This window comes from Pseudomonas sp. 05N432 (genome assembly GCF_056396945.1).
Map to the genome: position 1 here is coordinate 1 of NZ_JBFTMM010000025.1, position 55,610 is coordinate 55,610.

Annotated in this window: 58 protein-coding genes, 1 rRNA gene and 1 pseudogene; 28 read left to right on the forward strand and 32 right to left on the reverse strand. The window is 57.2% G+C overall.

The window, feature by feature from the left end; genetic code table 11:
* Positions 1-89: ribosomal RNA gene (gene rrf, locus AC1DHT_RS26440) — 5S ribosomal RNA — on the forward strand; the annotation flags it as partial.
* Between the two features lie 75 nt (positions 90-164).
* Here rrf and AC1DHT_RS26445 read toward each other — a convergent pair.
* A complete protein-coding gene (locus AC1DHT_RS26445) occupies positions 165-539 on the reverse strand; it encodes a DUF2784 domain-containing protein (protein WP_427543820.1) in 375 nt (124 codons plus the stop codon).
* A gap of 216 nt (positions 540-755) precedes the next feature.
* Between AC1DHT_RS26445 and AC1DHT_RS26450 the strand changes: the two genes are divergently transcribed.
* Positions 756-1,805 (forward strand): hypothetical protein, encoded by a 1,050-nt coding sequence (locus AC1DHT_RS26450; protein ID WP_427543817.1) that lies wholly within the window; start codon positions 756-758, stop codon positions 1,803-1,805.
* A gap of 19 nt (positions 1,806-1,824) precedes the next feature.
* Here the strand turns inward: AC1DHT_RS26450 and AC1DHT_RS26455 are convergent, their stop codons facing one another.
* The 6 genes from AC1DHT_RS26455 to AC1DHT_RS26480 form a co-directional block, all read right to left on the reverse strand.
* Positions 1,825-2,385, reverse strand: coding sequence for a PqiC family protein (locus tag AC1DHT_RS26455; protein ID WP_427543832.1), 561 nt, complete (start codon positions 2,383-2,385; stop codon positions 1,825-1,827).
* A gap of 14 nt (positions 2,386-2,399) precedes the next feature.
* Entirely contained in the window at positions 2,400-4,055 is a 1,656-nt protein-coding gene (locus AC1DHT_RS26460) for a PqiB family protein (protein ID WP_427543814.1), read from the reverse strand.
* Positions 4,036-4,680 (reverse strand): paraquat-inducible protein A, encoded by a 645-nt coding sequence (locus AC1DHT_RS26465; RefSeq protein ID WP_427543811.1) that lies wholly within the window; start codon positions 4,678-4,680, stop codon positions 4,036-4,038. Before AC1DHT_RS26465 ends, AC1DHT_RS26460 begins: the two co-directional genes overlap by 20 nt.
* The gene (locus tag AC1DHT_RS26470; protein WP_427543808.1) at positions 4,677-5,273 is read right to left on the reverse strand and encodes a paraquat-inducible protein A; all 597 of its coding nucleotides are present in this window, start codon (positions 5,271-5,273) and stop codon (positions 4,677-4,679) included. The genes AC1DHT_RS26465 and AC1DHT_RS26470 overlap by 4 nt, the downstream gene beginning before the upstream one ends.
* A 203-nt stretch (positions 5,274-5,476) precedes the next feature.
* On the reverse strand, positions 5,477-5,917 hold the full coding sequence (locus tag AC1DHT_RS26475) for a CBS domain-containing protein (protein ID WP_054598134.1): 441 nt from the start codon (positions 5,915-5,917) through the stop codon (positions 5,477-5,479).
* A gap of 212 nt (positions 5,918-6,129) precedes the next feature.
* Complete coding sequence (locus AC1DHT_RS26480) at positions 6,130-6,459, reverse strand: hypothetical protein (RefSeq protein ID WP_427534299.1); 330 nt, start codon at positions 6,457-6,459, stop codon at positions 6,130-6,132.
* A 604-nt stretch (positions 6,460-7,063) separates the two neighbouring features.
* Between AC1DHT_RS26480 and AC1DHT_RS26485 the strand changes: the two genes are divergently transcribed.
* A complete protein-coding gene (locus AC1DHT_RS26485) occupies positions 7,064-9,427 on the forward strand; it encodes a DNA polymerase II (protein ID WP_427543805.1) in 2,364 nt (787 codons plus the stop codon).
* A gap of 3 nt (positions 9,428-9,430) precedes the next feature.
* Here the strand turns inward: AC1DHT_RS26485 and AC1DHT_RS26490 are convergent, their stop codons facing one another.
* Positions 9,431-10,252, reverse strand: coding sequence for an aldo/keto reductase (locus AC1DHT_RS26490; RefSeq protein WP_427543802.1), 822 nt, complete (start codon positions 10,250-10,252; stop codon positions 9,431-9,433).
* A gap of 205 nt (positions 10,253-10,457) precedes the next feature.
* Here AC1DHT_RS26490 and AC1DHT_RS26495 point away from each other — a divergent pair, with 205 nt between their 5' ends.
* On the forward strand, positions 10,458-10,673 hold the full coding sequence (locus AC1DHT_RS26495) for a TOBE domain-containing protein (protein WP_054598130.1): 216 nt from the start codon (positions 10,458-10,460) through the stop codon (positions 10,671-10,673).
* 189 nt (positions 10,674-10,862) lie between these two features.
* Here AC1DHT_RS26495 and AC1DHT_RS26500 read toward each other — a convergent pair whose 3' ends face one another.
* From AC1DHT_RS26500 to AC1DHT_RS26515, 4 genes are all read right to left on the reverse strand, one after another.
* Positions 10,863-11,762 (reverse strand): ABC transporter permease subunit, encoded by a 900-nt coding sequence (locus tag AC1DHT_RS26500; RefSeq protein ID WP_427543799.1) that lies wholly within the window; start codon positions 11,760-11,762, stop codon positions 10,863-10,865.
* The gene (locus AC1DHT_RS26505; protein ID WP_427543829.1) at positions 11,759-12,640 is read right to left on the reverse strand and encodes an ABC transporter permease subunit; all 882 of its coding nucleotides are present in this window, start codon (positions 12,638-12,640) and stop codon (positions 11,759-11,761) included. Before AC1DHT_RS26505 ends, AC1DHT_RS26500 begins: the two co-directional genes overlap by 4 nt.
* A gap of 29 nt (positions 12,641-12,669) precedes the next feature.
* On the reverse strand, positions 12,670-13,812 hold the full coding sequence (locus tag AC1DHT_RS26510) for an ABC transporter ATP-binding protein (RefSeq protein ID WP_054598125.1): 1,143 nt from the start codon (positions 13,810-13,812) through the stop codon (positions 12,670-12,672).
* Positions 13,813-14,177: 365 nt separating this feature from the next.
* A complete protein-coding gene (locus AC1DHT_RS26515; protein WP_427543796.1) occupies positions 14,178-14,939 on the reverse strand; it encodes a gamma-glutamyl-gamma-aminobutyrate hydrolase family protein in 762 nt (253 codons plus the stop codon).
* Between the two features lie 281 nt (positions 14,940-15,220).
* Between AC1DHT_RS26515 and AC1DHT_RS26520 the strand changes: the two genes are divergently transcribed.
* The 6 genes and pseudogenes from AC1DHT_RS26520 to AC1DHT_RS26545 all read left to right on the forward strand — a co-directional run.
* Entirely contained in the window at positions 15,221-16,597 is a 1,377-nt protein-coding gene (locus AC1DHT_RS26520; RefSeq protein WP_427543793.1) for a glutamine synthetase family protein, read from the forward strand.
* A gap of 226 nt (positions 16,598-16,823) precedes the next feature.
* Positions 16,824-18,314: an aldehyde dehydrogenase gene (locus tag AC1DHT_RS26525; protein ID WP_427543790.1), complete on the forward strand. Its 1,491-nt coding sequence runs from the start codon at positions 16,824-16,826 to the stop codon at positions 18,312-18,314.
* A gap of 55 nt (positions 18,315-18,369) precedes the next feature.
* On the forward strand, positions 18,370-19,650 hold the full coding sequence (locus tag AC1DHT_RS26530) for an NAD(P)/FAD-dependent oxidoreductase (protein ID WP_427543787.1): 1,281 nt from the start codon (positions 18,370-18,372) through the stop codon (positions 19,648-19,650).
* 991 nt (positions 19,651-20,641) lie between these two features.
* Positions 20,642-21,190: a cupin domain-containing protein gene (locus AC1DHT_RS26535; protein ID WP_427543784.1), complete on the forward strand. Its 549-nt coding sequence runs from the start codon at positions 20,642-20,644 to the stop codon at positions 21,188-21,190.
* Between the two features lie 78 nt (positions 21,191-21,268).
* Positions 21,269-21,514: a hypothetical protein gene (locus tag AC1DHT_RS26540; RefSeq protein ID WP_427543781.1), complete on the forward strand. Its 246-nt coding sequence runs from the start codon at positions 21,269-21,271 to the stop codon at positions 21,512-21,514.
* A gap of 244 nt (positions 21,515-21,758) precedes the next feature.
* Positions 21,759-21,863 (forward strand): annotated as a pseudogene (locus AC1DHT_RS26545) (GNAT family N-acetyltransferase); the annotation flags it as partial.
* A 117-nt stretch (positions 21,864-21,980) separates the two neighbouring features.
* Here AC1DHT_RS26545 and AC1DHT_RS26550 read toward each other — a convergent pair.
* Entirely contained in the window at positions 21,981-22,382 is a 402-nt protein-coding gene (locus tag AC1DHT_RS26550) for a hypothetical protein (RefSeq protein WP_427543779.1), read from the reverse strand.
* 609 nt (positions 22,383-22,991) lie between these two features.
* On the opposite strand from AC1DHT_RS26550, the gene AC1DHT_RS26555 reads away from it, so the two are divergent.
* The 4 genes from AC1DHT_RS26555 to AC1DHT_RS26570 all read left to right on the forward strand — a co-directional run bounded on the left by AC1DHT_RS26555 (position 22,992) and on the right by AC1DHT_RS26570 (position 27,148).
* The gene (locus tag AC1DHT_RS26555; protein ID WP_427543776.1) at positions 22,992-23,459 is read left to right on the forward strand and encodes a GNAT family N-acetyltransferase; all 468 of its coding nucleotides are present in this window, start codon (positions 22,992-22,994) and stop codon (positions 23,457-23,459) included.
* Between the two features lie 187 nt (positions 23,460-23,646).
* Positions 23,647-24,642 carry an L-tyrosine/L-tryptophan isonitrile synthase family protein gene (locus AC1DHT_RS26560; protein WP_427543773.1) on the forward strand — a complete coding sequence of 332 codons (996 nt, stop codon included), beginning with the start codon at positions 23,647-23,649 and terminating at the stop codon, positions 24,640-24,642.
* Positions 24,642-25,358, forward strand: coding sequence for an HAD family hydrolase (locus AC1DHT_RS26565; RefSeq protein ID WP_427543826.1), 717 nt, complete (start codon positions 24,642-24,644; stop codon positions 25,356-25,358). Before AC1DHT_RS26560 ends, AC1DHT_RS26565 begins: the two co-directional genes overlap by 1 nt.
* Positions 25,359-25,387: 29 nt before the next feature.
* Positions 25,388-27,148 (forward strand): isocyanide synthase family protein, encoded by a 1,761-nt coding sequence (locus AC1DHT_RS26570; RefSeq protein WP_477761529.1) that lies wholly within the window; start codon positions 25,388-25,390, stop codon positions 27,146-27,148.
* A 399-nt stretch (positions 27,149-27,547) separates the two neighbouring features.
* Here AC1DHT_RS26570 and AC1DHT_RS26575 read toward each other — a convergent pair whose 3' ends face one another.
* A complete protein-coding gene (locus AC1DHT_RS26575; protein WP_427543823.1) occupies positions 27,548-28,489 on the reverse strand; it encodes a LysR family transcriptional regulator in 942 nt (313 codons plus the stop codon).
* A gap of 131 nt (positions 28,490-28,620) precedes the next feature.
* Here AC1DHT_RS26575 and AC1DHT_RS26580 point away from each other — a divergent pair, with 131 nt between their 5' ends.
* Positions 28,621-28,893: a DUF2798 domain-containing protein gene (locus AC1DHT_RS26580; protein WP_427543767.1), complete on the forward strand. Its 273-nt coding sequence runs from the start codon at positions 28,621-28,623 to the stop codon at positions 28,891-28,893.
* An 80-nt stretch (positions 28,894-28,973) separates the two neighbouring features.
* On the opposite strand, the gene AC1DHT_RS26585 is transcribed toward AC1DHT_RS26580, so the two are convergent.
* The 3 genes from AC1DHT_RS26585 to AC1DHT_RS26595 all read right to left on the reverse strand — a co-directional run bounded on the left by AC1DHT_RS26585 (position 28,974) and on the right by AC1DHT_RS26595 (position 31,523).
* Entirely contained in the window at positions 28,974-29,417 is a 444-nt protein-coding gene (locus AC1DHT_RS26585; RefSeq protein ID WP_427543764.1) for a hypothetical protein, read from the reverse strand.
* A gap of 237 nt (positions 29,418-29,654) precedes the next feature.
* The gene (gene dapF, locus AC1DHT_RS26590) at positions 29,655-30,473 is read right to left on the reverse strand and encodes a diaminopimelate epimerase (protein ID WP_427543761.1); all 819 of its coding nucleotides are present in this window, start codon (positions 30,471-30,473) and stop codon (positions 29,655-29,657) included.
* Between the two features lie 141 nt (positions 30,474-30,614).
* Complete coding sequence (locus AC1DHT_RS26595; protein WP_427543758.1) at positions 30,615-31,523, reverse strand: alpha/beta fold hydrolase; 909 nt, start codon at positions 31,521-31,523, stop codon at positions 30,615-30,617.
* 433 nt (positions 31,524-31,956) lie between these two features.
* Here AC1DHT_RS26595 and AC1DHT_RS26600 point away from each other — a divergent pair, with 433 nt between their 5' ends.
* From AC1DHT_RS26600 to AC1DHT_RS26625, 6 genes are all read left to right on the forward strand, one after another.
* Positions 31,957-32,532: a TetR/AcrR family transcriptional regulator gene (locus tag AC1DHT_RS26600; RefSeq protein WP_427543755.1), complete on the forward strand. Its 576-nt coding sequence runs from the start codon at positions 31,957-31,959 to the stop codon at positions 32,530-32,532.
* 356 nt (positions 32,533-32,888) lie between these two features.
* Positions 32,889-33,443: an OsmC family protein gene (locus tag AC1DHT_RS26605; RefSeq protein WP_427543752.1), complete on the forward strand. Its 555-nt coding sequence runs from the start codon at positions 32,889-32,891 to the stop codon at positions 33,441-33,443.
* A 95-nt stretch (positions 33,444-33,538) separates the two neighbouring features.
* Positions 33,539-34,312, forward strand: coding sequence for an SDR family NAD(P)-dependent oxidoreductase (locus AC1DHT_RS26610; protein WP_427543749.1), 774 nt, complete (start codon positions 33,539-33,541; stop codon positions 34,310-34,312).
* A 106-nt stretch (positions 34,313-34,418) separates the two neighbouring features.
* Positions 34,419-35,009, forward strand: a complete 591-nt coding sequence (locus AC1DHT_RS26615) for a TetR/AcrR family transcriptional regulator (protein WP_427543746.1) — start codon at positions 34,419-34,421, stop codon at positions 35,007-35,009.
* Between the two features lie 3 nt (positions 35,010-35,012).
* Positions 35,013-35,711, forward strand: a complete 699-nt coding sequence (locus AC1DHT_RS26620; protein ID WP_427543743.1) for a DsbA family oxidoreductase — start codon at positions 35,013-35,015, stop codon at positions 35,709-35,711.
* Positions 35,712-35,772: 61 nt separating this feature from the next.
* Positions 35,773-36,102 carry a thioredoxin family protein gene (locus tag AC1DHT_RS26625; protein ID WP_427543740.1) on the forward strand — a complete coding sequence of 110 codons (330 nt, stop codon included), beginning with the start codon at positions 35,773-35,775 and terminating at the stop codon, positions 36,100-36,102.
* A gap of 20 nt (positions 36,103-36,122) precedes the next feature.
* On the opposite strand, the gene kefC is transcribed toward AC1DHT_RS26625, so the two are convergent.
* The 5 genes from kefC to AC1DHT_RS26650 form a co-directional block, all read right to left on the reverse strand.
* Entirely contained in the window at positions 36,123-37,964 is a 1,842-nt protein-coding gene (kefC, locus tag AC1DHT_RS26630; protein WP_427543737.1) for a glutathione-regulated potassium-efflux system protein KefC, read from the reverse strand.
* Positions 37,965-38,486: a glutathione-regulated potassium-efflux system oxidoreductase KefF gene (gene kefF, locus AC1DHT_RS26635; RefSeq protein WP_427543734.1), complete on the reverse strand. Its 522-nt coding sequence runs from the start codon at positions 38,484-38,486 to the stop codon at positions 37,965-37,967.
* 110 nt (positions 38,487-38,596) lie between these two features.
* Positions 38,597-38,815 (reverse strand): tautomerase family protein, encoded by a 219-nt coding sequence (locus AC1DHT_RS26640; protein ID WP_427543731.1) that lies wholly within the window; start codon positions 38,813-38,815, stop codon positions 38,597-38,599.
* Between the two features lie 30 nt (positions 38,816-38,845).
* Positions 38,846-39,952 carry an alkene reductase gene (locus AC1DHT_RS26645; protein ID WP_427543728.1) on the reverse strand — a complete coding sequence of 369 codons (1,107 nt, stop codon included), beginning with the start codon at positions 39,950-39,952 and terminating at the stop codon, positions 38,846-38,848.
* Between the two features lie 45 nt (positions 39,953-39,997).
* Positions 39,998-40,330 (reverse strand): carboxymuconolactone decarboxylase family protein, encoded by a 333-nt coding sequence (locus tag AC1DHT_RS26650; RefSeq protein WP_427543725.1) that lies wholly within the window; start codon positions 40,328-40,330, stop codon positions 39,998-40,000.
* A 257-nt stretch (positions 40,331-40,587) separates the two neighbouring features.
* Here AC1DHT_RS26650 and AC1DHT_RS26655 point away from each other — a divergent pair, with 257 nt between their 5' ends.
* Complete coding sequence (locus AC1DHT_RS26655) at positions 40,588-41,166, forward strand: acyl carrier protein phosphodiesterase (protein WP_427543722.1); 579 nt, start codon at positions 40,588-40,590, stop codon at positions 41,164-41,166.
* Positions 41,167-41,446: 280 nt separating this feature from the next.
* Here AC1DHT_RS26655 and AC1DHT_RS26660 read toward each other — a convergent pair whose 3' ends face one another.
* Positions 41,447-41,740 (reverse strand): fructose-bisphosphate aldolase, encoded by a 294-nt coding sequence (locus tag AC1DHT_RS26660; RefSeq protein WP_427543719.1) that lies wholly within the window; start codon positions 41,738-41,740, stop codon positions 41,447-41,449.
* 495 nt (positions 41,741-42,235) lie between these two features.
* Between AC1DHT_RS26660 and AC1DHT_RS26665 the strand changes: the two genes are divergently transcribed.
* Positions 42,236-42,658, forward strand: a complete 423-nt coding sequence (locus AC1DHT_RS26665; RefSeq protein ID WP_427543716.1) for an HD domain-containing protein — start codon at positions 42,236-42,238, stop codon at positions 42,656-42,658.
* Positions 42,659-42,692: 34 nt separating this feature from the next.
* Here AC1DHT_RS26665 and AC1DHT_RS26670 read toward each other — a convergent pair whose 3' ends face one another.
* The 3 genes from AC1DHT_RS26670 to AC1DHT_RS26680 all read right to left on the reverse strand — a co-directional run bounded on the left by AC1DHT_RS26670 (position 42,693) and on the right by AC1DHT_RS26680 (position 45,524).
* Entirely contained in the window at positions 42,693-43,085 is a 393-nt protein-coding gene (locus AC1DHT_RS26670; protein ID WP_427543713.1) for a VOC family protein, read from the reverse strand.
* A gap of 93 nt (positions 43,086-43,178) precedes the next feature.
* The gene (locus tag AC1DHT_RS26675) at positions 43,179-44,885 is read right to left on the reverse strand and encodes an amidase (RefSeq protein ID WP_477761530.1); all 1,707 of its coding nucleotides are present in this window, start codon (positions 44,883-44,885) and stop codon (positions 43,179-43,181) included.
* A 180-nt stretch (positions 44,886-45,065) separates the two neighbouring features.
* Positions 45,066-45,524 carry a winged helix-turn-helix transcriptional regulator gene (locus tag AC1DHT_RS26680; RefSeq protein ID WP_427543707.1) on the reverse strand — a complete coding sequence of 153 codons (459 nt, stop codon included), beginning with the start codon at positions 45,522-45,524 and terminating at the stop codon, positions 45,066-45,068.
* A 137-nt stretch (positions 45,525-45,661) separates the two neighbouring features.
* Here AC1DHT_RS26680 and AC1DHT_RS26685 point away from each other — a divergent pair, with 137 nt between their 5' ends.
* The 3 genes from AC1DHT_RS26685 to AC1DHT_RS26695 all read left to right on the forward strand — a co-directional run bounded on the left by AC1DHT_RS26685 (position 45,662) and on the right by AC1DHT_RS26695 (position 49,282).
* Positions 45,662-46,945, forward strand: coding sequence for an MFS transporter (locus AC1DHT_RS26685; RefSeq protein ID WP_427543705.1), 1,284 nt, complete (start codon positions 45,662-45,664; stop codon positions 46,943-46,945).
* Entirely contained in the window at positions 46,942-47,838 is an 897-nt protein-coding gene (locus AC1DHT_RS26690) for an EamA family transporter (RefSeq protein WP_427543702.1), read from the forward strand. Before AC1DHT_RS26685 ends, AC1DHT_RS26690 begins: the two co-directional genes overlap by 4 nt.
* Positions 47,839-48,370: 532 nt before the next feature.
* Complete coding sequence (locus AC1DHT_RS26695) at positions 48,371-49,282, forward strand: LysR substrate-binding domain-containing protein (RefSeq protein WP_427543699.1); 912 nt, start codon at positions 48,371-48,373, stop codon at positions 49,280-49,282.
* Between the two features lie 22 nt (positions 49,283-49,304).
* On the opposite strand, the gene argE is transcribed toward AC1DHT_RS26695, so the two are convergent.
* The 4 genes from argE to AC1DHT_RS26715 all read right to left on the reverse strand — a co-directional run bounded on the left by argE (position 49,305) and on the right by AC1DHT_RS26715 (position 53,074).
* A complete protein-coding gene (gene argE / locus AC1DHT_RS26700; RefSeq protein ID WP_427543696.1) occupies positions 49,305-50,453 on the reverse strand; it encodes an acetylornithine deacetylase in 1,149 nt (382 codons plus the stop codon).
* Positions 50,450-51,127, reverse strand: a complete 678-nt coding sequence (locus tag AC1DHT_RS26705; protein ID WP_427543693.1) for a DUF1028 domain-containing protein — start codon at positions 51,125-51,127, stop codon at positions 50,450-50,452. Before AC1DHT_RS26705 ends, argE begins: the two co-directional genes overlap by 4 nt.
* A 164-nt stretch (positions 51,128-51,291) precedes the next feature.
* Complete coding sequence (locus AC1DHT_RS26710; protein WP_046027689.1) at positions 51,292-51,708, reverse strand: RidA family protein; 417 nt, start codon at positions 51,706-51,708, stop codon at positions 51,292-51,294.
* A 55-nt stretch (positions 51,709-51,763) separates the two neighbouring features.
* The gene (locus tag AC1DHT_RS26715; RefSeq protein ID WP_427543689.1) at positions 51,764-53,074 is read right to left on the reverse strand and encodes a flavin-containing monooxygenase; all 1,311 of its coding nucleotides are present in this window, start codon (positions 53,072-53,074) and stop codon (positions 51,764-51,766) included.
* Between the two features lie 559 nt (positions 53,075-53,633).
* Between AC1DHT_RS26715 and AC1DHT_RS26720 the strand changes: the two genes are divergently transcribed.
* On the forward strand, positions 53,634-54,161 hold the full coding sequence (locus tag AC1DHT_RS26720; RefSeq protein ID WP_427543686.1) for a DUF3087 domain-containing protein: 528 nt from the start codon (positions 53,634-53,636) through the stop codon (positions 54,159-54,161).
* 5 nt (positions 54,162-54,166) lie between these two features.
* Positions 54,167-54,847, forward strand: a complete 681-nt coding sequence (locus tag AC1DHT_RS26725; protein WP_427543683.1) for a GNAT family N-acetyltransferase — start codon at positions 54,167-54,169, stop codon at positions 54,845-54,847.
* A 92-nt stretch (positions 54,848-54,939) separates the two neighbouring features.
* Here AC1DHT_RS26725 and AC1DHT_RS26730 read toward each other — a convergent pair whose 3' ends face one another.
* Positions 54,940-55,254, reverse strand: a complete 315-nt coding sequence (locus AC1DHT_RS26730; protein ID WP_427543680.1) for a type II toxin-antitoxin system YafQ family toxin — start codon at positions 55,252-55,254, stop codon at positions 54,940-54,942.
* Positions 55,220-55,510: a type II toxin-antitoxin system RelB/DinJ family antitoxin gene (locus tag AC1DHT_RS26735; RefSeq protein WP_054598088.1), complete on the reverse strand. Its 291-nt coding sequence runs from the start codon at positions 55,508-55,510 to the stop codon at positions 55,220-55,222. Before AC1DHT_RS26735 ends, AC1DHT_RS26730 begins: the two co-directional genes overlap by 35 nt.
* Positions 55,511-55,610 lie beyond the last annotated feature (100 nt).

Sequence of the window (55,610 nt, forward strand, 5' to 3'; positions counted from 1 at the left end):
CCTGATCCCATCCCGAACTCAGCAGTGAAACGATGCATCGCCGATGGTAGTGTGGGGTTTCCCCATGTGAGAGTAGGTCATCGTCAAGATTAAATTCCGAAACCCCAATTGCGAAAGCAGTTGGGGTTTTGTTTTGCCTGCGAGAAAGTGCCCGGACAACCTGACTAGGTTGCCCGCGCCAGCTTCCACTGCCTGGCCAGATGCACATAGACAATCACGTTGATGAGAAGCACCAGGCTGCCCAGCCCTAGCTGTATCGCCGGTGTCAGTCCGGCCGGGTATATCAACGGCCACACATAGTGCTCGATGAAACTGTCACCGTAACCGTCCTGTCCGGCAGATTGGCGCCAGAGGTTTTCCCAGCGGGTCAGGGGACAGCTCAACTGGAAGATTTCGACGACCACGCCCCATACGGCTGCCGGAAGGTGCCACCAGATCAAGTGCCGCCATTTGAGCGTCAACAGGCCGCCGAAAAGTGCGAACACAATGAACAATAGATGAAACAGTACCAGCCCGTCGGCGGCTATTCGGTAAAGCATGACGACTCCGTCCTCTGATTGTTTTCCATAGCCGCCGAATATGCGGTTTTGTTGAAGTAAGGCTGCTCGCCTTCACCAAAACCACATATCACACGGTGATTTTTTGTCCTGTCTCTCGCCACCTATACTCAAAATACCATGGTTGGAAATGCTGCTCGTTTCGTTCGGACAGCGTAAAGATTAGCGCTGCCGTGTCATTTCTAGGGGACTGCGATCTTGAATCTGCGTTTCCTGCACGTTGTCTTGTTCGCGGTGTTGGCGGGATGTGCCACAGTCCATCGCGCCTCCGAGCCGGCTGCGCCCGTGGTGATCTCGCAAGCAACCTGGCAACAGATTGATCAAGACATAGACACCGCTTCATTGGCCTCCAAAGGGGTAGTCAAACGTTACACGCGTAGCGCCATGGAGCGCTGGAGAGCGCTGGTCTACCAGCGTACTGAAACGGACTTCATCCCGTGGTTTACCAGCTATTGGACCCAGCAATGGCTGTCTGCGAAGGTGGGCTGGTACAAGATGAGCAGTGGGGGAGAGGTCGACCCTGTGGTCAACCGGCTAACGGTCTATCTACAGGAGCAATACCATGAGCGCGTGCTGGACCCCGTCGCCAAGATCACCGATCCCAACGCAATTATGGTCGATGCAATTGCCCTGTATTTACAGACCCTCGACGCGCATCTCGTAGAGATCCAGCAGCACTACAGTGCACCTCAAGATCAATTCGACCGTCGACTCAACGACATTCCGGCAATCGCGCTGGCACCTCCGCCCGCACGCAACGCTTCGCTCTATCAAATTGCTCACGCCGAACCGGTTACCAATCTGCCAGCCTATCAGGCCTTGATCGAACGAGTCCGCAGCGCTAACAGCGGTGCGGGAGCCGGGTTATCGGACGCCGGTATATCGTCAGTGGCCAAGCGAGCCGGCGAAAAACTCGAAGCCGAGATTGCCACCCGCAGTGCCGCCGGTGCTGTTGCCGCGGCAGTTGGCCGAGTAGCGGGGGCAGTAATTTCTGTGGTATCGGCGAGTGTTGGTGCTGCCTCGAACGAGCATGATCGGCCGGAGACAGAAGCACAGCTACGCAAAAGCCTGGGCGACGCGTTCGACAAAGCGTGGCTTGGGTTGATAGAGAATGAAGCCAATGGGGTAATGGCGGGGGTCTACTATATTTCAGGACAGATAGAAGGCAGTCTCGCCAAAAACCTGCCGGTCGTGCCCGAACCTGCACCGCTAGAGTCTCCTCTGCAAGGCGGTCAGGCTCTTCAGTAGGAAAGTAGCCCGCCTCCTGCTAATCAATAGGCGGACATCCATTGAGGGGGGCGCTGGCCATTTTACTGATCAGGCTGGCCAGTCGTTTTACATTGTTTTGATGAGCCGCCACCAAATCATTGACGGTCGACCCCGCCGGTGTTTGCAACGTTGTGCGGCAGGTCAGCGGTGCCCTGTTTGCATCGGCTCCAGCAGTTCTCAGGCGCCATTTCACATCGACGAGTGCGTATTGACCGGGGACAGAATCAAAACGCTGCACATCGACCCGCAGCGATACATCGCGCTGAGACGTTGTGCCAGACAGTTGATTGACCAAGGCGCTTTTCAACTCATCGGACAGGCTGGCCCCCCACCATTCGGTTTCCAGAATTGCCAGGCCACTGTTGCCCTGACGAATGACGATTTGCGGGCGGTCAACCTGAGGCGGCACAGTGACCCGCTCAATCTGGATATCTGCGCCACCCCGCGCGCCAACGGTCAGCTGGGTCGGGGTCAGGGTATGGTAATGAATTGGATCGCTGCGACATGCAGCGAGCAACACCACCAGACTGAGCAATGAACACTTCAGCGATAAAGACACGGGCTGCTCMTGGGTCAATTGCTCGAAGACGGCTGCAGGTCTTGTGTCGGGGCACCTTTGGGGCGTCCGCGCACCAGGGATTCAGGATGACGGGTCAGGTAGTCTGACAATTCACGCAGCGAGCGTGATGCGCGCCCGAGTTCGTCCAGGGTTTCACTCAATTGCTCACGTTGCGGCGAGCCTTCGGCGAGGGTCGAGTTGGCCGATTGCAGGGTTTTGCTCATCTCCTGCAAGGTGTTCTGTACACCAGGCAGTGTCGTGCTATTGACTTGTTTGAGGCTTTTTCGCAGTTCTGTCAGATTGTCATCAAGGTTGTTGGCGATGCGCTCGATCGGTAGCTTGTTGATCTTTTCGATCACTGCCTGAAGCTGCTCTTGCAACTGCTCGAGGCTCGCAGGAACAGTGGGTATCCGCATTGGCCGGGCGTTGGGGTCGAAGGCAACTTTTTCGGCTTTAGGGAAGAAATCCAGTGCAATGTACAGTTGCCCGGTCAACAGATTTCCGCTGCGGGCTTGGGCGCGCAGACCGTTTTCGACAAAGCTGCCCATGAGTCGATTAACCGCCTGTTCGTCGTCGGGGTTGTAGTTCAGGGCCTTCAGCATCTTGATATGGGCTTGGCCCAGACGTTGCGGATAGATCACGATGCCCACGTTGATGGGGAAACTGTGGGCCTTCTCATCGTAGTCCAGATTGATCGCGACCACCTTGCCGATATCCAGTCCCTGGAATTCCACGGGGGCATCCACCTTCAAGCCGCGCAACGCCTGATTGAAACGCAGCGACAGGAATTGTGCCTTGCCGTTGGGTGGGGCAAGGGCGGTCTGTTGATTGTCGAACAGCTCGAAGCTCCTGTTTTCGGCCGCCGGTTGGTCGTTGGGACTGTAGTCTGGAGCACGAAAGGTAATTCCGCCCACCAGCAAGGCTGACAGTGACTCGGTTTTGAACGCAAAGCCATTGGCGCCCACATCGATGGCGATACCGCTGACATTCCAGAAACGAGTGTTTTCGGTGACGTGGACATCGTTCGGCGCCTTGACGAAGACCTGGATATCCACCCCCTTGCCTTCCGAATCCAGGGTATAGGCGACCACTTGCCCCACCGGGATCTTGCGGAAATAAACAGGGGAGCCAATCTCCAGTGAGCCGAGATCCTGGGTGTGCAACATGAAATGTTTGCCCGGTTCACCAAAGGTGAGGGGCAGTGGGGCTTCAAGTCCGATGAAGGTTTTGGCGCGGGCATCGGCGCGACCGGCGTCGGCACCGACAAAGGCGCCCGAGAGCAACGTGTCAAATCCAGACACGCCGCCGGCACCAATGCGTGGCCGCACGACCCAGAACTTCGAGTCTTTGCGGGTGAAGGATTCCGCCTGTTTGACGAGTTTTACCGTGGCGTTGACGCTCTTCTGATCGTCGCTCAATTCAACGTCGGAGACATGGCCGATCACCACGTTTCGGTACTTGACCTCGGTCTTGTTGGCGATGAGACCTTCGCCAGTCTTGAAGTTGATAATGATGGTTGGCCCTTGTTGCAGTATGTTGTGCACCACCAGGGACGCCCCGACCAGCACCGCGACGATCGGCACGATCCATACCAGCGAAAAACTCCAGCGACGAGTCTTGATACTGGCATGGCCGGGGACCGGCTGTTCCTCAGTGGCTTGCGACTCCATCCATGATCTCCTCGGATTTTCGGTTTTCCCAAATCAGGCGCGGGTCAAAACTCATTGCCGAGAGCATGGTGAACACCACCACCAGACCAAAGAACAGAATCCCCAAGCGGGGTTCGATATCGCCCAGCGCCTGGAACTTCACCAGCGCCGCTACCAGTGCGACGACAATCACATCGAGCATCGACCAGTAGCCGATCAACTCGACGAAACGGTAGAGTTTTGAACGCTCTTTGCGGGCCCAGAGGCTGCCGCGTTGTACCGTGATCAGCAGCAGCGAGAGGGCCACGAACTTGATGCCTGGCACCGCAATACTGGCGATGAAAATGATCAGCGCAATGTCCCAGGCACCATGCTCCCAGAACTCCAGCACGCCGCCGATGATGGTGCTTTCAGAGTCACTGCCCAACATGCTGGTGTTCATGACCGGCAACAGATTGGCCGGGATGTAAAACACCATTGAGGCCAGCAGGTAGGCCCAGGTTCGGGTCAATGAGTTGGCTTTGCGGGCATGCAAGGGGGCGCCACAGCGCTCGCACTCGTGTGGGTGGTCGGTCATGTCACAGGCATTGCCGCAGCTGTGGCACAGGCAAAGGTTGAGATCGCGGGCTTCAGGTGCTGTGTTCATAGGGTGTCCCACAGGTCGCGAACATCGCGGCCGGCAATCCGGATCAGCAGCAAGCTAAGCACCGAGAGGGCAAACAGGCCGATGCCTGGTAGCACATCAAGCAGACCTGCAAGTTTGAACACCGAGACCAGCGCCCCCAGCAGACAAACCTCAAGCATGCTCCAGGGCCTTAGCGTTTCCAGCCAGCGCATGCACAGCTTGAAGGCCGGTGAGCGCTTGGTCGCGAGGGCGAAACTCAGCACCCAGACCAGCAACAGCAGTTGAATGATCGGCGCGATGATCATGGCGATGGCCGCCACCATGGCCATGAAGGTGATCGGCCCCTGGCTGAGCGCCAGCACCGAGTCCCATAAGGTGGCGCTATTTTGCAGGCCTTTGAGGCTGATGCTCATCACCGGATAGAAGTTGGCGAAAATCCACAGCACGGCGGCCGTCAGGCTCAAGGCCAGGCGTTGCTCCACTGACAATCCGTTGTAGCGCTGGAGTACCCCGCCACAGCGCGTGCACAAGGCGGTTTGATGTTTGGCGAGCGCCACTTTTTCATACACGCAATCGCAATGTTCACAGATGATCAAATGATCAGTCCTGGTCATGGTTCGCGCTCAGGGGAAGTCGGAAGCTACAGGCCGTTAAATGAATATAGAAGTCCCTCGCGATAGAGCAAATCCAAAGTGCGAGGCTTGAGACAATACGGGAGGGCAAGCGCTGGTAGCTTGTGGCTTTCGTCACCAACAACTGCGAGTTCTTGAGGATCAAGAGCGCGCAGTCAGTGGTTCGGGTTGATGGGCGAGAGACGTTATTCGCCGCGGATGTACTGCTCCAGTTGCTGGATCAGCTCGGCCTGCTCGGCAATGGCTTCCTTGACGAGGTCGCCGATGGACAGCAAACCCAGCAGTTGACCGTTTTCCACCACCGGCAAATGACGCAGGTGCTTGTCGGTCATGATATTCATGCAGGTTTGCACGGATTGATGGGAGTCCACCGTGATCACTGGCGAGTTCATGATGTCGCTGACGGGCGTACCGACCGAAGAGCGACCTTTGAGCACCAGTTTGCGCGCATAGTCGCGTTCACTGATCACGCCAACGATTCGACCGTCTTTGAGTACCGGCAATGCACCGACGTTTTTTGCGGCCATGACCATCAGGGCTTCGAGCACCATCTGATGCGAGTTGATGGTATGAACCTGCTGGTTCTGTTCGGCCTTTAACTTGAGCAGTTGCGCGACGGTCTTCATGAGGGCCTCTCCGGTGTTGTATTTATCAGGCGTCGCCAAGCGCGTTGACGCTTATACAGAATCATAGACGCAGGCCAACAGAACAAGAGGGCAAAGCGGCACTCAGGGGTTCTAAAACGTCATCGAAGGGCGTTTGCGCTATCAGCAGTGCGGTTTCGCTGTTGGCAGTCGCTGATAGCCCGGGCGGGCTATCAGCGTCGTGGCACGCTCGCTTAGCAGTAGCGATCGATCACGCATACACCGGACTGGCCCTGTGCACTCTTCCACGCCTGATTCAGCGTCTCGAGAACACGCCCGACAAAGTCTTTGTCGGCGGCAGCTTTCTTGCCAACATAACCCTGGCCGCGACGGTACATCTTCAATCGGGCACGCAAGTCATGCTTGTTTTTTTCGAACTCATCTTCATGAGCGTGGGGCGACAGGCAGTCGATATGCACCTGGCCAGACTCGGCAATCCACAGGATATGGCTGTCATGGCTGTCTTTGTGTGCTGCGAACATCCGAGCCAGTTCATCAATAGTCGGTTGATTGTTCAGATTCATTTGTAAGCCCCTTGACCAGTGTTTGATCTGTCTAGTTGGTTCGCTGATTCACTTCTCTGCATCGGTAAGTTGATATCTGGTACCGAAACCAGGGCGACAGTGGGTGTCTGCCGAATATCGGCAGGGCCTTGAGCAGGATGCATGTAGTCTTGCCGAGAAACTGCTACGCACGTGCGGCACAGCGGGGGAGAAACAGCGATTACCTGGACGTTGCTACCGACATTATTCAGCTCGGCCACAAGCATCTTGAGGATTGATCGCCAGCGTTTCCCGTCCTTGTACTGGACACTCATGCTGGGTCAGCTTCATCAATCTGCCTTGTGGGCAGTACACATCCGGGAGCAGCTCGGCGGTCAGTCGAGCTTTTTCACAACACTTTTGCCAATGCTCCCGATCGGGGAGACGTCCGCATCATGCAAGGGGAAAAACAACTCGTCAACGGTTTTGTAGTGAATATTTTAAATCACTACATAAAACGCTATGGCGCCCGTAGGGTCGGCCTAGAGCCTTGTCCTACAATCACTTGCGCGGCAAACGCAAAGGCAGCCGTGAGCATCGATGACGCGTAGAATCACCCTGTGAAATAGTCTTCGAGGTTGTAGTGGTGGATTTACAGCAGGGCTTTGTCTTGACCCGGCATTGGCGCGATACCCCGGCCGGCACGCAAGTCGAGTTCTGGTTAGCGACCGATCAAGGCCCAAGGCTTGTCCGGCTGCCGGTTCAGCCGTCGGTGGCGTTCATTCCCGAGCAGCAGCGCGAGCAGGCCGAGTTGCTGTTGCGTGGCGAGCAGGGTGTCGAACTTCGCCCGCTGGGGTTGCAGGATTTTCAGCATCGGCCGGTGTTCGGGCTGTATTGCCAGCAGCACCGCCAGTTGATGCACCTCGACACGTTGTTGCGCAGGGCCGGTGTCGATGTGTTTGAGGCGGATATCCGTCCGCCGGAACGCTACCTGATGGAGCGCTTCATCACCGCGCCAGTGTCGTTCACGGGAACGGCGGACGACTCCGGCGCACTGCTCGACGCTCATCTCAAACCTGCGCCGGACTATCGCCCGCACTTGAAACTGGTTTCGCTGGATATCGAAACCACCGAGCAGGGCGAGCTGTATTCGATTGCACTGGAAGGCTGTGGTCAGCGCCAGGTCTACATGCTCGGGGCGCCAAATGGTGATGACTCGTTGGTGGATTTTGCGCTTGAGTACTGCGACTCCCGAACCTTGTTGCTGAAAAAACTCAACGAGTGGTTTGCGCTCCACGATCCCGACGCAATCATCGGCTGGAACCTGGTGCAATTCGACCTGCGCGTGCTGCACGAGCATGCCCGGCGGCTGGCCGTGCCGTTGCGCCTGGGGCGCGGTGGCGAGGAGGTGCAGTGGCGTGAACACGGTTCGGGCAACAATCACTTCTTTGCCGCCGCCGCTGGCCGGCTGATCATCGATGGCATCGAGTCACTGCGCTCGGCGACCTGGAGTTTCCCTTCATTCAGCCTGGAAAACGTTGCGCAGACACTGCTGGGTGAAGGCAAATCGATCGACAATCCGTACCAGCGCATGGACGAAATCAACCGTATGTTCGCCGAGGACAAGCCCGCACTGGCGCGCTACAACCTCAAGGACTGCGAGTTGGTCACGCGGATCTTCCACAAGACCGAACTGCTGACCTTCTTGCTGGAGCGCGCCAGCGTCACCGGTTTACCGGCTGATCGCAGCGGCGGATCGGTGGCGGCCTTCACTCACCTCTACATGCCGTTGATGCACCGTCAGGGCTTTGTCGCGCCGAACCTCGGCGAGCGTCCTCCGCAGGCCAGTCCCGGCGGGTTTGTCATGGACTCGCAGCCGGGGTTGTATGAGTCGGTGCTGGTGCTCGATTACAAGAGCCTGTACCCGTCGATCATCCGGACCTTTTTGATCGACCCGGTGGGACTGGTGGAGGGCTTGCGCCACCCCGACGACAGCGAGTCGGTGCCGGGATTCCGAGGTGCGCGTTTCTCGCGGACGCGGCATTGCCTGCCAGCGATTGTCGCCCGTGTATCGGAAGGCCGGGAAGTTGCCAAGCGCGAGCACAATGCGCCGCTTTCCCAGGCCCTGAAAATCATCATGAACGCGTTCTATGGCGTACTCGGCTCCAGTGGCTGCCGGTTTTTCGATACGCGCCTGGCGTCATCGATCACCTTGCGCGGGCACGAGATCATGCTCAGGACTCGCCAACTGATCGAGGCGCAAGGGCACGCGGTGATTTATGGCGACACCGACTCGACCTTCGTCTGGCTGCGGCGTGCTCATGGTCAGGAAGAAGCGGCGCAGATCGGCCGGTCTCTGGTCGAATACGTCAACCAGTGGTGGCGCGATCACTTGCTGAAAGAGTTCGGGTTGCACAGCGTGCTCGAACTGCAATTCGAAACGCACTTTCGACGGTTTCTGATGCCGACCATTCGCGGCGCGGAAGAGGGCAGCAAGAAACGCTATGCCGGGCTGGTGACACGTGCCGACGGCACTGACGAAATGGTCTACAAAGGCCTGGAAACCGTGCGCACCGACTGGTCGCCGCTGGCCCGGCAATTTCAGCAGGAGCTCTACCTGCGAATCTTTCACCGTCGGCCTTATCAGGATTACGTTCGCGAGTTTGTCCGGGCGACGTTGGCCGGTGAGCACGATGACCTGCTGATCTATCGCAAGCGCCTGCGCCGGCCATTGGACGACTATCAACGCAACGTACCGCCCCATGTGCGCGCCGCACGCCTTGCCGACGAATACAACGATCGACTGGGCCGGCCACTGCAGTATCAACGTGGCGGCTGGATCAGCTACGTGATCACGGTGGCGGGTCCCGAACCGCTGGAAACCCGCAGCGCGCCGATTGACTACGACCATTACGTCAGCCGCCAACTGCAGCCGGTGGCGGACGCGATCCTGCCGTTTGTCGATGACGACTTCAGCACGCTGATTGGCGGGCAATTGGGTTTGTTCTAAGCCTCAGACCATCGCCAGCCGATGCTTGCGGGTGGGGGCGCCAAACGCTCGATCCAGTGCCTGAAGATCTTCAGCATCGAGCTTCAATTCGCCGGCGGCAGCGTTCAACCGCACGTGTTCTGGATGTACCGCTTTGGGAATGGCAATCACGCCGTCCTGACGCAGAATCCAGGCCAGTGACACCTGGGCCGCAGTGACGTTATGGCGTGCGGCGATCTGCTTCAGCACCGGCTCGACCAGAAGGCCCCCAGCCTGGGCAATCGGACAATAAGCCATCAACGGCATGCGCTGTTGCTGGCACCAGGGCAGCAGGTCGAATTCGATGCCGCGCTCCTCGAGGTTGTAGAGCACCTGATTGGTGGCGCAGGCGTCCGAGCCCAATTCGTGCAAGTCCGCTACGTCGAAATTCGACACGCCCCAACGGCCAATCTTGCCGTCGTCGCGCAGGCGTTCGAAAGCATCGACGGTCTCTGCGAGCGGAAACTGGCCGCGCCAGTGCAGCAAATACAGATCGATGTAGTCGGTTCCCAAACGGCGCAAGCTGCGTTCGCAGGCCAGAGGAATACCGCGTTGGCTGGCGTTGTGCGGGTAGACCTTGCTGACCAGAAACACCTGATCGCGAACACCGGTAATGGCTTTGCCAACCACTTCCTCCGCGCCGCCCTCGGCATACATTTCTGCGGTGTCGATCAGGGTCATTCCCAGCTCGATGCCGGTGCGCAATGCAGCGATTTCACGGGTTCGTTGTTGCGGATCTTCACCCATGCGCCAGGTGCCCTGACCAATGACAGGGACGGGCACCCCAGCCAGTTCAAGCGTTCGCATCACAACCTCCAGACGAGACTTGATGAATAGAAATTGGGCCGCAGCGAAGCCAAGAGGTTCTATCGCACACTCGACGCCATCCATTGCATATATTTAAAAGGAATAAATATCTAGTTATTTATTCCTTTGTTCTGTTTTCAATCGGGTGCATTTTAAGGCTGTGCACAGCCGTGCTCATGTAGCCATTTCGACAGGAAGCCTAGTCATGACCATCAAAGCGATCAACGTCCGCAATCAGTTCAAAGGCATCGTCAAGGAAATCCTGGAAGGGCCGGTGGTCTCTGAAGTCGATGTACAAACCGCTTCCGGGATTGTCACTTCGGTGATTACCACGCGTTCGATTCGCGATCTCGAGTTGGTGGTGGGCAGCGAGGTCATCGCGTTCGTCAAATCCACTGAGGTCTCGATCGCCAAGCTCTGACGATAGTGGGATAACTGCCAAAAGCAAAAAGGGCGCCCGAGGGCGCCCAAAATCACCTTAACCGAGGAGCCAGGTGAGGCCGTTCGTGTAACTGCGGCGGTGGTAAGGCGCTGCGTGAACGGAATTGCGTGGCACGCCCAAAGGCGTGCCGTTATCTATTCAGTGCTGTCGCGATGAAACGCGACGGCGTTAAGCCGTCGCACCGATCTGTTGGGTAGCAGGTCGTTGTGAAGCCGGTTGCGTCCAGGATTCGCTGGCGGTCTGATCCATGGCTTCCTGGATCGCGCGCTTGCGAGTGGCTTCGGCCTTGCGGCTGAAGTACCAGACCATGAAGGTCACGATCGACACCGCGAGCAGAATCAGGCTGGCCACCGCATTGATCTCGGGCTTCACGCCCAGGCGTACGGCCGAGAACACTTCCATCGGCAAGGTCGTGGAGCCCGGCCCGGAGACGAAACTCGCCAACACCAGGTCATCCAGCGACAGGGCGAACGACATCATGCCGCCGGCGGCCAGCGAGGGTGCGATCATCGGAATGGTGATCAGGAAGAACACCTTCAATGGCCGGGCACCGAGGTCCATCGCGGCCTCTTCGATGGACAGGTCCAGCTCACGCAAGCGCGCCGAGACCACCACCGCCACATAGGCGGCGCAGAACGTGGTGTGGGCGATCCAGATGGTGACGATGCCGCGTTCCTGCGGCCAGCCGATCATCTGTGCCATCGCCACGAACAGCAGCAACAGCGACAGACCGGTGATCACTTCCGGCATCACCAGCGGCGCGGTGACCAGGCCGCCGAACAGCGTGCGGCCCTTGAAGCGGGTGACGCGGGTCAGCACGAAAGCGGCGAGTGTCCCCAGTGCTACGGCGGCAATCGCGGTGTAGCAGGCGATTTCCAGCGAGCGCACCACCGAGCCCATCAGTTGAGTGTTGTCCAGCAGGCCGACGTACCACTTCACCGACCAGCCGCCCCAGACTGTCACCAGTTTCGAGGCGTTGAACGAGTAGATCACCAGGATCAGCATCGGCATGTAGATGAACAGCAGGCCGAGCACCAGCATCATTCGTGAAAATCCGAAACGGTTCATGCCCGTCCCTCCATCTCTTTGGCCTGGCTGCGGTTGAACAGGATGATCGGCACAATCAGGATCGCCAGCATCACCACCGCCAATGCAGACGCCACTGGCCAGTCACGGTTGTTGAAGAACTCCTGCCACAGCACGCGACCGATCATCAGGGTTTCCGGGCCGCCGAGCAGTTCCGGAATCACGAACTCACCGACCACTGGAATGAACACCAGCATGCAGCCTGCGATGATGCCGTTCCTGGCCAGCGGTACGGTGATTTTCCAGAAGTTGTTGAAGTTGCTTGAACCCAGGTCCGATGCGGCCTCCAGCAGACTGCCGTCATGCTTGACGAGGTTGGCGTACAGCGGCAGCACCATGAACGGCAGGTATGCATACACCACGCCGATGTAGACCGCGGTGTTGGTGTTGAGGATTTCGATCGGCTCTGAAATCAGTCCGGTCCAGAGCAAGAAGGCATTGAGCAAACCGTTGTTGCTGAGGATGCCCATCCACGCATACACGCGGATCAGGATGGCGGTCCAGGTCGGCATCATGATCAGCAGCAGCAGGACGTTCTGCGCTTCCTTGCTGGCCTTGGAAATCGCGTAGGCCATCGGGAAACCGATCACCAGGCACATCGCCGTGCTGAGGGCGGCCATTTTCAACGAGCCCAGATAAGCCGAGATGTACAGCTCATCGTCGCCCAGCATGGCGTAGTTGCCGAGGTTCAACAGCAGATGGAATTTCTGTTCGGCGAAGCTGTAGATCTCGGAGTAGGGTGGAATGGCCAGGGCTGCTTCGGAAAAACTGATCTTCATCACCAGGAAAAACGGCAGCATGAAGAACAGGCACAGCCACAGGAATGGAATACCGATCACGACTTTACGGCCGCTCGGCAAAGACCGCTGAAACTGCTGAGTGAGAGTGTTCATGCGCGCAGTACCACGCCGCTGTCGTCTTCCCACCAGACGTAGACCTGATCGTCCCAGGTCGGGCGTGTGCCACGGCGTTCGGCGTTGGCCATGAACGACTGCACGATCTTGCCGCCAGGCAGCTCCACGTAAAACACCGAGTGCCCGCCGAGGTAGGCGATGTCATGCACCTTGCCCTGAGACCAGTTGTAACGGGTATCGGGTTTGAGGGTGCTGACCAGCATTTTTTCCGGGCGGATGGCGTAGGTGATCGACTTGTCCTGCACCGACGTACTCACGCCGTGACCGACGTAGATCTTCTGTTCCAGGTCCGGGCTGTGAATGATCGCGTGACCTTCCAGATCTTCTACAACGGTGCCGTCGAAGGCGTTCACGTTGCCGATGAATTCGCAGACCATGCGGCTGACCGGCGCTTCATAAATGTCGACCGGGCTACCGATCTGGGCGATCCAGCCCAGGTGCATGATCGCGATGCGTTGGGCCATGGTCATGGCCTCTTCCTGGTCGTGGGTCACCATGACGCAGGTCACGCCGACGCGCTCGATGATTTCCACCAACTCGAGTTGCATCTGCGAGCGCAGCTTTTTATCCAATGCACCCATCGGCTCATCGAGTAGCAGCAGTTTCGGACGCTTGGCCAGCGAACGAGCCAACGCAACACGCTGACGCTGACCGCCAGAGAGCTGATGCGGCTTGCGCTTGGCGTACTGGGTCATGTGCACCAGCTTGAGCATTTCTTCGACGCGGGCTTCGATTTCACTGGCGGGCAGACGGTCCTGCTTCAGGCCGAAGGCAATGTTCTGCGCCACGGTCATGTGTGGAAACAGTGCGTAGGACTGGAACATCATGTTGATCGGCCGCTCGTACGGCGGCATATCGGTGATGTCCACGCCATCGAGGTAGATCCGCCCTTCGGTCGGTCGCTCAAAGCCTGCCAGCATGCGCAGGAGTGTCGATTTGCCGGAACCCGAACCGCCCAGCATGGCGAAGATTTCGCCTTGGTGGATGTCCAGGGACACATCGTCTACGGCAATGGTTTCGTCAAATTTCTTGGTTACGCGGTCGACTCTCACCAGAACCTTTTTCGGTTGCTGATTACCTTCCAGAGCCTTCCTGTAAATGCTGGAGGCGTTTGCCATGTGAAACTCCCAACAGGTGTCAGTCGTCGGGCCAATACGGCCTGACTTAATAGTTGATTGCGAACCCGCACCGGGCGATGCCAGTCAGTTCAGCGGTGATCCCTTGTGGGAGCGAGCCTGCTCGCGAAAGCGGTAGATCAGTCAACATTGATGTCGCATGACGCATTGCATTCGCGAGCAGGCTCGCTCCCACAGGGGATCGCGCTTGCTGGGTATCGTCCGGCCTGGGCCAATTCGGCGCCGCCGTCCTGGCTGCCTGGTCGTACTTGTTGTTATTGCGGTGTGTCGTTTTCGTGAGTCACGGATGCGCAAGGGCGCGCCCGCCCGACTCACGTGGGCAGTAAATGGATTAATCGAGTGTTCAGTCAGCGCGGATTACGCAGCGCCGCCCGTTGCCGGCACGCGTCGCCAAACGCCTGGAAGATGCGCAGGTACACCGGGTTGTCCAGGACCTGCCATTCCGGGTGCCATTGCACGCCGAGGGCGAAGGCCTTGCTGTGCTCAACGGAAATCGCTTCGATCAGGCCATCGGGAGCGATGGCTTCGGCGCGCAGGCCGGGGGCCAGTCGGTCGATGCCTTGGCTGTGAATCGAATTGACCTGGAACACCGGCGGCAATTCCAGCGCTTGGAACACACCGCCCGGTTGCACATTGACCGCGTGAGCCGGTGCGTACTGCACCGCCAGGTCCGGATGATCCGCTTCCCGGTGATCGAGCATGCCGGGCAGTTCGTGGACCTTCTGATGCAGGCTGCCGCCGAACGCCACGTTCATTTCCTGAAAGCCGCGACAGATACCGAGCACCGGGACACCGGCGGCAATCGCTGCACGCAATAAGGGAAGGGTGGTGCTGTCCCGGGCAGGATCGTGATCCGTGCCGGGTGCGCTGGCGGGGCCTTGATAGTGGAAGGGCTCCACATTCGACGGCGAACCGGTCAGCAACAAGCCGTCGAGATGCGCGAGCAGCTCATCAATCTCGGTCAGTTCGCCTAAGGAAGGAATGATCACCGGCAGCCCCAGAGCCGCGACGCTGACAGCACGCAAGTACTTGTCGCCGCTGACGTGGTAGGGGTGCAGGCCAATCTGTTTGACGCACGCAGTAACGCCGATCAATGGCTTGAGTGCCATTTTTATCACCTCGAAGTTTCACACTTGAACGAGCTTTTCCGGAGCTTAGCCTCGTTGATTTTAATTAACAACTCTCATGTAAAAAATTCTAAACGCAAAAACGGTCGGGAATCCGGGGTGGCGCGGGTTTCAGGCAGTAAATAGGGTGGTTGGTGGCTGAGGCGGCCAATAAATTCAACGTGAAAGGCGCTTCGTTCGCTATTGACTTCACTTTGCCTTTCGGTTTGACTGGGCTCGTGAAAGTGCGGTGAACATAATAATTAACAGCTAATAGGTGCATCATGTCGGTCCCTCTGCGTGCCGTTCAACTCAACGAAGCAAACGCATTCCTTAAGAAATATCCTGAGGTTTTGTACGTCGACCTTCTGATTGCGGATATGAACGGTGTGGTGCGCGGCAAGCGCATCGAGCGCACCAGTCTTCATAAGGTTTACGAAAAAGGCATTAACCTGCCGGCGTCACTGTTCGCTCTGGACATCAATGGTTCCACGGTGGAAAGCACCGGCCTGGGCCTGGACATCGGTGACTCCGACCGAATCTGCTACCCGATTCCCGGCACCCTGAGCATCGAGCCTTGGCAGAAGCGCCCCACCGCGCAACTGTTGATGACCATGCACGAACTCGAAGGCGAGCCGTTCTTTGCCGACCCGCGTGAAGTGCTGGCCAATGTGGTGCGCAAGTTCGATGCAATGGGCCTGACCATCTGCGCCGCGTTCGAACTCGAGTTCTACCTGATCGACCAGGACAACGTGAACGGTCGTCCGCAGTCGCCACGCTCACCGGTTTCCGGCAAGCGTCCGATGTCGACCCAGGTGTACCTGATCGACGACCTCGACGAATACGTCGATTGTCTGCAAGACATCCTTGAAGGCGCGAAAGAGCAGGGCATCCCGGCTGACGCCATCGTCAAGGAAAGTGCGCCGGCGCAGTTCGAAGTGAACCTGCATCACGTCTCCGACCCGATCAAGGCCTGCGACTATGCGGTGCTGCTCAAGCGTCTGGTGAAGAACATCGCTTACGACCATGAAATGGACACCACCTTCATGGCCAAGCCGTATCCGGGCCAGGCGGGCAACGGTCTGCACGTGCACATTTCGATTCTCGACAAAGAAGGCAACAACATCTTTGCCAGCGAGGATCCCGAGCAGAACGCCGCACTGCGTCACGCGATCGGCGGTGTGCTCGAGACCCTGCCGGCGCAGATGGCCTTTCTCTGCCCGAACGTCAACTCGTACCGTCGTTTCGGCGCACAGTTCTACGTGCCGAACTCGCCGAGCTGGGGCATCGACAACCGTACCGTTGCGGTCCGTGTGCCCACCGGTTCCGCAGACGCCGTGCGAATCGAACACCGCGTGGCTGGCGCCGATGCCAACCCGTACCTGCTGATGGCCTCGGTGCTGGCCGGTATTCACCACGGCCTGACCAACGAAATCGAGCCGGGCCCACCGGTGGAAGGCAACAGCTACGAGCAGAACGAACAGAGCCTGCCGAACAACCTGCGCGATGCACTGCGCGAGCTGGACGACAGCGAAGTCATGGCCAGGTACATCGACCCGCTGTACATCGACGTGTTCGTGGCGTGCAAGGAAAGCGAGCTGGCCGAGTTCGAGAACTCCATCTCGGACCTTGAGTACAACTGGTATCTGCACACTGTCTGACGGCTAAACCCCTGTGGAATTGGCGGTGCACACACAACATGTGTCCACCACCATTCCCTGTGGGAGCGAGCCTGCTCGCGATAGCGGCGGATCAATCAATATTGATGTCATCTGGCACACCGCTATCGCGAGCAGGCTCGCTCCCACAAGGGGTTGTGGTTTTCTGGTCCTTAATGGGTTGGCCTTGGTCCGACAACTACTTATCCCTCTGCGTTGAGTCACTTCAATGGCAATTACTCGCAGCGACTGGGAGCAACGCTTCCAGTCCTTGACAATCGAAGGTCGGGCATTCATTGACGGCCACTACTGCTCGGCACTTAGCCGCGACACCTTTGAATGCGTGAGCCCGGTGGACGGCCGCTTCCTGGCGAACGTCGCCAGCACCGACGAAGCCGACGCGAATGTGGCGGTGCAGGCTGCGCGCCGGGCGTTCGAGTCCGGCGTCTGGGCCAAACTGGCCCCGGCTGAGCGCAAGCGCATCCTGATTCGTTTCGCCGATCTGATTCTGGCGAACCAGGAAGAACTGGCGCTGCTGGAAACCCTCGACATGGGCAAGCCGATCAGCGACGCCATGAGCATCGACATTCCTGCGACCGCCAACGCGATCCGCTGGAGCGCCGAGGCGATCGACAAGATCTACGACGAAGTTGCGGCGACGCCGCACGACCAGTTGGGTCTGGTCACCCGTGAACCGTCAGGCGTGGTCGCGGCCATCGTACCGTGGAACTTCCCGTTGATCATGGCCAGCTGGAAGTTCGCACCGGCCCTGGCGGCGGGTAACTCGTTCATCCTCAAGCCTTCGGAAAAGTCACCGCTGACGGCGATTCGCATCGCCCAACTGGCGCTCGACGCGGGCATCCCGAAAGGCGTGTTCAACGTCCTGCCGGGCTTCGGTCACACCGTCGGCAAGGCGCTGGCGCTGCACATGGACGTCGACGTTCTGGCCTTCACCGGCTCGACGGCGATTGCCAAGCAACTGCTGATCTACGCCGGGCAAAGCAACATGAAACGCGTCTGGCTGGAAGCCGGTGGCAAAAGCCCGAACGTGGTGTTTGCCGACGCGCCGGATCTGCGCGCGGCAGCTACAGCTGCGGCCAGTGCGATCGCCTTCAACCAGGGTGAAGTCTGCACCGCCGGTTCGCGTTTGCTGGTGGAACGTTCGATTCGCGAGCAGTTCATCCCGCTGCTGGTGGAAGCGCTGCAAGCCTGGAAACCGGGGCATGCCCTCGATCCGGAAACCACCGTCGGCGCAGTGGTCGATCAGCGCCAACTGGACAACGTGCTGCGCTACATCAGCATCGGCAAAGAGCAGGGCGCCCAACTGATTGCGGGCGGTAATCGCGCCCTTGAAGACACCGGTGGCCTGTACGTGGAACCGGCAATTTTCGACGGCGTGACCAACGCCATGACCATCGCCCGGGAAGAGATCTTCGGCCCGGTGCTGTCGCTGATCACCTTCGACACCGCCGAAGAAGCATTGGCGATTGCCAACGACAGCATCTTCGGTCTGGCCGCCGGGGTCTGGACCAGCAACCTGAGCAAGGCCCACACCTTCGCTCGCGGCTTGCGCGCCGGCAGCGTCTGGGTCAACCAGTACGACGGCGGCGACATGACCGCGCCGTTCGGCGGGTTCAAGCAGTCGGGTAACGGTCGGGACAAATCGCTGCATGCGTTCGATAAATACACCGAACTCAAAGCGACCTGGATCAAGCTCTAACACTTCTACAGCGGCGGTCGCAGGCAAGTGCCCGCGACCGTTCGGGAACTCAATCATGCAAAAACATGTAAACAGCTACTACGCCGCAACCCGCAACGAGACCATCGATTTTCCGGTGCTCGAAGAACTGGTCGAGTGCGATGTCTGCGTCATCGGCGCGGGCTACACCGGTTTGTCCTCGGCCCTGTTCCTCAGTGAAGCGGGCTACAGCGTCACCGTGCTCGAAGCCGCCAAGGTCGGCTACGGCGCCAGCGGTCGCAACGGCGGTCAACTGGTCAACTCCTACAGCCGCGACGTCGATGTCATCGAAGAGCGTTACGGCGACAAGACTGCCGAAGTGCTGGGCAGCATGATCTTTGAGGGCGCGGACATCATCCGTTCGCGCATCAAGCAGTACGACATCAAGTGCGACTACAAGCCCGGTGGCATTTTCGCGGCGCTGAACAAGAAGCAGCTCAAAGGCCTGGCCGAGCAGAAACGCAGCTGGGAGCGCTACGGCAACAAGAACCTGAGAATGCTCGACGCGGCCGAGATCAAGCACGAAGTGGGTTGCGACAACTACGTCGGCGGCCTGCTGGACATGCAGGGCGGCCACATCCACCCATTGAACCTGGCACTCGGTGAAGCCTCGGCCATCATCGGCCTGGGCGGCAAGATCTACGAGCAATCGGCGGCCGTGGAAATCACCTACGGCGAGCCGATCACCGTGCGCACTGCCAAAGGCGTGGTGCGGGCCAAATACCTGCTGATCGCCGGCAACGCCTACTTGCCTCAGGACCTCGACAACCGCGTCACCCGCAAGAGCATGCCCTGCGGTTCGCAAATCGTCGTCACCGAGCCCTTGTCGGCCAAAGTCGCCAAGAGCCTGATCAGCAACAACTACTGCGTCGAAGACTGCAACTACCTGCTCGACTACTACCGCCTGACCGCCGACAACCGTCTGCTGTACGGCGGCGGCGTGGTCTACGGCGCCCGCGAACCGGACGACATCGAACAACTGATCCGTCCGAAAATCCTCAAGACCTTCCCGCAATTGAAGGACGTGAAGATCGACTACCGCTGGACCGGCAACTTCCTGCTGACCATGTCGCGCATGCCGCAATTCGGCCGTATCGAGAAAAACGCCTACTACATGCAAGGCTACAGCGGCCACGGCGTCACCTGCTCGCACCTGGCTGGCAAACTGATCTCGGAAATGATCCGCGGCGACGCCGAACGCTTCGACGCGTTCGCCTCCCTGCCGCACATGCCGATGTTCGGCGGTCGCACCTTCCAGGCCCCGCTCACCGCCATGGGCGCCGCGTACTACGCACTGCGTGACCGTTTCGGCATCTAAACGCCACAATCCCTGTGGGAGCGAGCCTGCTCGCGATGAGGTCGGCACAATCAACATTGATCGCCTGACACACCGCCATCGCGAGCAGGCTCGCTCCCACAGGAGATTGATGGCGGACACAAAATCTGTGGRCGACCGGGACCAACCTGTGGGAGCGAGCYTGCTCGCGAAGAGGCCGGCACAGTCAACATTGATGCTACCTGACACACCGCCATCGCGAGCAAGCTCGGCTCCCACAAGAGATTGATGGCGGACGCAAAACCCGTGGACGATCGGGACCAACCTGTGGGAGCGAGCCTGCTCGCGAAGAGGCCGGCACAGTCAACATTGATGCTACCTGACACACCGCCATCGCGAGCARGCTCGGCTCCCACAGGAGATCGATGGCGGACACAAAATCTGTGGGCGATCGGGACCAACCTGTGGGAGCGAGCCTGCTCGCGATGAGGCCGGCCCATTCAACATTGATATCGCCTGACACACCGCCATCGCGAGCAAGCTCTGCTCCTACAGGAGATTGATGGCGGACACAAAATCCGTGGACGACCGGGACCAACCTGTGGGAGCGAGCCTGCTCGCGAAGAGGCCGGCACAGTCAACATTGATGCCGCCTGACACACCGCCATCGCGAGCAGGCTCGCTCCCACAATTTGCCCATCTAAACTGAGTGAGATCAGGCTCAACAGCCTTTTTACCCAACCATTTATCGAACCTGCTGAGCAACACCAGCAAACGTGATTTAATACCCGACTTTCACGGTTCAGGGACAGGGAAGCGGTGTTCTTCGCGGCCAAAAGTCGCCCGCCATCCACCCCCATTACCCGAGGGTCTGTACGTAAACTCGCCGAGCGGCGATCAGGCAAGGCAAAAACAGGCGAGCAAGCGGAATGTAGGGACCTACATGAGCATTGCGAGCCTGTTTTTAACGCAGCATGATCGTCGCGCAGGCAGTTTTCGTACAGAGCCTAAGTCGTTCTCACATAAGGCTGTCATGGATACGGGTTCTCGACTCAAATTAGTACGCGAAAGCTACAAACTGTCCCAGCGCGAGCTGGCCCGGCGTAGCGGCGTCACCAATGCCACCATCTCCCTGATCGAACAGAATCGAGTCAGTCCTTCTGTCAGTTCCCTGAAAAAGCTCCTCGAAAGCATTCCCATGTCTTTGGCGGACTTCTTCACCTTCGATCAGCCGCCCCAAGAGCACAAATACGTCTTCCGCGCCAACGAGCAGCCCGACCTGGGCCGTGATGGCCTGCGTCTTTTGCTGATCGGCGCTTCGGTGCCGAGTCGGCAGATGCGTCTGTTGCGCGAGCAATACGCACCGGGTGCCAGTTCTGGCGAAGAGCCGATTGTGCATGTGGAAGGGGAGGAGTGTGGGCTCGTTACGCGTGGCACGGTTGAGCTGACGGTTGATGGGCAGGTCAGTGTGCTCAACGCTGGCGACGGGTATTACTTCCCGACGACGCTGCCGCATCGGTTTCGGAATATTGGGGCGGATGAGGCTGAAATCATCAGTGCCAACACCCCGGCGAACTTCTGATGGGAAAGGCGGCTTGAGGGCTGCTTCGGTCCCGAGTGTGCGAAAACCTGCACCTTTACCTGACGCTGGATTCAAAAAATGAACGATCGGCTTTGCCTTGTCTTTGTTCCAGCATTAGTAGCTCTTCTCACTAATGCCGAAAAAACAAAAGGCTCTCCGTTGACTGAATCGGAAGTACTTACGATCAGAGATCAAGCAGCATGTATTGCAGTCCCGGTAAGCTCCGCAATTGAAATGGAAGAAAAGCGTGGGTACGCAGACATAGTGGCAGAAGACTGTTGGGTTGGATGGCTGTCCGCACGATCCAAGATATTTGGTTCTTAGATCAGTCCATCGCTATGCGTTTAAGCCCGTCATCATTTCGCTCCAATTGACAATCCGGATCATCCAAAACACTATCACCCCATGACCTACACACGCCGCATAAACATGATGTGCTCCTCCATGACCGCCTCTGGCGGGCCGTGAGGTCATGCGTTCGTAGGATTTGACGTAATAACCCAAGGCCCCGCCAGAAATGGACGGGGCTTTTTAGTTCTCCGTCCACCGATGGCTAACGGAGAATGAAATGTTCGAGATCAGACGCGCCACGCCAAGCGATTCCCAAACAGCCTTCGACATTCGCCTTCAAGCGATACGGCACCAGTGCATCGGCGCCTATACGAACGAAAAAGGTGACGGATCTATTTAAGTAAATAGATCCGTCACCTTTTTATTTTACAGGGCTTAACCGACTGGCATCAGGCGATACGTCGACGGCATTCTTGTAGCCCTGTCAGTGCGTTTTCAACTAGTGCTCCAGTGCTTTGCACTGATTGCGCAGGCCGTCGTCTTTGATATTTTGGCAACCCCCCCAGCCCTGCTTGGCCTTGCAATAGTTGCGCTGGTCATCATCGCGGATGTTCCCACAATCACTGCCACCTGTTTCCCCTTTGCAGGCATTGCGCAGGTCGTCGTCTTTGATATTTTGGCAGCCTCCCGAGCCCTGCTTGGCCTTGCAATAGTTGCGCTGGTCATCGTTGCGGATGTTTCCACAATCGCCAGTACCTTCTGTTTCTGCTTTGCAGGCATTGCGCAGGTCGTCATCTTTGATGTTTTGACAGCCGCCTCGTCCCTCACGAGCCTTGCAATAGTTACGCTGGTCATCATTGCTGATGTTGTCGCAACTGGCGTAAACGTAGCTGCTGAACATCAACAACACGGCGAGGATTAGTCTCATTACACACTTCCATGATTTACCAGGGAACAGCCTGGTGCTGGTTGGTCCAAGATGATTGGGTGTTGTGGCGCGCTATCACATTGACATCATTTTATAGGAAAGTTCCAAGGCGGAATACGAGGGCATAGGTACATGGAACGCCGCCTCTCAAATTAGTACGCGAAAGCTACAAACTGTCCCAGCGTAGCGGCGTCACTTGCGCTTGCTCGGACGGTATCTACGCCGACCAGTCGAAGCAGTACACAAATTCGTAGGAGCTGCTGCAGGCTGCGATCTTTTGAGGCAGCCAACACTTAACCGACAGGCATTAGCCTGGGTGGTTGCTTTCGAACCTGAACGTTTTCAAACAGCCGGACGCGGATGTTTTGTAACGCTGCTCCAAGATTGACACGCCGGATCACCCCAAACACTATCGCCCCATGACCTACACACGCCGCATGAACATGATGTGCTCCTCCATGACCGCCTCTGGCGGGCCGTGAGGTCATGCGTTCGTAGGATTTGACGTCATTACCCAAGGCCCCGCCAGAAATGGACGGGGCTTTTTAGTTCTCCGTCCACCGATGGCTAACGGAGAACGAAATGTTCGAGATCAGACGCGCCACACCAAGCGATTCCCAAACAGCCTTCGACATTCGCCTTCAAGCGATACGGCATCAATGCATCGGCGTTTATACCGCGGAGCAAATGCTGGCCTGGACGGCAGGATCAGCCGAGGACGGGTACAGCGACCTGATGGAAAAACACTTTTATCTGGGCTGTATTCAAGGAGAACCAGTGGCGACGGGAATGCTTGATCTGGAGAGCGGCGAAATCGGCGCGATCTTTGTGCTTCCGGGTTTTATGCAACAAGGCATCGGCATGAAAGTCCTGAACCACCTGGAATGCTTGGCACGGAACTTAGGCCTGAAAGAAGTCAATCTGGACGCCACGCTGAACGCTGCTGATTTTTACCGGCGATGCGGTTACGTGGGTAACGAACCTGCTATTTACTATTCACCTTCCGGGCTTCAATTGGCGTGTGTACCGATGGTGAAAGGGCTTTTGTAGGGCAGGCGGGGGTTAGTTGCTTAACTGGCTGCAGACCCCGGGGGGCGGGGGCTCGTGCGGGACTTAATATTCCAGATGGCCACGATTGACAAACTCTTACGACTTGTAGGAATTTAGCCGCCCGCAGGTAAGGCATATCTGCTGACGGCCAAAAGATAGCCGTTATTCACCACACAAAGGATTGTCTATGCAAGGTTCAAATACCGTTGCCCAACCGGCGGGCGGTCAGCTGGTGCGTGCGCATCAGAACACCCCGCACATGAACATTGCCCAGCAAATCCTCGAATGTCTGTTTCGGCGTCGCAGTCTTGCCCCGGAACAAGATCATGAGCTTACGTTGCAGGTGCTGGAACCCCATCTGGCGAAGGTAATGCAGGCGGTCGAGAGCGGTCGCAAGGTCGAAATGGTCTTGCCAGCCTTTCCCGGCAAATCGCCCAGCCGCAAGAAAACCCTGAGCCATCTCCCTGATCTTGCTGAACACCATGCAATCGACGAGTTACACCGCCTGTGTGAAGAGATCCGGGAGATCTATGCACCGGGCGCRCTGATTCATATCTGCTCCGATGGCTATGTGTTCTCTGACCTGGTGCATGTTCCCGATTCTGACGTCAAGGCTTACACCGACGCTATCCAGGACTACGCCGAACAGCACTATCCCGGTACGTTCGCCCATTTCGACCTCAGGGATGCCTATCCTCAGCTTGATTGCCTGGACGCCATGCGTGAGGAGATGATGATCGAGCACGGTCAGTCATTGATCCTGTTGCAGCAGCGCTTCAAGGATGAACCGCACATGATGTTGATGTACTGCGGTATCCATCGCTTTCTGTCCGAGGATTATTCGGGGCTCAAGGTATTCGCCGGCATGAGCCTGAATGCGGTGAAGAAGGTCGCCAAACCGGCCTCCCAGCGGGTGATTCAGCGCAGTGAGGCCTGGAGCGCCCTGTTACTGGCGCGCTACCCGCATTGCCTGCGCCTGTCGATTCACCCGCAACTGGCGGTGTCGACGAAGATCGGTATCCGGCTGGTGCCCACCAGTGACCTGTGGCGCACTCCCTGGCATTCGGTAGCCATCAAGCGACGGGGTGTGGTCACCCTCGAAAAACGCAGTAATGTCGATGAGCGCTACCACCGTCTGGTGTTCCGCAAGGGGCGTCCTTGTCACTACGCCAGTGCTCAATGATGGCGTCCCGGTTGCGGGTCGAAGCCGTACTCTTCGATTTGGATGGAACCTTGGTCGACACCTTGCCGGACATCACCTGGTGTCTGAACCAGGTGTTACTCGAACACGGTTACCCGACGCTGACTGCGGAAACGGTGCGGGGGTATATCGGCGGCGGGACCACGGCGATGATTGAGCGGGTTGCCGCGCAGTTTGGTATCGCTGATGCAATCGCCCTGCACCAGCGCTACGTGACGCTGTATCAGCACAACCTGGTTCAATTTTCCCGGCCATTCAGCGGTGTACTGGAATTGCTCGAAGGCTGCCGCCAGTTACAGCTGCCGCTGGCTATCGTGACCAACAAGGCCGAGGAAATGGCCTTGCAGGTTTCCAGAACATTGCTGCCGCAGAATACTTTCGGGCCGATTCTTGGGCATCGCGCGGGCAGGTCACTCAAACCTCAGCCGGATGTGGCGTGGGAAGCCGCGCGGCGGTTGTCGGTTGATCCGCAACGCTGCTTGTTCGTCGGTGACACAGAGATCGACCTGAAAACCGCCCGTGCTGCAGGCATGTACTCGGCAGCAGTCACCTGGGGGTATGGCCTGACTCAGACGTTGCAGGCCCAGGTCCCGAACTTCTGCTGTGAGCAACCGTCCGGGTTGTTACGCATTCTGCAGCAAGTCTGCGGGACAGCGCATGTGCTCACCGAGCATGGCGATACCGTCAAATCCTATTGATACACACAAACCCTCAAGGAAGTTGTTCTATGGAACATAGAGATGCCTGGATCGCTGCCGTCAGCGATTTGCTGTCTGGTTATCTGCTCAAAGGCACGGATGATAGTTTCGAAACACAAGGCCGGGCACATCTGGCGCGCAGCCTGGGGCAGTACTTTGATCAAAACCTGCCGGTACGTCTGGTACTGCCAGGTTTTCCCTGCAAGTCGCCCAATGCCAGTGACCAGACCTTCGGCGTGCTGCCGGATTATGGTGAGGTGATGGCCATCGAACGCCTCGACCAGCTCGGCCAAGCCATCGCCGCATTGCACGCACCGGGCTGTGTGGTGTCGATCCTCAGTGACGGGACGACGTTCAATGACATCGTTGGGGTGGCCGACGACGTTCGCGCAGCCTACAACCGGGCTTTGCGTGAACTGTGCACCACCCATACGATTCAGTGGGTCAGCATGGAAGACCTGTTCCCGCAGGCCCAAAGTGCCGAGTCGGTCCGCGCCAGCCTGGTCAAGCAGGCCCGTCTACCCTGGAAAAACCTTGGAGAGCTGATCGAGCAGAGCCGGCACGATGAATCCCTCAGCCAGGCCCATGACAACCTCTGCAGTCATTTGTACAACGACCTGCGCCTGTGCCGTGAAGACGGGCAGAGCGAGGACGAGTACCTGCAGCAAATCAACTTCAAAGCCTACCAAATGATGTTTCGCGGGCAGGCCTTGAATGCGGCAGTGGATCGTTTCTTCGGCGATKACATTCGATTGTCGGTCCATCAGTACAGCAATGCCGGACCCAAATTCACCGTTGGGTTGGCTGAAGGGCTGACCCGTGTCGACAGCCCCTGGCATGCCGTGCCGGTGTGCAACATCGATGGTAGCCAGCGTCTTCGCGCACGGGCCCAGGTCGACCTCGACCACCATGTGCTGGTCACCTGGCAGGGGCGGCCATGGCTCTACCACCAAACAGAAAACCCGCAGGCCCAAGGCTTCGAATACGAACTGCAAAAGCTTCCGCTATTTGGCCTGGTGGTGCGAGACCCGCTGGGGCTGGGGTTCGAGCGACTGTCCACCGGCCTGCTCGAGGCACTGGTGGAAACCTTTGGTTTCGTCTGTCTCAAGGGTTGTCGCTTCGACGACCAGGACAGTTTTGCTCGCAGCTGCGAACGTTTTGGCACGCTGTACGAGTGGGCCTTCGGTGCCGTGCATGTGGTCAAGCCCGCGGACAAACCCCAAGGCGTGGTGCACTCGCTGGAAAAAACGCCGTTGCACTGGGACCTGAACATGCTGCCCGACAGCGACCCACAGGTTCAGCGCAATCCGAAATTCTGCGCCAGCAAATTCATGCTGTATTGCAAGACAGCGCCGCAGCCGGGCGAGGGCCAGACCACCATCGTCGACAGCCGAAACGTGCTGCGAAAAGTCGGGCAGCACGTCGCCCGACAATGGCAGGCAGTGAACATCACCTACTACACCAAGATGACTTACTTCGGCGGTTCGCCGCGCATGTACAGCCTGGTGGATCATCACCCCCGTAGCGGCGAACTCATCCTGCGTTACCAAGAGGGCACCGACTCGACATTGCAGACCCTGAGCCAGTCTGTGCAAGACCATGATGAGCAGGCCCAGCAGGCGCTGCTTGAACAGGTCAACGCGCTGGTTTATGACCCGGATTGCCTGATCGCCCATCAATGGAGCGAAGGTGATCTGGTGCTGATCGACAACTATCGGACGCTGCACGGCCGACTGCCGATGTCGCCGGCTTCCTCCTCGCGGGAGCTGTGGCGGGTGCAGGTTTACTAACCGTTATTGTCTGGCAGGCCCTGGGGACAGGGCCTTGCAAGAAACTCCCTTATAGGTAGTCCGTTTGACGTCATTCGGGCTGCCTTCACATTCGTTTAGCTAAACGGGTATTCGTACGAAGCAACGTGTTGAGTAAATAATTTTTCATATAAGTGATATGGAACGCCGAGGATATTTATCTCAATGCAAGGAGGCGAAAGCTCTTTCGAATAATCCAGGATGCTCACGCCAGCGCATGGAATGACCATGCCTAAAAGGTGACAGATCTGAATGGCACTTATTGAGATAGCCGTAGATGTCGATTTTCAGCGGAATTGCGGAATGGTAAGCAAGCCAGTCTGTGTCAGTGGGAATAGCGCCGCTCGGCCATTAAATTCATGAAAGCGGCAAAGTGCGGTGTCAGGACGCAGTAAAGGTATTGTTCACCGGCCAGCGCATTTCTAGACATTCACTCAAATAACTCATAAACGCTTTGACCTTGGGTGTGATGGCGGCGCGCTCTTGGACGCATACATAAATATCGAGCGGTTCAGCGTAGGCATAAGTTGAAGCGTGGCAATCTTCAAACAGAGGAACGAGTTGGCCACTCTCGATATAGGGCGCCGCCACGAACTCTGCCAAGCGGATAATTCCCGCGCCGTGGATAGCCATTTGGGCTAGAGCGTCAATATCGTCACTGATTGCGGTCGCATTGATAGTAGCGTCGTAACGTTGCCCATCCCGGATAAAAACCCAACGTAGAAAGCGTCCATCCAGCGGGTAGCGAAAGGCCAGGCAGGCGTGCTGTTGGAGTTCGTCAGGGCTGCGTGGCCAGCCGGCTCGTTCCAAATAGGTGGGGGACGCGCAGATGATAAAAGGGACCGAAACGATCTTGCGAGCGACGATCCCCTCTTCTAGTTGTGGTTTGATCCGCAGGCTCAGATCAATGCCATCTTGAATATGATTAATTTTGCGATCTGTGGTTGAGAGTTCAAGTGTCAGGCCTGGGTAACGGGTACCGAAACCGGCGATTATTGAAGCCAACACATGCCGCCCGAAAGCCGAGGTAGAAGCGATGCACAGTCGCCCTTGGAGTTGAGTCTGCGCGTTGGTGATCGCACTTTGCGCCGATTCGAGATCACGCGCTATGCGCTTCACTTTTTCGTAGTACACCGCGCCGCTCTCGGTTAACACCATGCTACGTGTGGTGCGCTGGAGAAGGCGTGTGCCTAGATGGGTTTCCAAGCGATTTATGGTCTGGCTAACGGCTGCTGCACTGACACCCAGGGTTTTGGCTGCGCCCACGATGGAGCCCGCGTCAACCACCTTGATAAAGCTATCAATCGCACCTAACAGGTTCATCTTTAGCCCAATGGGAAAAATCATTCATAAGATTTTCTTTATAAAGTAATTACCTTTAATCGTCTAGTTGCTGATTTTTGATCTTGTTATGGTACTCGTTACCTATCAATGGACGATCAAAAAGGTCTGATATGAATCCCCAAGCACCCTCTAAAACTCTATTTTTCAACCGGCGCAAACTCTCGGCTCGCACGACTCATTATATTTTTGCACTCTATATGGCCACCATCATGGCGTTCTTGATGTCACTCGTGATCACGGCGGCAAACTCCGGCATTGGGACTGATTATCTAAGTAATACACTGCGCGCCTATAAATTGGCTATGCCCGTTGCATTCCTGTGCATACTGGTCGTTCGCCCCATTGTGCTCAAACTGGTTTCTTTAACGGTACACCCACATTAAGAGTGGCTTCTCAGCGGCCTCATTTGGAAAAAAGGTGACAGATCTATTTGAGTAAATAGATCTGTCACCTTTGTATAGGGTTAGGCTGCATTGTTAATTGCAGCTTCTAAATGTTTAATCGTATCGTGCTCTCCGAATGCCGATAGAGCCTGGTTAACTATAACCCAGCTATCACCTAGCTTCCCTGTTATGTGGTGCTGGTAAAGATTGTAAATTGAATAATATGCCATTTCCATGTCGGCGCTAAATTTTAGATCTTCGTCTTGTAGGGCTGCAGCAGGTTCTAAGTATCGCTCATTAACATTTAATTCGTCTTTGCCATGGATGACGGCTTCTATTGCGTCGTAGGGTAAAGAAAAGTCAATTTTTTGCACTGTTCCTGCAATGGTTTCACGGTATTCAGTGATTCCGTTGTTGCTGGTGTAGTTAAGCCAAAGCTTATAAGCTTTTTTGCAAAGATCAATCTGGACCCTTTTTTGTTTCTCTGGATGTAACTCAAAATATTTTTTCGCTACTGGATGCATACGAAGCCTGATGTTTGGTTTAGGGGAGGGCTGCGGAGTGTCGCTCCGAGTAAGCGACGCGAATGGTCTTGAACCGTCTATTAGGCGTCACTGCCGCCAGATAAGTAAATAACCTTGAAAAAGTGGGGGTATTAACCGATCTCAAGTCAAGGCTAATGGGTGTCCCCTTTGTTGCGCAACAAGTACCAACTTTTGGTTGTGAGTGATTAATTCCTCTGTTTGTCACAGATATAGAAACTACAAAACTTGCAACAGGCTGTCCGTGATTATTCCCGAAAAAACCGTCTCGACCGGTCCGGTCAGAAAGACAGGTCCCACGCCATCCCATTGAACCGTTACAGTCCCGCCATCACATTCAACCTCCACGGAGTTGTCTAACAAACCACGACGAATTCCGTTAACAGCAGCGCCACAAGAGCAGGAACCTGAACCAAGCGGAATACCGCCCCAGCGCTCCCAAATGCGCAATCGAATGTGCTTTCGGTCAATGATCTGGACGAAATGCACGTTCGTCCTGAGGGGAAATAGGGGATTAGTTTCAATTGCCGGTCCAATTGTCGCTATATCAACGGCTGCTAGATCATCCACAAAATAGGAGCAGTGCGGATTTCCCATGCTGCAAGCTGTTGGGCTGCCAGCAAGTGGCAAAACAGCAGTATCCATTTCCAAAGCCAGAGGAATATCCGACCAGCCGAAAAGCGGCACTCCCATGTCGACAGAAATGGCGCCGGTTGAGGTTCGTTCGCAAGTCAGTAGACCACGGTTGGTTCGGAGCGCTATCGAAGTAATATTGGATTCGCGCATCAGCATATCCGCGGCACCCCGCGTTGCGCTGCCACAAACGTCCAGCGTGGAGCCATCTGCGTTCCAAAACATCAAGCGCGCATCTGCATCATCGCAATCGAGCACCACTGCGAGTTGATTGAATCCGACTCCTTGGTTCCGATCCCCCATCCGCCGCGCCAGGTTACTTGTCATTGGATTGGACGAATTTCGCGAGTCCACGATAACGAAGTCATCGCCATTGGCGTGCATTTTATGAAAGCTCAGCGGCATTGATCGACCCTGGCGAGAGGTGGGGGAGGCTAGCCAGATGATTTTCAGATTTATTTACAGCTATCGTCTAGCCCTTAAATGACCGCGGGGCAGGCCCTGAGTGCAGTGCCCTCCAATAATCCCCTCCGAGACCTCAACCCATCACTGCGCAATAAAGTCGCGTACCACCCGAATAGTCTGCGTCGGCGCCTCTTCCATCAGCCAATGTCCTGCCCCCGGCACCACCACTTCCGTGACCTTGTCCGCTGCGTTGCGCATAACGATCGCCTCATTACTTCCAAAAGATTTTTCACCCCCGATAGCCAATACCGGCATGGTCAGTCGCGCCGCCATCGACGCTTTGTTGTCCACCTCATCCTGACGAATGCTGCGGAACTGGGCGAAGGCTGCGTGCATGGCGCCGGGGCGGGCATAGAGCTTGGCGTAATGCTGGCGGGTTGCTTCATCCACCTTGGTGGGATTGCCCGCGAACTCGTTCCAGAACCGGTCCAGGTAGATGCGCTCACGACCGGCCACCAGGCGTTCAGCATCCGGCCCGCCAAAGTCGAAGTGCCAAAGCATTGGTGAGCGGACAATGTCGTTCCAGGGCGGAATACCCGGCACGGGCGCATCCATCACCACCAGGCGATCGGTACGCTGCGGATAACGCGCGGCGTAGGCGTAGGCGACCATGGTGCCGATGTCATGGCCGATGACCACCGAGTGTTCGATACCCAGCGCGGCCAACACCGCACGGATGTCGCCCGCCTGGTTCTTCTTGTCGTAGCCGCTGTCCGGGATCGACGACAAGCCCATGCCGCGAAGGTCCGGCACCACGACCGTGTGATCCCGGGCCAGATCGGCAGCCAGTGGCGCCCACATATCGCCGGTATCGCCAAAGCCATGCAACAGCACCACGGCCGGCCCCTTGCCGCCGACGCGCACATGCAGTGTGACGCCTTCTACTGGAATGTCCTGAATACGAAAGGAGGCAGGAAATGGCGTCACCTGAGCATGTGCCGGGAGGCTTAGAGCAAGCAGCATAAAAGCGGTCAGCAGGATGCGGGGCATGATGGTGTCTCTGGACGTACGCGTGGAAGGGCCCGAGCCAATGTGCGTGTTGCTTGGGGGGAGAGTTGACCGCGCAACGTGATGCACATTATCGACATGCGCCATTCAGTAGCAAGCCGATACGATCAGAATGGCGAGTCTTCTGAAGCACGATAAGGTCCCGTTCGGAAGAGCTTAGATCGTTTGGTTGTGGATGTTGGTCGTTATCCTGACCCGGTGTGGCGGCGTCGCCGATGCCACCAAAGCTGCCGTGGGCCAAAGGCAGAAATCGGCCATTAGCGGACGGCCACTTACCGACTGCTCAGGCCGCTCCACGGGCCATTGAAGGGGGCACAGCGCCCATTGAAATGTGACAGATGGGGACAACCCGAGCGCTGTCTTATGAAGAAGTACTAATTTATGATGCTGCATTGATCAATTTGGAAAAGGCACTATGAGTACACGTTCTGATCTCCTTGCCAGTGCAGAGATTTTATTGCGTACGAAAGGCTACGCAGCCTTCAGCTATGCCGATCTGGCTGAAGAGATCGGCATCAAGAAGGCGAGTATTCATCACCACTTTCCTACCAAAGAAGGTCTGGCGATCGCCATCGTTGAGAGCTATCTGTTCCGCTTCAAGAGCCAGCTGGAATGCATCAATGTTGAAAATACCGGCATTATTGATCGGCTCAATGCTTTCGCCATGATGTTCGCGAAAAGCAGCGAAAGCGCGCTGCTTCCGCTCTGCGGCGCTTTGGCGGCGGAGCTGCTGGCTTTGCCTGAAAGCCTGAAGCAGATGACGAAAGATTTTTTCGAGATCCATCTCAATTGGCTTCAGGAAAATATCGTGAAGGGCCAAGAGGCCGGCGAGCTCAAAGCTGAGCTCGACAGCGTGAAGGTCGCCAGGCTCATTCTGAATACATTGGAAGGCGGCAGCTTTGTCTCTTGGGCACTGAACGACAATTACGAGCAGTTTTCTGGATTTGACTTCATCTTAGATGGGCTTCGGGTTGCCGGGACGCAGCACTGAGGCTCAGCAGCCTTTCTCCCCAGCAGGGCTTGTTCCTACCTCATGAACGCTACATCCGCCTAATCTAAATCTTCTGAGTATTTCTCGCGTGCTCCTTCTATCGGGAGTACGTCGCGTCTCGCATTTTTCACGCAGTTGTTGCCCGCCTTTTCCTCCTCGCACCTGAACTGATGTTTTTGAGAGCTGCGACACCTGCACGGTGATCGCAAGCATCCCTATTCCAGAAATGTGATTACAGAATCTATTTTTCCACGTTGAGTTATAAGACAATTACCTCTTGTTGCAATACCTACTAGTTGGTAGGCTTGTTTCTCTTCCGAGCCAAACGGCCGGTCCATCCGAAGAGGAACGAACACATGAGCAACAACCTGAATGGTATCGATGTCGCCGCACTCCAGCAGTTTGCCCAAGGCGTTGCTGAGGATGCGACCAAGCGTCACGCAAGCTTTAACGTGAAGACCGAGTGGAAAGGCCAGACTCGTTCCGTGGCGAAGGTCAATCGCTACAGCCTGGCCGGGGAAACCTACTCGCGCGACTTTGAAATTGTCGCCGACGAGCCAAACGAATTGTTGGGGCAGAACACCGCACCTAACCCGCAGGAACTGCTGATGGCCGCGCTTAACGCCTGTATGTCGGTCGGTTACGCGGCCAATGCCGCAATGATGGGCATCAAGATTCACAGCCTGGAAATCGAGACTGACGGCACCCTCGATCTGCGTGGCTTTTTGGGCATCGACGAAAGCGTCAATCCTGGTTACGACGAAGTAAGCGTCGTGATTCGCCTGCGCACTGACGCCCCTCGTGAGCGCGTTGAAGAGCTGCACAAGGTGGTGCTGAAAACCTCGGTCAACTACGCCAACTTCTCGAAAGCTATTCGTATGGTGCCGACCCTCGAAGTACTTGAAGGCTAATTCGTCTGATTCATCGAGATAAATAGCTTGCGTGCACCAGGCAGAAAGCTGTCTCGGTGCCGCCTCTTACGAAATCTGTATACCCGGAGTCTGTAATGAACGATTTTTTTAAAGGCAAGAAACTGTTGGTCGTCGGCGGCACCAGTGGCATGGGCCTGGAAACGGCGCGCATGGCGCTCAAGGCTGGCAGTAGCGTAGTGCTCACCGGCAGCAAGCAAGACAAGGCTGACGCCGTTCGTAATGAGCTGAGCCCGCTGGGTTCAGTGTCGGTGATCGTAGCCAACTTGATGACTGAAGAAGGCATGAACTTCGTCCGCGACGAAATCAACGCCAAACACAGCGATATAAGCCTGATGGTGAACTCGGCTGGGATCTTCATTCCAAAACCGTTTACCGAGCACGACGAAGCGGAGTACGACATGTACCTGTCGCTCAACCGCGCGACCTTCTTCATCACTCAGGCCGTCGTGAAAAACATGCTCGCAATCAAGCGCGAAGGGTCAATCGTAAACGTCGGCTCCATCGGTGCACAGGCCGCATTGGCCGGTTCACCTGCGTCCGCCTACTCCATGGCAAAGGCAGGTCTGCATGCGTTGACGCGTAACCTGGCAATCGAGTTGGCTCATTCGGGTATCCGCGTCAACGCGGTATCGCCAGGCATTGTTCACACCTCGATCTACGAAGGCTTCATGGACAAGGAAGCGATTCCGGAAGCGATGAAGTCGCTGAACGATTTCCACCCACTGGGTCGAGTCGGTGTTCCAGAAGACGTCGCCAACACCATCCTGTTCCTGCTGTCGGACAAGACATCTTGGGTGACAGGCGCAATCTGGGACGTGGATGCAGGGATCATGGCCGTACGTGCCTGACCACAGTGACAAGTGCAGCGCGATGGAACAGCCCTCCTTGGGGAGGGCTTTCACCGGATCGCTGCCTGGCCAAAAAACGGCTGAACGCTGGCTGAAGGAGTCTCCAATGTCTATCACGACAAAAGCCGCACTGTTGAATGTCGCGGAAACACAGATGCGCTCCAAAGGTTACTCAGCGTTCAGTTACGCCGACCTAGCAGCACAGATCGGCATCAGGAAAGCCAGTATTCACCATCATTTCCCGACCAAGGAATGCCTGGGCGCGGAGCTGATCAAGGATTACATCAATCGCTTCAAAGAGACACTTGGTTCGATAGAAGCCACGCATCCCGATCCGCTGCTGCGGCTACGTGAGTTTTCGCGGCTTTTCGTTGCCAGTGCCCATGACGGGCTGCTGCCGTTATGCGGCGCATTGGCCGCGGAAATGGCGGCATTGCCTGTATCGCTGCAAGGACTCACTCGAGAATTCTTTGAGTCACAGCTCGACTGGCTTAAAGCCACCCTCAGTGACGCAGCCCAGCTGCACAACTGGTCGCTGGACAAGCCCATTGAGGAGTACGCCTTCATGCTGCTGAGCGCGCTGGAGGGTTCAAGTCTCATCGATTGGGCTTTGGGTCGGTCAACCTACCCTTTAGCTGGCTTTAATCATTTGCTTGAAACGCTGGCAATGCGGTCTTCATTTCTTCTCGCAGGATGAGTTATGCAAACCACTTCGAAAAAATACGTAGTCGATATCTGGTCTGATTTTGTCTGCCCCTGGTGTTGGGTTGCCAAGCGTCGTTTTGAAAAAGCCCTGGATCGCTTTGATGAAAAGGACTCTGTGCAAATAAATATCCGCGCTTATCGTCTGGCGGCGAATCACACACCTGAACCTATGATTGCGGCTCTTAAACGCAAGCTCGGTAACTCAGACACCGCTGAGGCGATGATGAGTACCGTAATCAAGTACGGCAACGATGCGGGGTTGGATTATCGCTTTGCCACCATGCAGTTTGGCGATACCACCGACGCCCATGTTCTGGTCAAGGCGGTTGACGACCCCGCAGTGAAAAAACGTCTCTTAGAGGCGCTATATGAACAAAGCACTACCCATGGCAAATCACTGTTTGATCGTTCCAGTCTGGAGGCGATTGCGCGGGAAGTGGGTGTGTCGGAAGAATCAATCAAGCTCGCATGGTCATCGGCAGAGCTGCGCGCGGAGATGGAAGAGGATGAGCATTTCGTTGCGCGACTGGGATCGGGCGTGCCGATGTTCGTCTTCAACAACGAGTTCTCGTTGCCCGGTGCTCAGCCTGAGGCCGTTTTTCTCGAAGCACTGAATAAGATGCAGGCGAAGGTACAGGTCAGGGACGACAATTTTATAGGTCAAGTCTGCGGTATTGATGGCTGCAAAATTTGATGGGCAGAGGGTGTGCGGCACTTATTAGTGCCGACCTCCTATAGCGTGGAAAGAGGATCTGATGAGTCATATCGTTGAGTTGAACGCTCCACAGTTCGCCCGCTTCGTTGCCAAAGGCAGCAGCGTGGTGCTGTTTTCAGCGTCCTGGTGCAAGCCTTGTCAGGAAATGAAGCCGGTCTTTCATGCTCTGGAGGAGAAGCTTCACTCCTCGGCAGTTTTTGGAAAGATAGACGTAGCGGTGTCCCCGACGATTGCGCAGATGTATGGCATTCGCGCGGTGCCATCCTTGGCGGTGTTCCACCAGAGCCGGCTTTTGCGGGTCATGCCTGGATCTCGTTCAGTCTCGATCCTGAAGAAAGTAATACTCGCGGAGCTGGAAGAGGCTCGTTAGTCGAGCCTCAGTCCCACCGTTCAGTCTTCTTGGTTCGCTGCTTGTCGGTCTTTGATCGCAGGTAGAATTTTCCCCGGCCCGTTATCAAAGGGGTGAGCGCGATCTTCATTGAAGATTTCCGTCAGCAGCGCGTTAGCGCGCTTGTAGGCGTCGTACTTGAACTCGGTATCGTCCTCCGGCTGGGCAGCCATTTCTTCAAGCATGTCCAGATTCAGTCGACGGAATCTATCAGCCCGTTCCCGCGCCTCGTAGCGCCCGACTCCCAGCTGTTCCAGCGCTCTGCGCCCAAGGGATAACGCGCTCTCAAAAGTTTCCCGCTCGACTGCCTCTATACCCATCTGGCGTAGGGTAATGATGTGCCCCATATCGCGAGCGCGCACCACCAACTTCAGAGATGGAAAATGCTCCTGAGCCAGCCTGGTCAATGCCAAGTTGTCTTCCTGATTGTCGATCGCGTTGATCAACACCACTGCTTGTGCAGCACCGGCGGCATGCAGCAAATCGAGGCGGGTCGCGTCGCCATAGAACACCTTGACCCCGAACTTGCGCAACGTCTCGATATGATCGGGATCGTGATCCAGCACCACTACTTCAAAACTACAGGACATCAGTAGACGGCCGGCGATTTGGCCGAATCGACCGAAGCCGGCGATGATCACCCGAGTATTGCTCTGGTCGATGGTGTCAGCTTCCTGATTGCCCCGTTTATTTGCGGACTCCATGCGATTGAGCACCAGGATCAGCAGCGGTGTGACGCACATGGATAACGCTACCGCCAGAGTCAAACTTTTGCCCCAAGAGTTGACCAGAATGCCGGCAACCGTTGCTGCGCCAAACACGACGAAGGCGAACTCACTGCCCTGACCCAGAAACACCGCCTGCCAAGAGCGTTGTTCATTCGGGACACTCAAGAAGCGACCAAGGAGTTTGATTACCAGCAGCTTGATCAGGATAAACCCCAGGGTCAGCGTCAAGACTTTCAGTGGTGCATCAATCAACGTACCGAAGTCGATCGACATTCCGACGCCAATAAAGAACAAACCGAGCAGCAGTCCCTTGAATGGCTCGATGTCACTTTCCAGCGCGTGCCGGTATTCCGAGCTCGCTAACAGAACACCGGCGAGAAAGGCGCCCATGGCCATGGACAATCCTGCCTCTTCCAGCAACAAGCCGAATCCGAACACCAGAAATAGCGCAACGGCACTGAAGATTTCACGTAAGCCCGAACGCGCGACGAAGCGCAGGACGGGTCGGGAAACGTACTGACCCAAGAGCACCACCGCGACAATCGCACCGACGATTTTTACGATGGACAGCGCTAGTTCACCGCCGGACGGCGTACCACCATTTGCCGCCAACAAAGGAATCATCGCGACCAGCGGAATCGCCGCGATGTCCTGGAACAGCAGCACAGCAAAACTACTACGACCCACAGCCGTCGGGATCATGTTGCGCTCGTTCATCGCCTGCATAGCGATAGCAGTCGACGACAGACTCAGTGTCAAACCCACTAACAGCGCCGCCGTCCAATTCAAGCCCAGTGCGGCGCAAAACAGGGCGATTGCTGTACCACACGCAAGCATTTGCAGGGCGCCGCCACCGAACACCATACGGCGCATAGCCCAGAGGCGCTTGGGGTCAAGTTCAAGGCCAACGATGAAAAGCATCAAAACGACGCCAATTTCAGCAAAATGCAGAATGGATTCCACATCCGTTACCAACTTCAAGCCCCATGGGCCGATCAGGCCGCCGGCTAGCAGGTAACCCAGCACTGGCCCCAGTCCCAACCGAACGGCGAGGGGCACAACCATTGCCGCTGAGCCCAAGTATATGAGCATTTCAATCAGGCTGTGAGTGTCCATTCAATCATCCCTCCACGAGGTGAGGCGTGCGCTGTAATCGCGTACTTGTGAGAGCAGCGCGTTTTGATCTGCTCTATAAGCACCATGGACTGCTACCGGGCTTAGCCAACGCATTCCGCAGTAACTCGCCGTTGCCTGAAGGGGCTGGGCAAGCACCGCAAACCCGGGGTTATCGCCGATGTTGAAGTGATAGTGCTCACCTCCTGTGGTCACGGCCCATAGCAGGTGCTTGTTTTTGAGCGCGGTAGCGCCCTCGCCATAAGCCCAGCCCTGAGTGAAGACCTTGTCGATCCACAGTTTTAGAAGAGGTGGGTAGCTGTACCAGAACAGTGGATGTTGCAAAACCAGCAGATCTGCCTGTTCAACGGCCTTCTGTTCAGCTTCTGCATTGATGTTGAAATCGGGATACAAGTCGTAAAGGGAGCGGACGACGACATCGGAATTATTTGCGGCCAGCCCGAGCATCAACTTGTTGACGTTGGATTTCTCAGGGTAAGGATGGGCATAGATGATCAGAATCACGGATTGATCCCCAACAAACCTTGGCGCTCTTTCAGAACGCAAAAAGCTCCCTGGTCGTTGAGCATAAATGCACTCAACGACCAGGGAGCCAACTACTTGAAGGTGAAGCCCTACTGGCCGGCTTGCAGCTTCAACACTTCCTGTGCAGTGATGGGGTTGCCTGCGATGCCCCAGTCTCCGCTTTTGACCTCTTCAAAAATGACCCATGTGAGGGCGCGCATATTTTCGCCTTCTATCGACACCATGGCGTCAGTCACCTTGCGAATGACCTCAGCCTTTTGCTCATCGGTAAAAACGCCTTCAATGCCTTTGATCGTAACGAGTGGCATGGTGTGCTCCTGAATGCTGGAAAAGGAATGTCAGACTTCGGCTGCTGCATATTCCGGATAGTCGGTGTAACCCTTATCAATCGAATCGCTAACGCCGTAGTAGGTCGCACGATCGCCCTCGGCCAATGGCCAATCGTTTTGCATACGCTCTACCAGATCAGGGTTGGCAATGTAGGCAGTGCCGAAAGCGATCAGGTCGAGTTCACCTTTGGCCAGTTCCGACTCCGCGATCTCTTTGGTGAAGCCGCCGGCCGCCATCAAGGTGCCTTTGTAGGCTTTGCGGAATGCGGCGCCGAAACCCGGAGGTGTTTGCGCGGCGAGGATGGTCGGTTGGTAGTTCAGGTGAACGAACGCCAATTCGCGGTCATTGAGCGCAGCCGCCATGCTCATCCAGGTTTCTTCTTCACCTTCGTATACGCCAAAGTCATACAGGCGGCCGAACGGCGAGAAACGTACGCCAATCTTCGAGCCGCCGATTTCGGCTGCAATTGCATCAATGGTTTCCAGCAGGAAGCGCTGACGGTTGGCAATAGAGCCTCCGTACTGGTCGGTACGAGTGTTCAGGGCGCTGCTCAGGAACTGATCGAACAGAAAGCCGTTGGCGGCCATTATTTCGATACCGTCGAAACCGGCGTCCATCGCCATGCGCGCAGACTTTACGAAGTCCGCAATAACGCGTTTCACTTCGCCAGTTTCCAATGCACGAGGTGCGCTGGGTTGAACAGGGCCTGATTTACCAGGCTCGACCCAGGCATACACCGTGGTATCAACCGCAGGCACCGTGCCCGAGGAGACCGGTGCCAGACCATGCACCGATAGATGGGACATGCGGCCTACGTGCCACAACTGTGCAAAAATCTTCCCGCCTTTGGCATGCACTTCTTCAGTGACGTGACGCCAGCCGGGCAGGTGTTCTTCGGCATAAATGCCCGGTGTGTAGAGGTAGCCACGGGCCTCGTCGGAAATCGGCAATCCTTCAGTGATCAGAAGGCCAGCGGAAGCGCGTTGCGCGTAATACAGAGCGGTGGAGTCGTTAGGAATATTGTCCAGCGTTCGGGTGCGAGTCATTGGCGCCATGACAACACGATTTTTGAGCGCAGTGCCGGACAGATCGTACGGGGTAAACAGCTTATTCATGACTAATCTCGACGTCGTTTGAAGGGTTGAAAATCGGCGTTTTATTCAGGATTTGTCGAATGCGTCGAGGACGTGAGTGCTGTAAACCAGCGCGGCACCGGCGTTCATGTTGATAGCTACACCCAGTGCTTCGGCTACCTCTTCACTGGTAACACCGAGCTTCTTGGCTTCCGCTGCGTGGAAGGCAATGCACCCATCGCAGCGAGTGGTCACAGCTACGGCCAAGGAAATCAGCTCGCGGGTTTTGGCGTCCAGATGGTTGGTCTTGCCGCCAGCGGCGCCTAGCGCAGCCATGCCTTTCATGGTCTCCGGGGATAGGCCGTTGAGTTCAACGAGGCGAGTGTTGATATCTTTGCGGGTTTGCGTCCAATCTTGCATGGGATTCTCACAGGGGCGGGGAGGACAGTGGATATTGATCAATCAGAAATCTGAATATAAGCTACCATCCAGTAGGTAGGCGTTCAATTCAGCTTTGATGATATTTACTATCGACAATATTAAATATGCCAAATCGCATATCAGATTTTTATCGCCTACCTTCAGGATGGCAGTGTTGATCACGATGTTTCGAGCAAAAGGCTTTGCTAGCTCATAATCGCATCGCGTCAAAATCATTCTTTTTGATCGGGAGGAGCATGAATTACCTCGCACATCTCCATTTAGGTGGTCAGGAGCCAGAACAGCTGCTAGGGAGCCTCTATGGAGATTTCGTGAAAGGAGCGCTTCCAGGTCGCTTTTCTGCCAAGACTGAAGAAGCGATCAACCTTCATCGCAAGATTGACGCCTTCACTGATTCTCACCCTGTTGTCAAAAGGGCCTTAGGCCGGTTTACGGTTACGCGACGTCGATATGGGGGTATCGCCCTCGACATGTTTTTCGATCACTGCCTGGCTCGGGATTGGGACCGGTATGCCGAAACAACCTTGGAGACGTTCTCTAAAAGGGTCTACGGCCTCCTACAGAGCGAAATCGATTTGCCCGAGCGTCTAGCTCAGATTGCGCCATTGATCATTTCTGAAGACTGGCTTGGAGCGTACAGGGACTTTTCAATGATCGGCCACGGACTAGACGTTATATCCGAACGTTTATCCGAGCCTGAGAATCTACGTGGCGCGTTTGAAGAACTGACAACCCTGTATGAGCCGCTCAGTTCAGATTTCGAAGAGTTATATCCATTGCTGATGCGACTTACGAAGTTTGGTTCGACGGTTTGAAGTCGAAAGGCGGACACGCTTTCTGCTGCGCTCGTTCCCATACCGTTTCAGAGAGATGACCAAATGTCGTTCGTAGACAAGTTTGTCACTGAAGTACTGCAAAGATAACTTCTATGCACGGACAGATAAACCTAAGTATTTATTTCGGCTTCCGTGCATGTCCGCTTTTGGCGGGAGCGGTCAGTCGTAATCGACTAACCGCTGCTCGCAGGATAAAAACGGAATGTAAGCAGGTAACAAAAAACCGCAGCAATGCGGTTTTTTTGCGACTAAATGCAGGTCACTGACCTTTAGACATATCAAACCCACGCTGCTCAATCACCCCAAACACATCCACAACATCCTGAACCATGATCCGAGCAATATTGGTGACGGTGTTGATGTCGTTCTCGGCGTAGTCGGGGAGGCTGGTACAGGCCATCAGGTTGAGGTATTTGAGGACGGCGTTGAGGCGTTCGCTGACGCAGTTGTGGAGTTCGCGTAGCGGGACGTCGCTGTCGATGTGCAGGACTGGGCAGTCGGTGGCGAATTGGCTCATGGGGGTGAAGCGGTGGGGCGGGTTTTGAGTCGTCATGATTTTAATCCTAAAAAGATAAATCAAAACCGTCATAACCAATTCACAGTCGGAAACCGGCTGTGTCGTGCCTGACGGTACTGGTGCTCTTCTTAGGGCTGCGAAACCCTGTCGCCAACAATGTCAGCGACGGGTCGAATATAAGCCTCGGCTTTTGGCGCCGCAACCGGGGTGTAGGACGCTGCGCGGCCATTGTGGTGATGTGGTTTGTCCATGTTCGGCGGCGTATTTGCCGTAAACCGGGCGTTGCGGAGTGTCTGAGGAAGTTGGGAGGTAGGGCTTGGGGCTGCTTCGCAACCCAGCGGGAGCAAGCTCCCTCGCCACGGTGGGGGGATTCCTACGAGAGTTTCGGAGCTGAAAATCAAAAGATCGTCCGAACGCGGCCCGAGCCTTCGGCAGCGCCGAGCGTGGGGGAGTGGAAGTCCGTCGTGGGTTGGCTCAAGCTCGGCATCTACGTGAGCAACCGCTACGGCTTTGTAGCCAAGGAAAACCGAGATGACTCAAACACTGGAACGTGCCATCGCCATTGCTGCTGCCGCTCACGAAGGGCAGGTCGACAAGGGCGGTTCGCCGTACATCCTGCACCCGCTGAAAGTGATGCTGAGGGTCGACACCCTGGAAGAGCGGATCGTGGCGGTTCTGCATGACGTGGTCGAGGACTGCGGCATCAGCCTCGATGATTTGCGTCAAGAAGGCTTCAGTGAAACGGTGCTGGCGGCCATTGAGTCTGTCACCAAGCTGCCGGGAGAGTCCTACGAACTGTTCGTCGAACGAGCGGCGCAGAACCCGATAGGCCGTGTGGTCAAGCTGGCTGACCTTGAAGAGAACAGTGATGTGTCCCGAATCGCACAGCCGTCCTGGGAAGATCTGGAGCGAATTGAAAAGTATCGGCAGGCGATTGGCAGACTGCGTTCGTAGCGAGCCAACTCGGTATTTAAGCCCCAGCTATCACTCACGCCCGCACAGGCGTGCAAAGCTCCACCAATGTCCCGTCCGGGCAGCGAACGTAAGAGACGGTTTGTCCCCAGGGTTTGATGAGGGGGGCGGCTATTTCAGTGGCGCCGGCGTGTAGCGCTTTGGCATGGGCGGCGGGGACGTCGTCGGTCACCAGGCCCACTTCTATGCCCAGTGGTTTGGGGGAGGCGTGGGCCGAGAGGTGGCCGGTGTTGAAGTTCATCGCCGCGAGTTCGTTGGCGGCGAATGCCAGGGTGGTTTCGCCGGTGTCGAGTTCGCCGTAGGTGGCGGATTCGTGGAGGAAGCGGGTGGCAATCCCGAAGGCGGATGAGAAGAACTGGAGTGAGGCTGCAACGTCCGGGACGTAGATGATCATGTAGCCGAATTTCATGTGCAAACATTCCTTGTTGTGACATTGGGGTGGCAAATCCAGCAGAAGGCGGACGCACCATCGCATCCGCCTGTCATTCCACTACATAGCCATTTACTTGCGCAACGCCGGAGTCCTCGGCGGAATCATCCGCTTCGTCCCCGTCGCCTCGAACGCCGAAGCCAACCGCAGCAACGTCGAATCGTCATACGCACGCCCAGCAAAGGTCAGCCCGACCGGCATGCCGATGTCCGGCATCACACCCATCGGCACGGTGACCGTGGGCACGCCGAGGTGGCGGATGGCGAGGTTGCCGTTGGCGACCCAGATGCCGTTGCTCCAGGCGATGTCCGCCGACGTTGGGTCGACATCGGCATTCGCCGGGCCGACGTCGGCGACAGTCGGGAAGAGCACGGCATCGAGGCCGAGCCGGTCCATCCAGTCTTCGAGGTCGATTTTACGGGTCTGTTCAAGTCCTCGCAGGCCGTCGGGCACGGTGGTGATCTGGTCCCACGGCGTCAGGCCGCGCTCGGCCATTCGCACGTATTCGTCCATGCCGGCGGCAAGGTCGCCTTCGCGGTTGGGCAGGGTGCCGGGGTCGTGGGGGAAGATCAGCGGTCCGTTGACGTCGACCAGGCGATTCAATTTTGGATCGCCGTTGGCTTGCAGGAAGTCATCGAACGCCCACGCGGTCAGGTCCCACAGCTCATCGTGGAGGAACTCTTTGACGACGATGCCGCGATTGAACACAGTCGGCGCACCGGGGCGATCGCCTTCGCAGTTGGAGACCAGCGGGAAGTCGACGTCGATCACTTCGGCGCCAGCGGCTTCGAGTGCCTGGCGAGCCTGTTCCCAGAGCCCGATGACCGAGGCGCGGGTGTTGATTCGCTGCCCGGTCGGGCCACCGATGCCGGGTGCTTCAGAGGTGCCGGCTTCGGGATCGGCGTTGATGTACATCCGCGGAATGCCGAAGCGTTTTCCGGCGAGTGCATCGGGATTGGCGGCAAGCGCCACATAGGAGATGGGGCGCACCGAAGCGACGCTCGGGATCGGCACCCAGGGTTGCATCCGCCACAGGTCGCCGCGTGTGTCGGGATCTTCTGCCACGACCACGTCGAGCACTTCGAGGAGGTCGGCCATGGTTCTGGCAAACGGCACGACCACGTCCATGGTCGGCGTCAACGGCCAGTTGCCGCGCACCGAGATCACCCCGCGTGATGGCGTGTAGGCGCACAGGCCATTGTTCGAGGCAGGGCCGCGTCCGCTCGACCAGGTTTCTTCCGCGAGGCCGAAGGCTGCGAAACTGGCGGCGGTGGCGGTACCGGCGCCGTTCGATGAGCCGGAGGCGAAGGGGGCGGTGAGGTAGTCAGCGTTGTACGGGCTTTCTGCCCGGCCATAGACCCCGCGCTGCATGCCGCCGTTGGCCATCGGCGGCATGTTGGTTTTGCCCAGGCAGATGGCGCCGGCCGCGCGCAGCCGTTCGATGGTAAACGCATCGCGATAGGCAATCAGGTTGGCGAAGGCCGGGCTTCCGGACGCGGCGGTCAGCCCCTTCACCAGATAACTGTCCTTGGCCGTGTAGGGAATGCCATCGAGCGGGCCCAGCGTCTCGCCTTTGGCGCGGYGGGCATCGGAGGCCTGCGCCTCGTTCAGCGCCTCGGGGTTGCGCACCACCACCGCGTTAAGGGCGGTGGGCGTGTCGGGGCCGTCGTAGGCATCGATTCGGGCGAGATAGGCCTGCACCAGTTCAACCGCCGTGGTCTGGCCCGATTCGAGCGCCGCCCGCAGTTGGGCAATGGGAACCTCGGTGACCTCGATCATGCTGCTCTCTCAAAATGGGTGTTCATAGGGGGGCGTGGCACTGTAGTACGCGCCGGTGTCTTGGCGTTCAATCTGAGCATTCTATTAAACGCCCGGCAAAAAAGAGCAGAAAAAAACCCGCAACACCGTGTAAGGCCAGTCAGTCAGGAGATTCCGGGGCGAGGCAAGTCTGCTGTCGATTCACGACTCGCCGCCAACACGTCTCACTCTGTGGCAGTCAGACGGTCCAAGTTTTTGACCGCGTGATGAGCGAACTTCAATCGGCATCAGAGGCTCGCCGGACTCGTTGTCCATCAGCACAGAACGCGTCTCCTGCGGCTTGAACAGGAAACGTTCGCCCCACTGCCTCATGCTGACCACAACTGGAAAGATCTCCCGTCCTTTTTCCGTAAGGACGTATTCCTTGTAGGCGCTGCCATCTGACGCCGGTCGAACGTCGAAAACCCCGACCTCAACCAGCGTCTTCAGTCGCGATGCGAGAATATTCTTGGCCACGCCCAAGCTCTTTTGAAATTCGCTGAATCGGCGAATGTCGTCAAACGCGTCGCGGATGATCATGAGCGACCAACGATCCCCGATGGCCTCCAGTGTTCTTGCGACCGGGCATTCGCTGCTGTGTGGTGAGGCATCTTCGAGCATTTTTTTGACCTTGCGGAATGTGGAGTGGCCAAGTCTGTCCACCAGCCTGGCGCAATGTGGTTGCAATTTAAAACCTGATACAGCAACAATGAAATCTAGTTCTGAATTGAAACCAGTTTAACGCCATGGAGGTGTACATGACAGCAGATGCCGACTCAGCCACCAATCGGTTCTCCAGACAGCCTTCGGGATTACTGCATTTGGATACCGGAGAACGCAGCAGGACCGACCGGTCTCCAGGGCTTTCCCCGTCGCTCACCTTATTGTTTTCCGTCACCTGCGCACTTGCAGTCGCCAACGTTTACTTCGCCCAACCTTTGCTCGCCTCAATGGCTGAGAGCCTGGGCGTTGCCTCAGGATTGATCGGGGTCGTGGTGACGGCCACTCAGGTGGGTTACGCGTTGGGGTTGCTGTTCATCGTCCCACTGGGCGATAGGGTCAACCGTAAGCGGCTGATTCTGACTCAGGTCCTGCTGTCTGCGGTTGCACTCGCGGCGGTCGGCGCAGCACAGCAATGGCTGGCCCTGTTGGGCGCCATGATCGTGATGGGTTTACTGGCAGTGGTTGTTCAAGTACTGGTGGCATACGCCGCCGTGTTGGCAACGCCATCACAACGCGGGCAGGCAGTGGGGACGGTAACCAGTGGAATTGTCCTGGGCATTCTTCTGGCGCGGTTTACCTCTGGCCTGATAGCGGACATCGCCGGCTGGCGTGCCGTTTACTTCGTGTCCTCAGGATTGATGCTGACCATCGCGGCGGTGCTGTGGAAAGTGGTTCCTGTCACGGCGCCGCCAAGGCACCAAGACTCCTACCTGGCGCTCATAAATTCACTCTTCAAACTGTTCATGACCGAACGCACTTTACGCGCCAGGGGCCTTCTGGCCTTACTGATCTTTGCCGCTTTTTCCGTGCTGTGGACATCCATGGTGCTGCCGTTGAGCGCTCCGCCGCTGTCGCTTTCACACACGGCCATCGGCCTGTTTGGCTTGGCCGGCGTCGCCGGTGCCCTTGCTGCCAGTAGAGCCGGTCGCTGGGCCGATCAAGGCCTGGGGCAACGAGTGACCGGCATTTCGCTGGGGCTCCTGACGCTGTCCTGGTTACCCATCACGTTTGCCGAGACGTCCCTGATCGCGCTGGTCTGCGGCGTAGTCCTGCTCGACTTCGCGGTGCAAGCGGTACACGTCACCAACCAGAGCCTCATTTTTGCTGCGCGACCCGACGCCCACAGTCGCATGGTCGGCGCATACATGTGCTTCTACTCGGTCGGTAGCGCGCTGGGAGCCGCAGCCGCGACCCAGGTTTATGCGCTCTGGGGCTGGACGGCAGTAAGCCTGCTGGGCGCCTTGATCAGCGCTGCTGCCTTGCTGCTGTGGATTCTCACGTTTAATTCTTCAACGACCCATCAAGGACGATCAGCATGAAAGCCAGGCACCTGCTACTCGCCATTTCGATTACTGCCATATGGGGCGTGAATTTCTCGGTTATCAAACTGGGCCTCACCACCGTTGACCCGCTGATCCTTGCTGGCATTCGCTTCACGCTTTGCGCACTTCCAGCGATCTTTTTCATTCCGAAACCTGATGTGCAGTGGCGCTACATCATGGGTTACGGTCTGGTCTTCGGTATCGGACTTTGGGGCGTCGTCAACCTTGGCATCCAGTCTGGTCTTTCAGCAGGCATCGCTTCGCTGGTGCTTCAGTTCAGCGCATTTTTCACCCTCCTGCTGGGCTCATGGATATTCAAGGAAGCGATTTCCCGCTACCAACTGGCGGGTATAGGTATCGCCTGCTGTGGCTTGTTGAGCATCATCTCGATTGTTGATGGGACAGTCACGACGGCCGGGCTGCTGTTGGTGCTGCTGGGAGCGGTCGCCTGGAGTGTCGCCAACGTGATCAACAAAAAAGCGAAGACCACCCAGGTCTTCGCTTTTCTGGTGTGGTCCAGCGCGTTTTCGCCCATCCCTCTTTTCGCGCTGGATTACGCTGTCAACGGCTCAACGGGTTACAGCGCATTGGTGAATCAACTCGACTACCGCGCTGTCCTGTCGATCCTGTTCCAGGTCTACCCCAATACACTATTCGGCTACTGGGTGTGGAATTCACTTTTGAAACGATATCCCGTGTCTACCGTCGCGCCATTGTCGTTATTGGTGCCGGTATTTGGGCTGCTCGGTTCAGTCACAATTTTCAATGAGAGCCTGTCAGTCAACAAAATCGTTGCAGTCGTTCTCATCGTGTCGGGTCTTGGCGTCGGCTTATACGGACAGCGCGTCCTCAGTGCGGTGCTCAAGCGTTCTGACCGATGCCCATCGTGATGTAACTGCTTCCCGAAAGCCTCGACGACTACGTCTTCGTCGACGAACTCGACCTGGTCAAACGAAGTTGAAGTGCACACCGGGCAGGGAACGGCGAGTCCGGTGCTGGGAGGTTCAGGTGAAACAGTTGCACACCCAGGGTGCCGGTGACCATGACGGACTCCAAGGCAACGTGAGTACGTGGACGTACTTCAGTGAGCGCCGCGCAAGCGACGCTTTTCTTGTTGGAGTGATCATGTGCAATGCATCGGGATAGATAAATGATTAAGTTTGTTGCTTCAAACCTTAAAAAATAGTGCCCGCGGTTTTTCCGCCTCCGGTATGTTCAAGCGTGATCGTGCGTCCAAAACCCACCAGGTTGAGCGCTGTTGTGGCGAGGGAGCTTGCTCCCGCTGGGCTGCGTAGCGGCCCCAAAACTTCGGCAAAAACTGCTGATTGGCGAATGCTGCGCCCTGGCGCGCCAGCCCGGTCGGGCGGGAGCAAGCTCCCTCGCCACAAAAGCGCTACGCATTGCTATTTTCTGGAGGTCCGCATGGCCGCTTACAACCTGCGCCAGCTCAGGTATTTCGTCACGACCGCCGATTGCGGCAGCGTGGCTGAAGCCTCTCGCAAGCTCTATATCGCCCAACCGTCGGTGTCGACCGCCATCAAGCACCTGGAAGACAGCTTTGGTGTTCAACTGTTTATCCGGCATCACGCGCAGGGTGTTTCGCTGACGCCGAGCGGCTCGCGTTTTTACCGCAAAGCGGTTGAGCTGCTGCGGGTGGCTCACGAGTTCGAACAGAACGCGCTGGCGGACAATGACATGGTGGCGGGGCAGATCGATATTGGCTGTTTTGAAACGGTGGCGCCGCTGTATCTGCCACGCTTGATCGCAGGTTTCAAAGAGCGCTGGCCGGGTGTGGAGATCCGTATTCGCGATGGCGAGCAGCAGGAGTTGGTGCAGGCACTGACCGCCGGCAGCATTGATCTGGCGATGCTCTTCGAACACGATCTGGACAGCACGATTGAGACCGTGCCGCTGATGCCGCCGCAGCAGCCCTATGCCTTGCTGCCGGCCGATCACCGGTTTGCGCAACAGGCGAAAGTCTCGCTGCATGAGCTGGTGCTGGAGCCGATGATTTTGCTCGACGTGGTGCCGAGCCGGACCTACTTCGTGAGCGTTTTTGAAGAGCTCGGGTTGAGGCCGCACATTGTGTTCAGCTCGCCGTCGATCGAGATGGTGCGTGGGATGGTGGGGCGCGGTTTCGGCTTTTCGATTCTGGTGACCAAGCCGTTTTCGGACTACACCTATGACGGGCAGAAAGTCGTGTGTGTAGCGCTGGCTGAAACGGTCACCGGCTCGGGTTTATCGGCGGCGTGGTTGCGTCGCACGCAACTGACCAAACCGGTGCAGCTGTTCGTGGATTATTGCCAGGAAGAACTGGCCCGACTTTATAGCTGAGTGTCGGGCCCATCCTCCCGACTCAGCAGATCGATGACAGCATCCGTTGCAGCATGGCGTCGCAGCCCTTCAATTGATCGAGGCTGACAAACTCGTCCGGTTTGTGGCCCTGATCCATGCTGCCAGGGCCACAGACCACCGTTGGAATCCCCGCTGCGTCAAACAGCCCGCCCTCGGTGCCGAACGCTACCGTCCCGAACTCCCGCGAGCCGGAAAATGCAGCGATCAACTCAGCCGCTTCGCTGTGCGCATCAGTCGCCAAACCGGGGTACGCCGACAACTCACTGAAGCGGATGTCGCTCTGATCGCTCACCGCGCGCATGCGCGGTAATACCTGTTGTTCAGCGTAGGTCTGCAGTTCCTGCGCCACCACGCTGGGGTCTTGTGAGGGCAGGGCGCGGATTTCAAAGTCGAAGCGGCAATCCGCCGGGACGATGTTCAAGGCCTTGCCACCGGAAATCACGCCAGTTTGCACCGTGCTGAACGGCGGGTCGAAACGGGCATCGTGATGCTCTGGCGCTTTGAGCCGGTGGCCGATCCGCCCCAGTTCACCGATCAGTTCGGCGGCGTATTCAATCGCGTTGACTCCGAGCGGGGCGTACGCCGAATGGCAGGCCTCACCATGAATGTCGCAACGCATCGCCAGTTTGCCCTTGTGACCCAGCATCGGTTTGAGTTCGGTCGGCTCGCCAATGATACAGAGCATCGGTTTGACCGGGCGTTGTTCGAGGGCTTTGAGCAGCGAGCGTACCCCAAGGCAGCCGACTTCTTCATCGTACGACAACGCGATATGCACCGGCCGCCGTAGCGGGGCGTTCACCAGCGACGGGACCAGGGCGAGGACGCAGGCGATGTAGCCTTTCATGTCGGCGGTGCCGCGACCGTACAGCTTGCCGTCGCGCTCGCTGAGCTGGAACGGCGCAACGGTCCATGGCTGGCCGTCGACGGGCACCACATCGGTGTGCCCCGACAGCACGATGCCCGGCCGATCTGCCGGGCCGATGGTTGCGAACAGATTGGCCTTGCTGCGCTGCTCGTTGTAGACCCGTTCGCAAGGCACGTCGAAGCGTTCGAGGTAGTCCCGGACAAAGTCGATGAGGTGCAGGTTTGATTCGCGGCTCGTGGTGTCGAAGGCCACCAGTTGCTTGAGCAAATCGACGCTGTTGCTCATCGGTCGTCTCCCGCCACGCCGTAACCAGGCGACTTGTCGGGGGCCAGGGCACGGTCGATGTAATCCTGAACCTGTGGCCGATAGGCGTCCCACAATTTTTCCAGTTGACCGATCGGATCGTGGTCGACCCAATCAACCCGCAGGTTGATAATCGGCCAGGTCAGCTCGCCGACCACAACGAGCGCCGCCGAATGCACAGGCCCGGCTTCGCCTCCCGCCGCCACAGCGGCTTTCAGCGCTGCCAGCAAGCGGTCGGCCAGTTGACCTTCGCCGTGCTCGAAGGCCTTGACCATGGCCTCGATCACCCCACGGTCCGCCAGCATGTTGCCGGCAGCCACGCATTGTTCGCCCGACACCGCGTTGTGGGTGCCCAGGGTTTGTGCGCCGCTGAAGTGTGCGGTGTGGCCGAGGTGGTCAATCGCGGTGATCTGTCGGTATTGGCTGTAGCCGTTGCGAGTCAACACCTTGTCGAATGCAGCAGAGGGCGCAAGGCCTTGTTCCATGAGGGCGAGGACTTCCGGGCCGAGTGACGGCAAGGTGATGTTTTGCGTGGAGACAGCACCCACACCTGGCAGCAGCCAAGGGCAGCGTGCGCCGACAGCGATGCTCGAGGAACTGATCGCGATGCCCAACTGACCGGTTTCGGGGCAACGGGCGGCGATGGAAAAGGTCATGGTTTGGCTCCTTGGTTAACCTTGAGTAAAGGGTCGTCTGTGCGGGCCCCTTCGCGAGCAGGCTCGCTCCCACAGTGGATCTTTAGTGGCCACAAATTTGTGTACGACGCAGATCAAATGTGGGAGCGAGCCTGCTCGCGAAGGCCGCGACTCGGTCTACTTCCTTACTCAGGAATCACCGCAATCACATCAATTTCCATCAGCCACTGCGGCTGCCCCAGTGCCGAAACCACCAACCCGGTCGAAATCGGAAACACCCCTTTGAGCCATTTGCCGACTTCCTGATAGACCGGCTCGCGGTAACGCGGATCGATCAGGTAGGTGGTGGTTTTGACGATGTGGCTGAGGTCGCTGCCGGCTTCTTCCAGCAATTGCTTGACGTTGCGCATGGCTTGTTCGGCTTGCGCACGCGGGTCACCAAGACCGACGAGGTTGCCTTCAAAATCGGTACCGACCTGGCCGCGAACATATACGGTGTTGCCGGCCCGGACCGCCTGGCACAGGTCATTGTCCAGGCTCTGGTTCGGGTAGGTTTCTTTGGTGTTGAACATGCGAATGCGGGTATGGGTTGGCGTGGACATCGGAAGCTCCTCAAGAAAAAGTCGGCCCGGCGCTGTGCAAGCGCCGGCGCGGATATCAAGCACTGACAGGTGTTTTATGGACGGTCGGGGCGGCTTCAGCCTGACGCTGCCCGGCATCGCGGTAGTCGAGGTACGAGCGCTGAATGGCGATGTGATCCGCCACGTACTTGGCGTCGTGCCAAACACCCCAGATGAACGACGAGCCGCGACGCGACTGCCACGGCAGACCGAGGAAATACACACCCGGCTCGCTCGACACGCCGCGCTGATGTTGCGGTTTGCCGTTGTCGTCGAAGGCGTCGACTTTGAGCCAGCTGTAGTCGGTGGCAAACCCGGTGGCCCAGATGATCGAGGTCACGCCGGCCTTGGCCAGGTCGAGCTCAAGAATCGGATGGGTCACGCACTCCGGGTCCGGGAAGGTATGGCGGGCTTCAGGCTCTTCCGGCAGGTCCAGGCCATTGCGCTCGATGTAGGCGTCAGCGGCATTGAGCAGCGCCAGATAGTTCTCATCGCCGCGCGCCAGGTTGTCGGCAAGATTCGGTTGGAAGGTCGCCACGGCGCCATTGAACGAGTGGGTCAGGCCGACAAGCGTCATGCCGCGATGAGCCAGCCCGCGGAAGTCCACCGTACGGCCGCCATGCGCACCGCTCACGGCGATGGTGACGTGTTCGCGACCGGGCTTCATGGCCGCTTGATCCCATTCACCGAGCACGCCCAGCCACCAGCAGAAATCCCGGTTGCGATAGGCGCGAGGAGGGCGGTCGTGCGCGCCGACCGAGAGGTACACCTGCTTGCCGGCACGCTGCAATTCATCGGCGATCTGCACCCCCGACGACCCGGCGCCGACGACCAGCACAGCGCCCTCGGGCAGTTGCGCTGGATTGCGGTAGTCGGCCGAGTGGATCTGCAGGAACGGCTGATCTTGCGGCGCGATCGGCGGGATGACCGGACGCTGGAACGGCCCGGTGGCGGCCACCACACGGTTGGCCTCGATCACGCCCTCGGAGGTTTCAATGGTGAAGCCCGGTCGACCGACATTGCGTTCAACCTTCTTCACCTCGACACCGGTGCGGATGGGCGCGTTGAATTTCCTGGCATAGGCTTCGAAGTAATCGGCTACCCGCTCTTTCGGGGCAAAGCCATCCGGGCTGAGATCGTCGAATTCAAGACCAGGAAAACGGTCGTGCCAGACCGGACCATTGGCCACCAGCGAATCCCAGCGCCCGGTGCGCCAGCGCTCGGCGATACGATTGCGCTCCAGCACCAGGTGCGGCACGCCGAGCTTGCTCAGGTGCTCACTCATGGCCACACCCGCCTGACCCGCGCCGACAATCAGCGTGTCTGTTTTTATTATTTCAATGGTCATCTCTATGCCCTTCGAAGTTGGATTAGGGTCGGTTACGACCTGCCATTTCTTGGGCTCAAGACTAGGGATCACCCCGGTATCGGTAAAATATTATTAAGCTGGCAATTGAATACAAATATCTGATGCAGAGCCTTTAAACCCGTCTACGCTGCGGCTCACTCATTGTTTTATAGAAAGTTGGTTTTTCGAACCGATGTTCTTTCCTGAATAGATCTGTCGCCTTTACCCCGTTAAGAGAATTCTGCCGCGATGCATGCTTTTCGTAGCAACTGGCGACGCATGCTTTTCGTAGCAACTGGCGAAGCCTGCGTTCGGCTCGGTCCGCGTTCGGGCGCAGCAGCCGTAGAGTCAGGCGGCGCGGTGTTTCAGGAAGACCGTGCTCGCAGGTTTTACGACTGCTTCGCAGCCGAACGCAGCCTCGCAGGCTCGGCAGCTGCTACGGGGGGGGGGGCGTTACAGCTGATGTTGTGTTTCTGGTGATTAAGCGTGTCGGTAGCGGTCGCTACGGGCGATAATGCCGCGCATTCAGTCTTCAACTTAGCAAAAGAGCCCTGCCGTGATGTTCGAGATCAAGCCGTGGAACCCCGAAACCTATCGACAGCAGACGCGCCGCAGCACCGTGATCATCGCCGTGACCTTCATTCTGCTGGCGATGACGCTGTCCGGCCTGGCGGTCATGCTGTTCGGCGAACCCGGTGGCGATAACTTTCGCTTCAACCTGGGGGGCGTCATTGCCGCCGTCATCGTTAGTGCTGTGCTGATGAAGACCAAAGGCTGGTCGCAGCCGTGGATGGCAGCGGCGGTTTACGGCTGGCAACTCAAGCGTAGCCTGATGAGCGTCACCAACGTCATGCATAAGGTCACCGACGCGGTGCAGGCCGGTAACCCGAGCGCCATCAAGCTGCTGCGCTTTTACCACCTGGGGCTCACGCAAATGCACCAACTGGATGGCAACACCAGCAGCCTCAGCCAAATGACTCGCGAGATCGACCAGCACAAGGCGAGCATGGAAGCGCTGGGGATCGACACTGAACAGAATCAGTTGAACCCGGAGTGGCTGGCGGCCGTAAAGGCGAAGGAGGCATGAGTTCGATGTTCACGATCACCCACTTTGAAACCCCGTGCTCCGAGCCCATCAATGACCAGATTCTGCAAATGGTCGTCGACTATCTGACCGATATCAGCACGGTGGCGATTGCACCGAGCAACCTCCTGTTCAACGTCTATCAATATGCGATCGGCTACGAGGTTCATCTCTATCTGCAAGCGCTCGGCGGGTCGGAAGGGATCGCCGTCGAATTGATTGTCGCGATGGACGAAGAGGACCCTTCGAAGGTCATTGGCTTTTTGCTGTATCTGCCGGTCAAGGATGATCCCGAGGCGTGCGGCGTGGCCTATATGGCGGTGCAAGCCAGTCATCGACACCAGGGCGTCGCACGGGCGATGGTCCAGGAAATGCTCAGCCGCTACCCGCATGCCGAGCTGACGTGCGCGGTCGGCAAGGTTGCCTGTTTCGAAGCGATGGGCTTTCAGGTGCTGGGCACGCGCGGGCCGCAGGTGCTGATGAATACGCGCGATCACAGCACGGGCGGCTTGATGGGCGTGCTGGATACAGCGCCGATCTACCGCTCGACAGAAGTGCGGCAGATCCATACGTATCTGCTGCAACGACACGGGAAGCGGGCGATGCTCGATGCCGAAAAACAGCGCGACCGGCATCTCGACCAGATGACGGCCAAAGCGAAGGCTTTTGTGCAGGAGCGGCTTGGGTAGGTGGCAGTTCACGCTACTTTGAGTTCTTACGGGTACTGTCGTATACAGTCGGATGTAAGAGGCTCGGACGCTGGAATTTAGCGTTCAGAACCCTACTTGAAGAGTTCAGAATGACTTCCGAGATCGACAAATGTAATCAAGTCAGAATGTGAGTGCTCGTAGATCATCAAGAAGTCCCCCCCAATATGACACTCCCGAAAACCACTCCAATCACCCGTCAAAGCATGATCCAGGTACTCGACCGGCAGTTGCTCCCCCAGAAATAACATGACCATCACCTGCCGGACTTCATTCATATCACGGCGTCCGGCTCGCTTGTAACGCTCCCAGGACTTCTTGAATTCCGATGTTTGAGCACACTGCTTTGGCAGTTCAGCGCGCTTTTGCTTTTTCTCCGGTTTCGCCATCAGTGTCCCTCAGCATGTCGTCTATCGAGTCGAACTGTTGGCGAATGCCTCGCGCTTCCATCATGGCGCGAGCTGTTTTTTCCGAAGGGACGCGCACCTCAAACGGAAGCCCCTGAGTTGCAACGACCTGACGGAGAAAAAGACGCATGGCGTCACTGATGCTCAGCCCGCAAGCGTTTAAGACTTCAGTGGCACGCACCTTCAGATCCTCATCAATGCGGCAACGCACGTCGGTAGTTTTCAGCAATGCACCCATGGTAATGACCTCATCGTTTATTTGTAGCTACATTGGCGCTACCTCGGGCATTGTGGTTGAGCGGGGTCCTTTCGGTCAACGTCGCCTTGATGAGTGGTTT

Bases quoted from the DNA above. Each gene is read 5' to 3' on its own strand.
- AC1DHT_RS26465 (WP_427543811.1), bottom strand. From the start codon at position 4,680: ATGAACACAGCACCTGAAGCCCGCGATCTCAACCTTTGCCTGTGCCAC.
- AC1DHT_RS26520 (WP_427543793.1), top strand. From the start codon at position 15,221: ATGTCGGTCCCTCTGCGTGCCGTTCAACTCAACGAAGCAAACGCATTC.
- AC1DHT_RS26650 (WP_427543725.1), bottom strand. From the start codon at position 40,330: ATGCAAGATTGGACGCAAACCCGCAAAGATATCAACACTCGCCTCGTT.
- AC1DHT_RS26495 (WP_054598130.1), top strand. From the start codon at position 10,458: ATGACCATCAAAGCGATCAACGTCCGCAATCAGTTCAAAGGCATCGTC.
- kefC (WP_427543737.1), bottom strand. From the start codon at position 37,964: ATGGACACTCACAGCCTGATTGAAATGCTCATATACTTGGGCTCAGCG.
- AC1DHT_RS26530 (WP_427543787.1), top strand. From the start codon at position 18,370: ATGCAAAAACATGTAAACAGCTACTACGCCGCAACCCGCAACGAGACC.
- AC1DHT_RS26540 (WP_427543781.1), top strand. From the start codon at position 21,269: ATGAACGATCGGCTTTGCCTTGTCTTTGTTCCAGCATTAGTAGCTCTT.
- AC1DHT_RS26605 (WP_427543752.1), top strand. From the start codon at position 32,889: ATGAGCAACAACCTGAATGGTATCGATGTCGCCGCACTCCAGCAGTTT.
- AC1DHT_RS26550 (WP_427543779.1), bottom strand. From the start codon at position 22,382: ATGTTCAGCAGCTACGTTTACGCCAGTTGCGACAACATCAGCAATGAT.
- AC1DHT_RS26445 (WP_427543820.1), bottom strand. From the start codon at position 539: ATGCTTTACCGAATAGCCGCCGACGGGCTGGTACTGTTTCATCTATTG.
- AC1DHT_RS26475 (WP_054598134.1), bottom strand. From the start codon at position 5,917: ATGAAGACCGTCGCGCAACTGCTCAAGTTAAAGGCCGAACAGAACCAG.
- AC1DHT_RS26690 (WP_427543702.1), top strand. From the start codon at position 46,942: ATGAAAGCCAGGCACCTGCTACTCGCCATTTCGATTACTGCCATATGG.
- dapF (WP_427543761.1), bottom strand. From the start codon at position 30,473: ATGCCGCTGAGCTTTCATAAAATGCACGCCAATGGCGATGACTTCGTT.
- AC1DHT_RS26480 (WP_427534299.1), bottom strand. From the start codon at position 6,459: ATGAATCTGAACAATCAACCGACTATTGATGAACTGGCTCGGATGTTC.
- AC1DHT_RS26720 (WP_427543686.1), top strand. From the start codon at position 53,634: ATGTTCGAGATCAAGCCGTGGAACCCCGAAACCTATCGACAGCAGACG.
- AC1DHT_RS26695 (WP_427543699.1), top strand. From the start codon at position 48,371: ATGGCCGCTTACAACCTGCGCCAGCTCAGGTATTTCGTCACGACCGCC.
- AC1DHT_RS26730 (WP_427543680.1), bottom strand. From the start codon at position 55,254: ATGGCGAAACCGGAGAAAAAGCAAAAGCGCGCTGAACTGCCAAAGCAG.
- AC1DHT_RS26565 (WP_427543826.1), top strand. From the start codon at position 24,642: ATGGCGTCCCGGTTGCGGGTCGAAGCCGTACTCTTCGATTTGGATGGA.
- AC1DHT_RS26655 (WP_427543722.1), top strand. From the start codon at position 40,588: ATGAATTACCTCGCACATCTCCATTTAGGTGGTCAGGAGCCAGAACAG.
- AC1DHT_RS26525 (WP_427543790.1), top strand. From the start codon at position 16,824: ATGGCAATTACTCGCAGCGACTGGGAGCAACGCTTCCAGTCCTTGACA.
- AC1DHT_RS26735 (WP_054598088.1), bottom strand. From the start codon at position 55,510: ATGGGTGCATTGCTGAAAACTACCGACGTGCGTTGCCGCATTGATGAG.
- AC1DHT_RS26490 (WP_427543802.1), bottom strand. From the start codon at position 10,252: ATGCGAACGCTTGAACTGGCTGGGGTGCCCGTCCCTGTCATTGGTCAG.
- argE (WP_427543696.1), bottom strand. From the start codon at position 50,453: ATGAGCAACAGCGTCGATTTGCTCAAGCAACTGGTGGCCTTCGACACC.
- AC1DHT_RS26515 (WP_427543796.1), bottom strand. From the start codon at position 14,939: ATGGCACTCAAGCCATTGATCGGCGTTACTGCGTGCGTCAAACAGATT.
- AC1DHT_RS26470 (WP_427543808.1), bottom strand. From the start codon at position 5,273: ATGACCAGGACTGATCATTTGATCATCTGTGAACATTGCGATTGCGTG.
- AC1DHT_RS26645 (WP_427543728.1), bottom strand. From the start codon at position 39,952: ATGAATAAGCTGTTTACCCCGTACGATCTGTCCGGCACTGCGCTCAAA.
- AC1DHT_RS26460 (WP_427543814.1), bottom strand. From the start codon at position 4,055: ATGGAGTCGCAAGCCACTGAGGAACAGCCGGTCCCCGGCCATGCCAGT.
- AC1DHT_RS26625 (WP_427543740.1), top strand. From the start codon at position 35,773: ATGAGTCATATCGTTGAGTTGAACGCTCCACAGTTCGCCCGCTTCGTT.
- AC1DHT_RS26685 (WP_427543705.1), top strand. From the start codon at position 45,662: ATGACAGCAGATGCCGACTCAGCCACCAATCGGTTCTCCAGACAGCCT.
- AC1DHT_RS26680 (WP_427543707.1), bottom strand. From the start codon at position 45,524: ATGCTCGAAGATGCCTCACCACACAGCAGCGAATGCCCGGTCGCAAGA.
- AC1DHT_RS26620 (WP_427543743.1), top strand. From the start codon at position 35,013: ATGCAAACCACTTCGAAAAAATACGTAGTCGATATCTGGTCTGATTTT.
- AC1DHT_RS26575 (WP_427543823.1), bottom strand. From the start codon at position 28,489: ATGAACCTGTTAGGTGCGATTGATAGCTTTATCAAGGTGGTTGACGCG.
- AC1DHT_RS26665 (WP_427543716.1), top strand. From the start codon at position 42,236: ATGACTCAAACACTGGAACGTGCCATCGCCATTGCTGCTGCCGCTCAC.
- AC1DHT_RS26585 (WP_427543764.1), bottom strand. From the start codon at position 29,417: ATGCATCCAGTAGCGAAAAAATATTTTGAGTTACATCCAGAGAAACAA.
- AC1DHT_RS26670 (WP_427543713.1), bottom strand. From the start codon at position 43,085: ATGAAATTCGGCTACATGATCATCTACGTCCCGGACGTTGCAGCCTCA.
- AC1DHT_RS26500 (WP_427543799.1), bottom strand. From the start codon at position 11,762: ATGAACCGTTTCGGATTTTCACGAATGATGCTGGTGCTCGGCCTGCTG.
- AC1DHT_RS26705 (WP_427543693.1), bottom strand. From the start codon at position 51,127: ATGACCTTTTCCATCGCCGCCCGTTGCCCCGAAACCGGTCAGTTGGGC.
- AC1DHT_RS26640 (WP_427543731.1), bottom strand. From the start codon at position 38,815: ATGCCACTCGTTACGATCAAAGGCATTGAAGGCGTTTTTACCGATGAG.
- AC1DHT_RS26535 (WP_427543784.1), top strand. From the start codon at position 20,642: ATGGATACGGGTTCTCGACTCAAATTAGTACGCGAAAGCTACAAACTG.
- AC1DHT_RS26610 (WP_427543749.1), top strand. From the start codon at position 33,539: ATGAACGATTTTTTTAAAGGCAAGAAACTGTTGGTCGTCGGCGGCACC.
- AC1DHT_RS26580 (WP_427543767.1), top strand. From the start codon at position 28,621: ATGAATCCCCAAGCACCCTCTAAAACTCTATTTTTCAACCGGCGCAAA.
- AC1DHT_RS26615 (WP_427543746.1), top strand. From the start codon at position 34,419: ATGTCTATCACGACAAAAGCCGCACTGTTGAATGTCGCGGAAACACAG.
- AC1DHT_RS26710 (WP_046027689.1), bottom strand. From the start codon at position 51,708: ATGTCCACGCCAACCCATACCCGCATTCGCATGTTCAACACCAAAGAA.
- AC1DHT_RS26555 (WP_427543776.1), top strand. From the start codon at position 22,992: ATGTTCGAGATCAGACGCGCCACACCAAGCGATTCCCAAACAGCCTTC.
- AC1DHT_RS26660 (WP_427543719.1), bottom strand. From the start codon at position 41,740: ATGACGACTCAAAACCCGCCCCACCGCTTCACCCCCATGAGCCAATTC.
- AC1DHT_RS26510 (WP_054598125.1), bottom strand. From the start codon at position 13,812: ATGGCAAACGCCTCCAGCATTTACAGGAAGGCTCTGGAAGGTAATCAG.
- AC1DHT_RS26715 (WP_427543689.1), bottom strand. From the start codon at position 53,074: ATGACCATTGAAATAATAAAAACAGACACGCTGATTGTCGGCGCGGGT.
- AC1DHT_RS26595 (WP_427543758.1), bottom strand. From the start codon at position 31,523: ATGCCCCGCATCCTGCTGACCGCTTTTATGCTGCTTGCTCTAAGCCTC.
- AC1DHT_RS26600 (WP_427543755.1), top strand. From the start codon at position 31,957: ATGAGTACACGTTCTGATCTCCTTGCCAGTGCAGAGATTTTATTGCGT.
- AC1DHT_RS26725 (WP_427543683.1), top strand. From the start codon at position 54,167: ATGTTCACGATCACCCACTTTGAAACCCCGTGCTCCGAGCCCATCAAT.